General features: G+C 70.0%; 46 protein-coding genes (2 of these 46 cut by a window edge). 22 read left to right on the top strand and 24 right to left on the bottom strand.

Annotated elements, in window-relative coordinates; genetic code table 11:
- Together IPI43_15725 and IPI43_15720 are read left to right on the top strand one after the other, a co-directional pair.
- On the top strand, positions 1 to 598 hold the 3' portion of the coding sequence (locus IPI43_15725; protein MBK7775557.1) for a prepilin peptidase. It extends 437 nt beyond the left edge of the window; only the last 598 of its 1035 coding nucleotides appear in the window; its start codon lies off the left edge, out of view; the stop codon is at positions 596 to 598.
- Between the two features lie 90 nt (positions 599 to 688).
- Complete coding sequence (locus tag IPI43_15720) at positions 689 to 1144, top strand: hypothetical protein (GenBank protein MBK7775556.1); 456 nt, start codon at positions 689 to 691, stop codon at positions 1142 to 1144.
- 157 nt (positions 1145 to 1301) lie between these two features.
- On the opposite strand, the gene IPI43_15715 is transcribed toward IPI43_15720, so the two are convergent.
- From IPI43_15715 to IPI43_15705, 3 genes are all read right to left on the bottom strand, one after another.
- A complete protein-coding gene (locus IPI43_15715; GenBank protein ID MBK7775555.1) occupies positions 1302 to 4160 on the bottom strand; it encodes a hypothetical protein in 2859 nt (952 codons plus the stop codon).
- Between the two features lie 4 nt (positions 4161 to 4164).
- Complete coding sequence (locus tag IPI43_15710) at positions 4165 to 6480, bottom strand: DUF4215 domain-containing protein (GenBank protein MBK7775554.1); 2316 nt, start codon at positions 6478 to 6480, stop codon at positions 4165 to 4167.
- Positions 6481 to 6691: 211 nt separating this feature from the next.
- Positions 6692 to 11020 carry a DNA topoisomerase 3 gene (locus IPI43_15705; GenBank protein ID MBK7775553.1) on the bottom strand — a complete coding sequence of 1443 codons (4329 nt, stop codon included), beginning with the start codon at positions 11018 to 11020 and terminating at the stop codon, positions 6692 to 6694.
- Positions 11021 to 11159: 139 nt separating this feature from the next.
- Here IPI43_15705 and IPI43_15700 point away from each other — a divergent pair, with 139 nt between their 5' ends.
- On the top strand, positions 11160 to 11678 hold the full coding sequence (locus IPI43_15700; GenBank protein ID MBK7775552.1) for a protein disulfide oxidoreductase: 519 nt from the start codon (positions 11160 to 11162) through the stop codon (positions 11676 to 11678).
- 7 nt (positions 11679 to 11685) lie between these two features.
- On the opposite strand, the gene IPI43_15695 is transcribed toward IPI43_15700, so the two are convergent.
- Positions 11686 to 13182, bottom strand: coding sequence for an amino acid permease (locus IPI43_15695; GenBank protein MBK7775551.1), 1497 nt, complete (start codon positions 13180 to 13182; stop codon positions 11686 to 11688).
- 91 nt (positions 13183 to 13273) lie between these two features.
- On the opposite strand from IPI43_15695, the gene IPI43_15690 reads away from it, so the two are divergent.
- The 6 genes from IPI43_15690 (at position 13274) to meaB (ending at position 23044) form a co-directional block, all read left to right on the top strand.
- Positions 13274 to 14320 carry a hypothetical protein gene (locus IPI43_15690; GenBank protein MBK7775550.1) on the top strand — a complete coding sequence of 349 codons (1047 nt, stop codon included), beginning with the start codon at positions 13274 to 13276 and terminating at the stop codon, positions 14318 to 14320.
- A gap of 23 nt (positions 14321 to 14343) precedes the next feature.
- Positions 14344 to 15000, top strand: coding sequence for a hypothetical protein (locus tag IPI43_15685; protein MBK7775549.1), 657 nt, complete (start codon positions 14344 to 14346; stop codon positions 14998 to 15000).
- A gap of 66 nt (positions 15001 to 15066) precedes the next feature.
- Positions 15067 to 17670 (top strand): hypothetical protein, encoded by a 2604-nt coding sequence (locus IPI43_15680; GenBank protein MBK7775548.1) that lies wholly within the window; start codon positions 15067 to 15069, stop codon positions 17668 to 17670.
- A gap of 117 nt (positions 17671 to 17787) precedes the next feature.
- On the top strand, positions 17788 to 19848 hold the full coding sequence (locus IPI43_15675) for a methylmalonyl-CoA mutase small subunit (GenBank protein MBK7775547.1): 2061 nt from the start codon (positions 17788 to 17790) through the stop codon (positions 19846 to 19848).
- A 9-nt stretch (positions 19849 to 19857) separates the two neighbouring features.
- A complete protein-coding gene (scpA, locus tag IPI43_15670; protein ID MBK7775546.1) occupies positions 19858 to 22035 on the top strand; it encodes a methylmalonyl-CoA mutase in 2178 nt (725 codons plus the stop codon).
- Between the two features lie 10 nt (positions 22036 to 22045).
- Positions 22046 to 23044 carry a methylmalonyl Co-A mutase-associated GTPase MeaB gene (meaB, locus tag IPI43_15665; GenBank protein ID MBK7775545.1) on the top strand — a complete coding sequence of 333 codons (999 nt, stop codon included), beginning with the start codon at positions 22046 to 22048 and terminating at the stop codon, positions 23042 to 23044.
- Here the strand turns inward: meaB and IPI43_15660 are convergent.
- Genes IPI43_15660 through IPI43_15650 form a run of 3 tightly spaced genes read right to left on the bottom strand, consistent with a single transcriptional unit; the run spans position 22986 to position 26258 of the window.
- The gene (locus IPI43_15660) at positions 22986 to 23336 is read right to left on the bottom strand and encodes a hypothetical protein (GenBank protein ID MBK7775544.1); all 351 of its coding nucleotides are present in this window, start codon (positions 23334 to 23336) and stop codon (positions 22986 to 22988) included. The genes meaB and IPI43_15660 overlap by 59 nt on opposite strands.
- Before the next feature lie 11 nt (positions 23337 to 23347).
- Entirely contained in the window at positions 23348 to 24664 is a 1317-nt protein-coding gene (locus IPI43_15655) for a radical SAM protein (GenBank protein MBK7775543.1), read from the bottom strand.
- The gene (locus IPI43_15650; protein MBK7775542.1) at positions 24657 to 26258 is read right to left on the bottom strand and encodes a radical SAM protein; all 1602 of its coding nucleotides are present in this window, start codon (positions 26256 to 26258) and stop codon (positions 24657 to 24659) included. The genes IPI43_15655 and IPI43_15650 overlap by 8 nt, the downstream gene beginning before the upstream one ends.
- Before the next feature lie 80 nt (positions 26259 to 26338).
- Between IPI43_15650 and IPI43_15645 the strand changes: the two genes are divergently transcribed.
- From IPI43_15645 to IPI43_15635, 3 genes are all read left to right on the top strand, one after another.
- Positions 26339 to 27640, top strand: a complete 1302-nt coding sequence (locus tag IPI43_15645; protein MBK7775541.1) for a radical SAM protein — start codon at positions 26339 to 26341, stop codon at positions 27638 to 27640.
- A gap of 63 nt (positions 27641 to 27703) precedes the next feature.
- A complete protein-coding gene (locus IPI43_15640) occupies positions 27704 to 28459 on the top strand; it encodes a glycosyltransferase family 2 protein (protein ID MBK7775540.1) in 756 nt (251 codons plus the stop codon).
- Positions 28460 to 29099: 640 nt separating this feature from the next.
- Positions 29100 to 29855 (top strand): radical SAM protein, encoded by a 756-nt coding sequence (locus IPI43_15635; GenBank protein MBK7775539.1) that lies wholly within the window; start codon positions 29100 to 29102, stop codon positions 29853 to 29855.
- 2 nt (positions 29856 to 29857) lie between these two features.
- Here the strand turns inward: IPI43_15635 and IPI43_15630 are convergent, their stop codons facing one another.
- From IPI43_15630 to IPI43_15620, 3 genes are all read right to left on the bottom strand, one after another.
- Positions 29858 to 31393, bottom strand: a complete 1536-nt coding sequence (locus IPI43_15630; protein MBK7775538.1) for a hypothetical protein — start codon at positions 31391 to 31393, stop codon at positions 29858 to 29860.
- A gap of 266 nt (positions 31394 to 31659) precedes the next feature.
- Positions 31660 to 32325, bottom strand: a complete 666-nt coding sequence (locus IPI43_15625) for a hypothetical protein (GenBank protein MBK7775537.1) — start codon at positions 32323 to 32325, stop codon at positions 31660 to 31662.
- Positions 32322 to 32915, bottom strand: coding sequence for a hypothetical protein (locus tag IPI43_15620; protein ID MBK7775536.1), 594 nt, complete (start codon positions 32913 to 32915; stop codon positions 32322 to 32324). The genes IPI43_15625 and IPI43_15620 overlap by 4 nt, the downstream gene beginning before the upstream one ends.
- A gap of 447 nt (positions 32916 to 33362) precedes the next feature.
- Between IPI43_15620 and IPI43_15615 the strand changes: the two genes are divergently transcribed.
- Genes IPI43_15615 through IPI43_15605 form a run of 3 tightly spaced genes read left to right on the top strand, consistent with a single transcriptional unit; the run spans position 33363 to position 36152 of the window.
- Positions 33363 to 34037: an undecaprenyl diphosphate synthase family protein gene (locus tag IPI43_15615; protein MBK7775535.1), complete on the top strand. Its 675-nt coding sequence runs from the start codon at positions 33363 to 33365 to the stop codon at positions 34035 to 34037.
- A gap of 7 nt (positions 34038 to 34044) precedes the next feature.
- Positions 34045 to 35037, top strand: coding sequence for a hypothetical protein (locus IPI43_15610; GenBank protein MBK7775534.1), 993 nt, complete (start codon positions 34045 to 34047; stop codon positions 35035 to 35037).
- A complete protein-coding gene (locus IPI43_15605; protein ID MBK7775533.1) occupies positions 35034 to 36152 on the top strand; it encodes a hypothetical protein in 1119 nt (372 codons plus the stop codon). The genes IPI43_15610 and IPI43_15605 overlap by 4 nt, the downstream gene beginning before the upstream one ends.
- Before the next feature lie 19 nt (positions 36153 to 36171).
- Here the strand turns inward: IPI43_15605 and IPI43_15600 are convergent, their stop codons facing one another.
- Genes IPI43_15600 through IPI43_15585 form a run of 4 tightly spaced genes read right to left on the bottom strand, consistent with a single transcriptional unit; the run spans position 36172 to position 43421 of the window.
- Positions 36172 to 36798: an alpha-ketoglutarate-dependent dioxygenase AlkB gene (locus IPI43_15600; protein ID MBK7775532.1), complete on the bottom strand. Its 627-nt coding sequence runs from the start codon at positions 36796 to 36798 to the stop codon at positions 36172 to 36174.
- A gap of 22 nt (positions 36799 to 36820) precedes the next feature.
- Positions 36821 to 37966: an HRDC domain-containing protein gene (locus tag IPI43_15595; GenBank protein MBK7775531.1), complete on the bottom strand. Its 1146-nt coding sequence runs from the start codon at positions 37964 to 37966 to the stop codon at positions 36821 to 36823.
- Positions 37963 to 40194: a hypothetical protein gene (locus IPI43_15590; GenBank protein ID MBK7775530.1), complete on the bottom strand. Its 2232-nt coding sequence runs from the start codon at positions 40192 to 40194 to the stop codon at positions 37963 to 37965. Before IPI43_15590 ends, IPI43_15595 begins: the two co-directional genes overlap by 4 nt.
- Entirely contained in the window at positions 40191 to 43421 is a 3231-nt protein-coding gene (locus IPI43_15585) for a DUF2339 domain-containing protein (GenBank protein MBK7775529.1), read from the bottom strand. The genes IPI43_15590 and IPI43_15585 overlap by 4 nt, the downstream gene beginning before the upstream one ends.
- Positions 43422 to 43560: 139 nt before the next feature.
- Between IPI43_15585 and IPI43_15580 the strand changes: the two genes are divergently transcribed.
- The gene (locus tag IPI43_15580; protein ID MBK7775528.1) at positions 43561 to 43962 is read left to right on the top strand and encodes a hypothetical protein; all 402 of its coding nucleotides are present in this window, start codon (positions 43561 to 43563) and stop codon (positions 43960 to 43962) included.
- A gap of 30 nt (positions 43963 to 43992) precedes the next feature.
- On the opposite strand, the gene IPI43_15575 is transcribed toward IPI43_15580, so the two are convergent.
- Together IPI43_15575 and IPI43_15570 are read right to left on the bottom strand one after the other, a co-directional pair.
- On the bottom strand, positions 43993 to 45003 hold the full coding sequence (locus IPI43_15575) for a penicillin-insensitive murein endopeptidase (GenBank protein ID MBK7775527.1): 1011 nt from the start codon (positions 45001 to 45003) through the stop codon (positions 43993 to 43995).
- The gene (locus IPI43_15570; GenBank protein MBK7775526.1) at positions 44970 to 45599 is read right to left on the bottom strand and encodes a TetR/AcrR family transcriptional regulator; all 630 of its coding nucleotides are present in this window, start codon (positions 45597 to 45599) and stop codon (positions 44970 to 44972) included. Before IPI43_15570 ends, IPI43_15575 begins: the two co-directional genes overlap by 34 nt.
- Positions 45600 to 45638: 39 nt before the next feature.
- On the opposite strand from IPI43_15570, the gene IPI43_15565 reads away from it, so the two are divergent.
- A complete protein-coding gene (locus IPI43_15565) occupies positions 45639 to 46463 on the top strand; it encodes an SAM-dependent methyltransferase (GenBank protein MBK7775525.1) in 825 nt (274 codons plus the stop codon).
- A gap of 35 nt (positions 46464 to 46498) precedes the next feature.
- Here IPI43_15565 and IPI43_15560 read toward each other — a convergent pair whose 3' ends face one another.
- Both IPI43_15560 and IPI43_15555 read right to left on the bottom strand, forming a co-directional pair.
- Complete coding sequence (locus tag IPI43_15560) at positions 46499 to 47908, bottom strand: M20/M25/M40 family metallo-hydrolase (protein MBK7775524.1); 1410 nt, start codon at positions 47906 to 47908, stop codon at positions 46499 to 46501.
- A 10-nt stretch (positions 47909 to 47918) separates the two neighbouring features.
- Positions 47919 to 49079 (bottom strand): serine/threonine protein kinase, encoded by a 1161-nt coding sequence (locus IPI43_15555; protein ID MBK7775523.1) that lies wholly within the window; start codon positions 49077 to 49079, stop codon positions 47919 to 47921.
- 153 nt (positions 49080 to 49232) lie between these two features.
- Between IPI43_15555 and lexA the strand changes: the two genes are divergently transcribed.
- Both lexA and IPI43_15545 read left to right on the top strand, forming a co-directional pair.
- Positions 49233 to 49982 carry a transcriptional repressor LexA gene (gene lexA / locus IPI43_15550; GenBank protein ID MBK7775522.1) on the top strand — a complete coding sequence of 250 codons (750 nt, stop codon included), beginning with the start codon at positions 49233 to 49235 and terminating at the stop codon, positions 49980 to 49982.
- A 54-nt stretch (positions 49983 to 50036) separates the two neighbouring features.
- On the top strand, positions 50037 to 51101 hold the full coding sequence (locus IPI43_15545; GenBank protein MBK7775521.1) for a DUF296 domain-containing protein: 1065 nt from the start codon (positions 50037 to 50039) through the stop codon (positions 51099 to 51101).
- A 14-nt stretch (positions 51102 to 51115) separates the two neighbouring features.
- Here the strand turns inward: IPI43_15545 and IPI43_15540 are convergent, their stop codons facing one another.
- Complete coding sequence (locus IPI43_15540; GenBank protein MBK7775520.1) at positions 51116 to 52219, bottom strand: hypothetical protein; 1104 nt, start codon at positions 52217 to 52219, stop codon at positions 51116 to 51118.
- 249 nt (positions 52220 to 52468) lie between these two features.
- Here IPI43_15540 and IPI43_15535 point away from each other — a divergent pair, with 249 nt between their 5' ends.
- Both IPI43_15535 and IPI43_15530 read left to right on the top strand, forming a co-directional pair.
- Complete coding sequence (locus IPI43_15535; GenBank protein MBK7775519.1) at positions 52469 to 52891, top strand: response regulator transcription factor; 423 nt, start codon at positions 52469 to 52471, stop codon at positions 52889 to 52891.
- A gap of 76 nt (positions 52892 to 52967) precedes the next feature.
- The gene (locus IPI43_15530; protein ID MBK7775518.1) at positions 52968 to 53546 is read left to right on the top strand and encodes a hypothetical protein; all 579 of its coding nucleotides are present in this window, start codon (positions 52968 to 52970) and stop codon (positions 53544 to 53546) included.
- 51 nt (positions 53547 to 53597) lie between these two features.
- Here IPI43_15530 and IPI43_15525 read toward each other — a convergent pair whose 3' ends face one another.
- Together IPI43_15525 and IPI43_15520 are read right to left on the bottom strand one after the other, a co-directional pair.
- A complete protein-coding gene (locus tag IPI43_15525) occupies positions 53598 to 54464 on the bottom strand; it encodes a hypothetical protein (protein ID MBK7775517.1) in 867 nt (288 codons plus the stop codon).
- On the bottom strand, positions 54461 to 54877 hold the full coding sequence (locus tag IPI43_15520; GenBank protein ID MBK7775516.1) for a hypothetical protein: 417 nt from the start codon (positions 54875 to 54877) through the stop codon (positions 54461 to 54463). The genes IPI43_15525 and IPI43_15520 overlap by 4 nt, the downstream gene beginning before the upstream one ends.
- Positions 54878 to 54969: 92 nt before the next feature.
- On the opposite strand from IPI43_15520, the gene IPI43_15515 reads away from it, so the two are divergent.
- On the top strand, positions 54970 to 55818 hold the full coding sequence (locus IPI43_15515; GenBank protein MBK7775515.1) for a class I SAM-dependent methyltransferase: 849 nt from the start codon (positions 54970 to 54972) through the stop codon (positions 55816 to 55818).
- Here the strand turns inward: IPI43_15515 and IPI43_15510 are convergent.
- From IPI43_15510 to IPI43_15500, 3 genes are all read right to left on the bottom strand, one after another.
- Positions 55779 to 56246 carry a hypothetical protein gene (locus IPI43_15510; protein MBK7775514.1) on the bottom strand — a complete coding sequence of 156 codons (468 nt, stop codon included), beginning with the start codon at positions 56244 to 56246 and terminating at the stop codon, positions 55779 to 55781. The genes IPI43_15515 and IPI43_15510 overlap by 40 nt on opposite strands.
- A gap of 81 nt (positions 56247 to 56327) precedes the next feature.
- Positions 56328 to 57392, bottom strand: coding sequence for a prolyl oligopeptidase family serine peptidase (locus tag IPI43_15505; GenBank protein MBK7775513.1), 1065 nt, complete (start codon positions 57390 to 57392; stop codon positions 56328 to 56330).
- Between the two features lie 48 nt (positions 57393 to 57440).
- Positions 57441 to 57671: the end of a helix-turn-helix domain-containing protein gene (locus IPI43_15500; GenBank protein ID MBK7775512.1), read on the bottom strand. Its footprint extends 669 nt past the window's final position; only the last 231 of its 900 coding nucleotides appear in the window; its start codon lies off the right edge, out of view; its stop codon occupies positions 57441 to 57443.

Below are 57671 nucleotides of genomic sequence, written 5' to 3'. Positions count from 1 at the left end.
GCCCGGGGCCGCGTTGGGGCTGTTGGTGGCGGGAAGCGGCATGGGCATCGTGAGCGCAGAAGAGGCCGCGCTCGGGGCGGCCATGGGCTTCCTGTTCGTGCAGCTGGTCTTCGTGTGGGCGTACGAGCGCGTGACCGGGCGGCGCGGCATGGGCGAAGGAGACCCCAAGTTGCTGCTGATGATCGGCGCGTTCCTGGGCTGGAAGGGCGTGCTGTTCGCCGTGGTGGCCGGGTCCATGCAAGGGCTGGTGGCCGCTGCGGTGAGCTACGTGGCGGGGGGGACGTTGCTGCCGCCGCCGCGGCCGGACCCGCTGGACGGCTGGCCGCGGGAGGACCTCCTGGGGTACCTCAAGGACCTGTTCGGGCGCCGGCCGGAGCTGCTGGCGAGCGAGCAGGAGGTGATGCGGATCGAATTCGGGCTGGGCGGGGAGGCGGGGACGAGGCCGGAGTCCGAGTCCGAGTCCGAGTCCGAGGCCGAGTCCGAGGCCTCCGTGGGCAGGCTGATGATCCCGTTTGGGCCCTTCTTGGCGCTGGGCGCGCTGGAGTTCTTGTTCTTCGGCGAACGGCTGATCGACGCGTACTTTGGGATGTTCGAGTAGCATCACCTGGACAGACGTTCAGCCAAGCAGTAGAGGAGCTGCATGTCTGACGAGGCTCTCGAGTTGGGTCGCGGCGATGCTGCGGAAACGATGGAAGTGGTTGCGCGCTTGGAGCAGGGCGCCTTGCTGTGGCGGGGGGATGGGTGGACGGCTCGCATCATCACGAACGAGGATGATGAGGGCTGGGCGGTCGAGATGACGCGGGATGGGGAGTCCGAGCCGGCGCTGGTGGGGCCTTGGACCATGGGGCGCGACAAGAAGAACCCCAAGCCGCTGGACACGCACGCGTTCGCGGTGCTGGTGAGGGGCGCGAACGAGGTGCGCATGCGCCACGAGCAGCAGCTGCGCGCCCAGTTGCATCGCAGCGTGTTCGCCGTGTCGCCGTCGGGCGAGCGAGTGCGGGTGGACCTGGACATCGTGCCCGACGACGATGACCCGCATGCGATCTTGAGCGTGTTCGACGCCCACGGAGAGTGCGTGCGGACACGGGTGGAGCCGAACTTCAAGCTCTCCGCCGAGTCGGCCGCGAAGTGGCTGTCACGGTAGCGCACCGATTCACCCGCCCGCGCAGTGAGGAGCGAGGACTTCGGACCGAACTCTGAGCGGGACTTCGCGCGGCCTGAACGGCGAAGGCCGCCCGGATCAGGGCGGCCTTCGTGCGTTGTGGGTTGCCCCTCGGGCGGGTGCTCGAGGGGCGCTCGGTTCAGCGACGGCGGCGGATGGCGAGGGCCAGGCCGACCAGCAGCAGGCCTGCGGCCGCGGGCCAGCTGTTGCCGGCGGGGGTGTGGGTGGCGCAGAGGGCGCCGCCCGAGAGGCCGCCAGCGCCGAAGGCCATGCCGCCGTCGGGGGTGCCGGCGTCGGGGAGGCCCGCGTCCGGCGTGGTGACCGTCACGGTCTCGGTGTCGGTCGCGGTGTTGCCAGCCGGATCGGTGGCCGTGGCGGTGACGGTGTGCTCACCCACGTCGAAGCCGTCGGTGTCGAGGGTCCAGGTGCCGTCCTGCCCAACGATGACGGTGCCCACCGGTGAGCCGTCGATGGTCACGACCACCTCGGCGCCGGGCTCGCCCGTGCCAGTGATGGTGCCCGTGGTCGGGTCCGCCGTCTCGATGGTGACGAACGTCTCGGTGTCCACCGTGAAGGACGAGGTGTCCGCAGCCATGTTCCCAGCCAGGTCGGTCGCGGTGGCCGTCACGAAGTAGGGGCCGTCCGCGAGCGGGTTGGTCACGTCGATGGTCCAGACGCCATCGCCGTTCGCGGTGACGGTGCCGATGACCACGTCGGTGCCGTCGATCTCGATGCTCACCTCGATGGACGCGTTCGGCAGCGAGGTGCCCGTGATGGTCGGGGTGTCGTCGGTGATCAGCGCACCGTCGGCGGGCCCGGTGATGTCGACGTCGGTGTCGGAGGCGATGGCGAACGTGGAGGTCGCGGTCGCCATGTTGCCCACGTCATCGGTGGCCACGGCCTCGATGGTGTAGGTGTCGTTGATCAGCGGGGTGACCACGGTGAGCATCCAGTTGCCGTCCATGTCGACGGTGACCGTCCCGAGCTCGTTCCCGTCGAGGCTCACCACCACCGTGGCGCCAGGCTCGCCCGTGCCGCGAATGAGCGGCGTGGAGTCGAGGATGGTGCTGCCGTCGGCCGGCTCGGTGATGGCCACCACGGTGCCGGTGTCCACGATGAAGCCAGTGGTGTCTTCCGCCATGAGCTGGCCCACGGTGACGGTCGCGGTCGCCATGTGCGGCCCATCGGCCAGCGGCGCGCCGAGCGGGAGGCTCCACGTGCCGTTCGCGTCCACGAGCGCCGTGCCCACGGGGATGCCCCCGATGCTGACGTTGACGGTGGTTCCCGGCGTGCCGGTGCCCGTGAGGGTGGGCATCGGGTCGGTGATGGTGGTGCCGTCCATGGGCCCGTCGATGGTCACGGCGACCATGCTGCAGACCGAAGCCGCCGTGCACACGCCCGTGGAGCACGGCGTGAACTCGGTCAGCGCCGGGTTCGTGCACATGCCCGTGGTGCACACGTCGGTGGTGCACTCGTTGCCGTCGCTGCACTCCGCGTCGGCGATGCAGCTGACGCACTCGTTGGCGCCACCGCTGCCCACCACGCAGTTGGGGGTCCCGTTGCCGCAGCCGGGGTCCATGCCCGCACCGCCGTCCACGCACACCTCGCAGGTGTTGCTGCCGCCCACGCTCACGTCGCAGAACGGCGCAGCGTTCATGCAGCCGGCGTCGGTGCCGTTGGTCTCGGTGTCTGCGCAAGGCACACACGCGTCGGAGGGCGCGCCCGAGCAGACCTCGTTGCCGGCGCACATGCCCATGTCGCCGGCAGCGACCGACGTGTTGGTGCAGGCGTTCGACACGCATGCATCGTCGGTGCACGCGACGCTGTCGTCGCAGTGCGCCGCGGTGGTGCAGGGCACGCACTCGCGCGAGCCGCTCACGCCGATGCAGTGCGGGCTCCCCGCATTGCAGCCGGTGTCCGTGCCGGACCCGCTGTCGATGCACGCCTCACACAGCGCACTGGCTGCGCCGTCGCACACCCCACCCGAGCACGAGGTCCCCACGCTCTCGGGCGGGTTGGAGCACACCCCTGCCGTGCACACGTCGGTGGTGCAGGTGTTGTTGTCGCCGCAGTCCGCGCCCGTGAGGCACGCCACGCACGAGTTGGCCCCGTTGCCGCCGGTCACGCAGTACGGCGTGGCCATCATGCAGCCCAGGTCCACCGCCGAACCCGGCAGGGTGTTGATGCACGGCTCGCACACAGGAGAGCCCGTGCCCGTGGTCCGGCAGTGGGGCGCCGCGTTCATGCAGCCCGAGTCCGTTCCCATGGCAGACGTGTCCGTGCAGGTGACGCACATGTTGGTCGGCGCGCCCGAGCACACCTGGCCGCCGGTGCAGCTGCCCGTGCCGCCCACCACCACCGCCGTGTTCACACACGCGTTCGCAGTGCAGGCGTCCGTGGTGCACGCCACGCTGTCATTGCAGTGCGCCGCCGTGGTGCACGGCACGCACTGGCGCGCGCCGCTGGCCCCGATGCAGTGTGGGCTCGCCGCGTTGCAGCCCGTGTCCGTGCCCGACCCGCTGTCGATGCACGCCTCGCACAGCGCAGGAAGCACGCCGTTGCAGACGCCGCCCGTGCAGCTGGTCCCCACGCTGACCGTCGGGTTCGAGCACACCCCCGCCGTGCACACATCCGTGGTGCAGGTGTTGTTGTCGCTGCAGTCCGCGCCCGTAAGGCACGCCACGCAAGAACTGACGCCCGCCATGCTGGTCACGCAGTAGGGCGTGGCCATGCTGCAGCCCAGGTCCGTGGCCGAGCCGGCCGCGCTGTTGATGCACGGCTCACAGAGCGGCGCGTTCGTACCCGAGGTGCGGCAGTGCGGAACACCCGCCATGCAGCCCGAGTCCGTTCCCATGGCGGACGTGTCCGTGCAGGTGACGCACATGTTGGTGGGTGCGCCCGAGCAGACCTGACCACCTGCGCACATGCCCGTGCTGCCCACCGTTACCGGCGTGTTCACGCACGCGTTCGCGGTGCAGGCGTCCGTGGTGCACGCCACGCTGTCATTGCAGTGCGCCGCCGCACGGCACGCACTGCCGCGCGCCGCTGGCCCCGATGCAGTGAGGGGTGCCGGCGTTGCAGCCCGTGTCCGTGCCGGCGCCGCTGTCGATGCACACCTCGCACAGGTTGCTGCTGCTGCAGACCTCGGCGCCGCACTGAGCGGTCACGTCGCACTCCACGCACGTGCTGTTCAGACCGGTGGTGATGCAGGCCGGGAGGGCGGCGTTGCAGCCCGTGTCCGTGCCCGTCGGGCTGTTGTTGAAGCACGTCGCGCACGTCATGGACGTGGTGTTGCAGATGCCGCTGTCGCACTGCGGGCTGGTGGTGCAGGGGTTGGTCAGCGTGACCAAGCACACGTTGGTGCAGGTGTCCGCGCCGTTGGTGTTGCCGTCGTCGCACGGCTCCGTGCCGGTGCGGTAGCCGTCACCGCAGAGAGTCAGCCAGTCCGGCGTGCCGTCGCCATTCGCGTCTTGCGCGGCCGTGAGCACGCCCAACACGGGCGCGCCCAGGGTGCCCCCGCAGACCGCCATGACGCAGTCCGGGTCGAACGCGTTGTCGATGCCGTCGTTGTCCGTGTCCGTGCCCACTGGCGGGCGGTTCGTGACCTGGTTCCCATCGGTGTCGTAGGCCTCGATGGTGTCCGTGAGGCCGTCGCCGTCACTGTCGACGTCGAGGTAGTCCACGATTCCGTCGCTGTCGGTGCTGGGGAATGCGCCGGCCAAGCCGCCCGCGTTGCAAAGACCGCTGGCCACGTCCGCCGTGCACGCGTTGGGCACGCCGTCACCGTTCGCATCCAGCAGGCCCGCTTCGCGCGCGTCCGTGATGCCGTCGCCATCGCTGTCGCGGTCCGCGTAGTTGGGGCGGCCGTTCATGTCGGTGTTGGGCAGCGACGCCGCGCCCACCAAGCCACCCGCCACGCAGAGGCCGAAGGTGGTGACGCTCGCGCAAGCATCGGGCGCGCCGTTGAAATTGGCGTCGGTCAGGCCCGCCTCGAGCGCGTCCGGAATGCCGTCCGCGTCGGAGTCGCGGTCCAAGAAGTTCGCGCCCCCACGTCCATCGGTGTTCGGCGGGAGCGTGCCAGCTGCGAGACCCCCCGCCACACACACGCCCACCGAGGTGACGGCCACGCACGCGTCGGGCACGCCATCCGCGGTCACATCGGTCAGCCCGGTCTCGAGGGTGTCGGGCAGGCCGTCACCGTCGGAGTCGCGGTCGAGGTGGTTCGGCACGCCATCGCCGTCCACGTCCAACGCGGCGGGCAGGCTGGTGCACACGCCCATGGACGCCGTGCAGCCCCCGGGCACGTTGTTCGGGTCGCGCCAGTCCGAGATACCGTCGAGGTCGGAGTCGTTGTCCGGGTCACCCGTGAACCCAGACATCTCCACTAGGTCGAGCACGCCGTCACGGTCGGTGTCGAGGTCGGTCGAGTCGACCACGCCATCGCCGTCGTAATCCCGCGCGCACATGCTGTCGGACTCCGGGCTGACGAGGTCGAAGCGCACCTGGGGCTGGGAGTAGGCAAAGAGGCCGAAGTTGCCGGGGGGGACCGGCGTCGTGACGTCGAACTCGAGGTCTGCCACGCGATCGATCGCCGCGAACCCTCGGTTAGCCGGGTTCGTCGTGTTCATCGAGTTGCCCTCGCGGATCCAGACGCGCACACGCGTCCCTGTCACGATCAGGTTCACCCGGTACCAGCGGCGGTCCACCCAACCGTTGGTGGTTTCGTTGTCGGGGAGGGCCTCGACCACGGGATAGCTTGCCGCCTCGGCGATCATCGAGAGGTTGGCGCCCGAGCCCAGCCAGTAGTCTTCGTCGTCGCCCGGGCCGGTCACGCGAGTCAGACCGAGACCGCTCTGTCGATCGGCCGCGCCGCGGTCCTGCTGCTGCTGCTTCCAGGCGAAGAAGAGGAAGTCGGTCCCCGCTGGCGTGGCAGTCGCGTTGAGCTCACCGACATCGTAGCCGAGCGTCCAGCCCCAGAAGTCGTTGTCCCCGCCGTTCTCCTCCACACGAACATCGAACACGATTTCGCCCACCTGCTGCGGGAGGATCGTGGAGTAGACGGCAGCGTGAGAGTTCGTGTTCTCGATCACGCCACGGTTGTCCGCGTCGAGCGTCCAAGTGGCCGGCCCGTTGCCCCCGACGCCCAGGTCTCCCGTCCCGTCGAGCGTGAAGAAGACGTCCTCGCACACGAAGCCGCTCTCGACCGCGCACATGGCGGAGCAGCCATCGCCCGGCGTGACGTTCCCGTCATCGCACGCCTCGCCCACTTCGAGCCGGAAGTCGCCGCACGCGGCGGCGGCCGGGGCGGCGAACGCCATGACCGCTGCGATACACGAGATAGGGAGCCAAACCTGCTTCATCGAGATCCTCCGGCGCATACGAAGATGCTTGCCAACCGACACGCACAAGACGCGTGTGGGCGGAAGATGCCACCGCCAACACAATTGCGCAAGGCTTGTACAACTGGAACACAGAAGTCCGTGGAAAACACCGCGCGGGCGGACGAACTGTGCGGCAGCGAAGCGATCTTCAGCGGGAGGTGAGCTGCCGGAGGACTCGCAAGATGCCCTCCGCATAACGCTCCACCTTCTTGTCGCCCACGCCCGGCACCTCGCTGAGCGACTTGACGTCGTGGGGTCCGGCGATGGCCACCTCTCCAAGCTGACGATCTGTCAGCACACGAAAAGCGGGCACGCGCTGCTGCTTGGACACGCCCAGGCGCCACGCACGCAGAGCGGCGACGACGTCCGACGGCGCATCCATTTCGGCCAACGCCCCCCCCGCAGGGGACTTGCCTCGTGAGCGGCCGGTGACGACCGAGCCCTTGCGAGGCGCCGTGCTCGAGCCACCGCTCTTGGGACCGCGGGCGCCGCCACGAGTCCGCTTCCTGGGGGTGCGACCGGCCGACGCGCGCGACGACTGAGCGGTCTGAGGCCCCCGCGGCGGGAGGAGCCGCACGCTAGCCAGCAACTCGCTTCGGGTGGGCGCCTCTTCACTCAGGTGCGCGCGCTTGAAGCGGATGCTCTCGCCGTCCTTCTCGAAGCGGTCCTCCGAGAGCCGCAGCCAAGCGGCGCGCGCCAGCCCATCGAGCAGACGCTCCACATCGGAGCGGGACAGACCAGCTCCCTCGGGGCGGTCGGCCAGCTCACGGTGCAGACGCCCGGTGGCCTGCCCGTTCCACTCTCGGAGCATGGCGACTAGCCCCTCGAGCCCATCTAGGTCCTCTTCCGTGGGCACCGTGAGCTCCAACAGCGAGGCTGCTCCCGGGGCGCACACGTCACACAGGCCGCAGGGCTGCCCGCTGTCCGAGCGGTCACCGAAGTGAGCCACCAGGCCCAGCATGCGGCAGCCGGACGCGCTGACGAACGCCTGCACGGCCTCGAGCTGCGCCACCTTGTGTGCCCGTTGCGTCTCGTAGCGCGCTGGCCAGCCCGCATCCCCGCGTGTCACGCCACCGTCGTCGTCGATGCGGGCACCACCCGCGATCCACAGCTTGCTGACCCAGCGCTCTGCGTCATCGGGGTTCACGGCGCAGCGCGAGCCGAGCGCCTCCGTCGTGATGGGCTCGGCCGAGAGCTGCGAGTAGAGCGGCTGCAGGCGGCGCACCTCCGGGTAGTTGCGATCCAGGAAGAACTCGTGTGTGCGACGGTCGGCGAACGAGTGCATGAGCACCGCACGACTGGGGGCTCCGTCGCGCCCGGCGCGGCCAATCTCCTGGTAGTAGCCCTCGAGCGTGGCGGGCAGCGCGGTGTGCACCACCGTGCGGACGTTGGCTTTGTCGATGCCCATGCCGAAGGCGATGGTGGCCACCACCACGTCGAGACCACCGTCACGGAAGGCGCTCTGCACGGCGTCGCGCTCGTCGGCGTGGAGGCCGGCGTGGTAGGCGCCCACGCGCAGCTTCTTGCCCAGCGCCTTGGCCTGCTGCTCGCATGCCTTGCGGGTGGGCGCATACACGATGGCCGGCAGGCGCCCTGGCTCGCGCAGCAGCTTGGCCGCCTGCTTGGTACGCTCGGGCACGGACACCTCCACCACCTCCACGGCGATGTTGGTGCGGCGAAAGCCGAAGATGAACGTCTCGGGGGCGCGCCCACGTTCGTGGAGCCCGAGCTGCTGCGTGATGTCCGCCTGCACACGCGGCGTGGCCGTGGCCGTGAGGGCCACGATGGGCACCCCCGGCAGGCCCGCCAGGCGACCGCTCAGCATGCGGTAGTCCGGACGGAAGTCATGGCCCCAGTCGGAGATGCAGTGCGCTTCGTCGATGGCGATGAGCGTGGGCGGGCGCTTGGCCAGCAGCTCGGGGAAGCCGCGCACGCCCAGCCGCTCGGGGGCCACGAACAGGAAGTCGAGCTCCCCGTCCACGTAGGCGCGGCACGTGGCGCGGCTCTGCTCGCGGCTGCGCCCGGCGTGGATGCGCTCGGCGCGCAGGCCGCTCTCCAGCAGCTTCTGCGTCTGGTCTTCGATGAGGGCCACGAGCGGGCTGATGACCAGCGTGGTGCCGCCGCGGGCGAGGCCGGGCAGCTGGTAACAGAGGGACTTACCGGCCCCCGTGGGCATGACCACCAACGCGTCGGCGCCGTTGGTGACGGCCGCGCAGATCTGCTCCTGATGCGGGCGAAACGCCGCGAATCCGAAGTGCTGCTGGAGGAGCTGTGGCAGCCGGCTCGTGGGGGTGACGCCGCGCGCCACGCGCGGCTGGCCCGCCTGGTCGGGTGCGGCGAGCGACGCGACGGCCGGAGCTCGAGAGGGCGCGCGAGTCAGCGCAGCGCGCAGGGCAGGAGCGGGGTCATGGACCGACGAAGCGGACACACGCCCGAGAGGCCCTGATTCAACGTCCGACGTAGTGCCCCCTCGCGGAACCCGCGCGGCCTTCTGGGGAGAGCGCACCGCCGCGCCCACGCTCGCGGCCGCCGCGGCACGTTCAGCCGGCCGAGGCGCTCTGGCACTCACGGCCGCTGCGGGTGCGGCGCCAGCTGGCACGCCACGCCGCGCGGGGGGCGGGCCGCTGGCCTTCACCACCCCCACCACCTCGCGCACGAACTCCTCGATGTCGTGCATGAACGCGTCCAGTCCGTCTTGGCCGCGCTGCATGCGCGCAAGGCGCAGCTCCCACTCGCCCGTGAGGGCGGGGCTGCGCACGCGCTCGTGCACGCGCTCGATCAAGTCCACCCCTTTGGGTGTGGCGCGCAGCAGCTTCTTGCCCTCGCGCACCAGGTAGCCGCGCTCGAGGAGCGTCTCGAGGATGGCCGCGCGGGTGGCCGGTGTGCCGAGGCCGCGCTCGCGCATGGCGTCCGACATCTCCTTCTCGTCCAGCGTGCGGCCGGCGGTCTCCATGGCGGTGAGCAGCGTGGCCTCGTTGTGGGGCTTCGGAGGCTGGGTCTCCTTCTGCTCCACGCGCACGTCCAGCACGCTCCCCGCTTGGTCCACGCGCAGCCCCGTGGGCAGGTCCGGGCGCGTGGCACGGGCGCGCGCCGTGTAGACGTCGAGCGAGCGCCAGCCCTCCACCTCCACGCTGCTACCTCGGCTCCGGAAGCGGTCTTCGCCCTGGGCGTCCACGCGCAGCACCTCGGTGAGCACACTGGTGAGCGCCTCCACGTGGTCCGGCTGGAAGGCGCTCAGCAGGCGCCGCGCCACCAAGTCGTAGAGCTTGTGGTGGTCCGTGCCCTCGCGCAGCTTGTTCTTGGCACCGGTGGGGATGATGGCGTGGTGGTCGGTCACGCGGGCGTCATCGACGTAGCGCTTGCCGAGTTTCCCCTCGAGGCTCCCGGGCGCCAACGAATCTGCATAGCGCGGCTCGAGCTCGGCCAACACGGGGCCCAGCGCCTTCGCCACGTCGCGCGAGAGGTGCCGGCTGTCGGTGCGCGGATAGCTGATGAGCTTGTGCTTCTCGTACAGCTCTTGGGCCACGTCCAGCGTGTGCTTGGCGGAGAACCCGTACAGCCGGTTGGCCTCGCGCTGCAGCTCGGTCAGGTCGAACAGCGGCGGTGCGGGCGTGCGGCGCTGCTTGCGCTCCACCTCGGTGATGCGCACCCGCTCGGGGCCGGCGCCGCGCACTCGAGCCGCCACCTGCTCCGCCTGCGACAGCCCTGCCCCGCCACCCGCCGGCCCCCGCTCGAGCTTGCGCTGCTCCTTCCGCTTGCCGCTCTCGTCGCGGCGCTTCTCCACGTAGACACCCTCGTACTCGCCTTGCGGCGTGCCGAAGCGCGCGTGCACCTCGTCATACGGCTCTGGCACGAAGTGGGCGATCTCGAGGTCACGCTCCACCACCAGCGCCAGCGTGGGTGTCTGCACGCGGCCCACGGAGAGGTGGTCGTCGTAGCGCAGGCTGTAGGCCCGCGAGAGGTTCATGCCCACCAGCCAGTCCGCCCGGCTGCGGGCGCGGGCGGCGTCCGCCAGCGCGTCGAAGTCGGACGCGGGCTTGAGCGCGTTGAAGCCCCGCTCGATGGCCTCGGGTGTGAGCGACGAGATCCACAAGCGGCGCACGGGCTTGTGACAGAGCGCGTGCTCGTACACGTAGCGGAAGATGAGCTCGCCCTCGCGCCCCGCGTCCGTGGCGCAGATGACCTCGGCCGTGTCGCGCGCGTTCAGCAGCCGCATGACCACATCCAGCTGCTCACCCACCCGCTCGCGTGCGACCAGCGGCCAGCGCGCCGGCAGCATGGGCAGCGCGGCGTAGCTCCAGCGCGACCAGGCCGGGTCCATGGCGGCCGGCTCGGCCAGGCCCACCAGGTGGCCAATGGCCCACGTCACCCGGTAGCCGCCACCCTCCAGGTACCCCTGGTGGCGCGCGGTGGCGCCCAGGACCTCGGCCAGGTCACGGGCCACGGACGGCTTCTCGGCGAGCACGACGCTGAACATGCTGCGGGGTGTATCGGCCGGGTGTGACAACGTTTGCTTGTTCTACCCTCAACTCCACCACTGAACAAGCAATCAGATGCGCCAGTAGCGCTCGGCTGGCCAGCGCGACCACCCTGCACCAAAGGATTGCCGACCGGCCATGACCACCGCCTTCACAGCCCGAGTTCGTCGCATCGCCCGCGAGTGGGGCCCGCAGGTGCTGGTGCTGTTGGTGGTGTTCCTGGGGGTGCGCGCGTGGCAGCTGCGGGGCGCCGCAGAAGGCACGGCGCCGCCGGTGATCGGGCGGTCCATCCACGCACCGGACCAGCTGCTGTCCCTCGAGGCCCTGCGCGGGCGCCCTGCCGTGGTCTATTTCTGGGCCACCTGGTGCGGCGTGTGCGAGCACGTGGACCCGAACGTCGCCGCCGTGGCGCGCGACCATCAAGTGCTCACGGTGGCGGTCAACTCCGGCTCCCCCGACGCGATCGTTTCGTGGATGGCCGAGCGCGATCTGGTGATGCCCACCGTGAGCGACCCCGCGGGCCGCTTGTCGCGCGCCTATGGTGTGGCCGCGTTCCCCACCACGTTCTGGGTGGACGCCGACGGCCGCATCCAGCACCGCGAGGTGGGCTACACCAGCACGCTGGGGTTGCGCACGCGCCTCTGGCTGCTGCGCTGACGCGCGGCTACTCGGCCTGCTGCCGCTCCTTGCGCAGCACGCTGTGCTTGGCCCCGTACGCGAAGTAGAGGACGAAGCCGATGCCCAGCCAGATGACCAGCCGCAGCCAGTTCTCGGCCGGCAGCGACAGCATCAGGAAGAGGCACATGATGATGCCGATGATGGGCACGACGGGCACCCACGGGCACTTGAACGGGCGGTGCAGCTCGGGGTGCGTCTTGCGCAGCACCAAGACCGCGATGCACACCACCACGAACGCGAACAGCGTGCCGATGTTGACCAGCTCGGCCAGCACGCGCAGCGGCAGGAAGCCGGCCAGCAGCGCCACGAACACGCCGGTGAGGATGGACGACTTCCAGGGCGTCCGGAACTTCTCGTGGACCGCCGAGAAGAACTCCTTGGGCACCAGGCCGTCGCGGGCCATGGCCAGCATGACGCGCGGCTGGCTGAGCATGAGCACCAGCAGCACGGAGGTGATGCCCGCCAACGCACCGGCCGCGATGAGCAGCTGCGCCCACGGCATGCCGATGGACGCGAACGCGGCGGGGATGGGCGCGTTGATGTCGATCTGGTCGTACGGGACCATGCCCGTGATCACCGCCGACACTGCGATGTAGAGCAGCGTGCAGAGCACCAGCGAGACGATGATGCCGATGGGCACGTCGCGCTGCGGGTTCTTCGCTTCCTCGGCGTGTGTGGAGACCGAGTCGAACCCGATGTACGCGAAGAAGATGGTGGCCGAGCCCGCCATCATGCCGAGCGGCTCGCCGCCGTTGCCGGTCTGCCCGAAGACGTGGCCGAAGATGGAGATGCCTGCGTAGCCGAACGGCGCAAACGGTTCCCAGTTGGCCGTGTTGATGTGCTGCATGCCGACGAGGATCACGAAGAGCACGATGGCGAGCTTCACCGCGACCATGGCGTTGTTGAACGTGACGCTCTCCTTGATGCCCTTGACCAAGATGACGGTCACGAAGCCGGCCACGAGCACCGCGGGCAAGTCGATGAACGCACCCGTGGACACCAGTTGACCGCTGTCGGGGTCGTAGTCGAAGGGCCCCGTTCTCAAGACCTCGGGCAGCTGCATGCCGAAGATGCCGATGAGGTTCTGGAAGTAGTGCGACCAGCCGTGCGCCACGGTGGCGGACGCGACCGCGTACTCGAGGATCAAGTCCCAGCCGATGATCCACGCGGCCAGCTCGCCGAGGGTGGCGTACGCATAGGTGTAGGCCGAGCCCGCCACGGGCACCATGGCCGCGAACTCCGCGTAACAGAGCGCCGCGAAGATGCAGGCCACGCCCGCGAACGCGTACGACAGCATGAGCGCCGGGCCGGCCTTGTCGTGCGCGGCCACGCCGGTGAGCACGAAGATGCCGGTGCCGATGATGGCGCCCACCCCGAGGCTGGAGAGCGACACGGGCCCGAGCACGCGGTGCAGCCGGTTGTCGCCGGCCATCTCGTCGAGGATGCGTTTGATGGGTTTGCGCGTGAACAGCGGGCTGGCCATGGGCGGACCTTACACGCCGAGGCCCGGGAGGGCGAACCTCCTTTGAGCAGGCTTGCGATGGGCGCTTTGGTGGCGCCTACTGCTGCGCGGCATGACCGACGATCCGCACAGCGACCACGAGGTTCCCGGACACGAGAGCGAGATCGCGCGGGTGCAGATGGACGTCCGCGCGGAGCAGCTGCATGTCCTCGCCGGAGGCCGCGTGCTGGTCTGCGCACCCGGCGGCACCACGTTGCTCGTGGACTCGGCGACCGGGGAGGTGCTGTTCCGGGAGCGGGCCGAGTGCCTGGCCGTGAGCCCCAGGCGCGACTCGTTCGCGGTGGCGCTGTATGGGACCACGGGCGCGCTCAACCTCTGGATCGACGCTGCGACCGGAGTGGAGCGCGCCCGGTCGGTGCCGATGCCCAGCGTGCTGACGATGGCGTTCTCGGACGGCGGCCGCATCGCCTGGAGCACCTTCGCGCCGCCCGTGGACTACGGCGAGGTGGTCATCTGGGAACCGCAGACGAACACGCACACCACCTACGGGGAGACCGAGCGCCTGGGTCCGCTGCTGTTCCTGGACGAGACGCGGGTGGCAGCGGCTCGCCACGGCGACCTGTGGATCTTCGAGCCCGACGCGCCGGCCCGGCGGCTGCGTGTGGGCACCTCGTCGGCGCGTGTGTGCCGCATGCCGAGTGGCCACGCGCTGGTCGCGGAGGTGTCGGGTCGGGTCGTGCAACTGGATGTGCAGACTGCCGAGACGCTGTGTCTGTGGGACGCGGAGGGCCGTGGAGAGCTGGTGGTGGCCTACGACGCCCACGGCTCGAGGCTGCTGCGGCGTCCGCGCTACCCTGGCGCTGCGAGCTTCGTCGAGTGGAAGACCCTGGGCGGCACGGTCCAGCACATCACGTCTCCCTCGGGCGAAGGGCCCTTCCTCGAGGCGGCCTGGGTGCCGGCCTCGGAGGACTTCGTGACCTGCACCGCGCGAGCCGTCTACCGCGTGCACGCGAGCACGGGCCAGTTGGAGCAGGTCTTCCGTACCTATGGCGCAGCCTTGGTCGCGCTCGGGGTGGGCGTCATGGGAGCAGTCGCGTGGGCCACCGCCAACGGGGAGCTGCACCTCGGGGGTCTGGCCACGTCACGCTGGCCAGGGTAGCGAGCAGCTGGCAGCTTGCTTGGGTGGCAATGCCTACCCGCTTGCATGTCCGCTTCACGCTGATGGCCCTGCTCGGCGTGTGCTCCCTTCCTCCCACGCTCGCCTCGGCCCAGAGCGTGCAAGTGCGCTCCACCCAGCTGGAGCTGGGGCTCTCGGGAGCGCTGCCGCTCGCGTCGTCCCGCTACGACCGCGGCGTGGGCCTGGGCGGTGGTCTCAGCGCGCGCTTCGCGCTCACCCGGGGCCGCTTCGTGTTCGACTCGGGCCTCGAGGCCGGGTTCCTGATGGTGAACGAGACGTGGTACCAGGGGGACGCCACCTGGATCGACGACGCCTTCATCGTGCGCCTCCGCGCCATGCTCGGCGTGCGCTATGCGTTCGTCTCGTCCGAGCACGCGCAGCTCTATGGGCGAGTTGGCGCCGGGCTCGAGAGCCGCATCGGCCGCTACGACGAGCGGCACATGGACGAGCCCGACCAGCCGCGCCAGCGCGACCTGAGCTGGGCCCCGGTCATCGAACCGTCCATCGGGCTGCGGCTCGGCGGCGCGCACCGTTTCGCGCTGATCCAAGTGGGTCTGCCCATCGCGCTCCACCGGCAAGAACCCATCCGGGCGCACGGCAGCGATGGGAAGACGCTGGCGATGGACCTGAGCGCGTCCATCTTCGTGGGCTGGACGCTCTGAAGACGCGATCTAGCCCCGCGAGTCTTGACCGCGTCCATGGGGTGTGACCCGATTCGCACCGGGCCCATGTCCGCCGACTCCGACCGCACTCCGAAGCGCTACTCCGCGCGGCAGCTCCGCGAGCTGGACCTGAGCGTGCCCGACCCGCGCGTGGTGTGGGCCACCGAGGCGAGCGCGTCGTCCGAGTGGAGCAGTGACTACGCGGCGTCGGGGGCGTGCGGACCGCCCGATGTCTTTCCACGGCTGGGTGACCACAAGGGGACCTGGCTGTCGAGCTCGGACGACAACGCGCCCTGGCTGGACGTGACGTTTCCGGGACTGTCCGAGGCCGTGGCGCTCATCGTGTGCGAGACGTGCGGGCCCGGCTCGGTGGTCAGCGTGCGTGACCTCGACCGGGGTGATGAGCTGCTGCGGGAGGACCAGCGCGTGCCACCCACCAAGAAGGGCGCGCAGCTGCTGGTCATCCCGCTCGACCCCATCGCGGCGGTGCCGAGGCGGGTGCGCCTCACGCTGTCGGGGCACAAGAGCGACTACCAGCAGATCGACGCCGTGGGGCTGATCACCCAGCCGCTGGACGCGCTGATGGCCGCGCCTCCCGCGCCGCCGCCCACCACTCACCGTCGCTACGCGCCGAAGGAGGTCCCACTCCACGACCTGCGTGGCGACCCGCGTCTCGCGTGGGCCAAGCAGGCCCGCGCGTCTTCCTCGTACTCCTCCAGCTACGAGGCCAAGGAGGCCGTCGGGCGCCCCAACGTGTTTCCGAAGGGGGGCGACCAATACAAGACCTGGCTCTCGGACAACGGCGACCGCAACGCCTGGCTCGAGCTGGAGTTCGCGCCCACCGAGCTGTGCTACGGGTTCGTGGCCCTCGAGATCTGCGGCGCCGGGTGCATCGTGCGCGCCACGGACACCGAGGGGAAGCTGCTTTGGAGCGCCAAGCACGAGCAGGTGCCCTCGCGCGAGGCGCGGCTGCTGTACGTGCCGCTCGACCCGCCGCGCCCGCTCCGCAAGCTGCGCCTGTGGGTGTCGCCCGCCATCGACGACTACCGCGAGATCGACGCGGTGGCGCTGCTCACCGCGCCTCTCGAGCAGCTGGCCACCAAGGCCCCCGAGCCGCCGCCTCCCCCGCCGCCGCCCGTGCCGGGCGAGCCCGAGGGGGGCTTCACACAGCTCGCCGGCGTGCTGCTGGGCCCCACGCCCGAGGCGCCGCTGCTGCATCTCACACTGCGCACCAAAAAGGGCCCCTTCCCCATGAACCGCGCGGGCGACGTGCGCCTCCAGCTGGACACGGGCCGCGAGGTCACGCTCGAGATCGACCGCACCACCGTGTACGGGCGGCCGGTGCTGCGCCGCGAGGAACGCTTTGGTGAGCTGGCGGCGGAGCTGCCGTGGCTGCGCGACGAGCTGGGCACCGACGCGCCGGCGGACGACGAAGAGGTGGTGCTCGAGGGTGAGCAGCTGGTGGGTGGCGAGAGCGTGCACGTGGCGGGCAAGCCCACGGGACTCCCCTCGATGGGCGGGTTTCGCGAGGCCGCGGGCACGCACGAAAGGCTGGTGGCGGCCGCCGTCGCGAACCGGCCGCTGAGCAGCACGCCCTTCCCCAAGAACGGCACCCGTGAGTTTCACCGAGCCGCTGTGGTCGAAGCGGCGAAGGCCCCGAGAGTGCCCGTGCCCCACCCGCTCGCCCGCGCGCGCCGGGTGGCGTGGTGGGTCACCGGGGCAGCCGCGCTGGTGTTCAGCCTGATGGCCTGGCTGGTTGGCGGCCAGCCGGTCAGCGGGGGCCTGGCCCTCGAGTTCGGCCTCGCGCTGTGGGCCACGCTCTCGAGCCTGGTGCTGGCGCTCGAGTTCTCGGGGCGCAGCGCCATGATCACCCGGGTGGTGGGCGGCGTGGGGCAGAAGCGCAGCGGGCGCGTGCGCTTCATCAACCCGGCCTGGACCGCGACCTGGACGGGTATCTTCGCGGTCTGCGTGGGCATCCCGTACGGCGGGATCGTGTCGGGCCTGCCCAAAGATGCGCTGGTGCCCACCGTGTGCCTCACGCTCCTGCTGGGCGGGGTGCATGCCCTCGTGCGCGTGCTGCGCTGGCAGTGGGCCGACTTCACTGGGCTCTTCGTGGGCCTGCCGCTGCTGCTGGTGCCCGTGGGCACGCTGGGGTCGAGCCAGCGCGGGCGCTTCAGCGGCGCCCTCGAGAAGGGGTGCCGGAGCAGCGAGTCGTTCACGGCCCACAGCGAGTACCTGGGCACCACCCAGAGCGTGGACCAACAAGGCCGCGTTACCACCCACGACCGCTACCGCCACTGGCAGACACGATCGGTGTCCAGCAGCCTCGGCCAGGGAGCCAGCCTCTACCTGGCCAACGGGACACTGCTGCAGGCCGGCAAGGTGCTGCAGACGGTGGACGTCACGCTGACCCCGCGCGCCACCCAGGGCGAGGTGTACGCGAGCTTCGCCAGCGAACACGCGCCCGGCGACGTGGCCCACCTCTTCGGCGTGGCCCGCGACGTGGATGGCACCTGGGTGGTGGAGCCCTGCGACGTGCTCCTGGGGGACATGAAGGCCCTGCGGCGTGAGACCGTGCGGCACCTGGGCGCGCTCTTCGGGCTGCTCTTCCTGGTGGCGTCCGGGGTGGCGGCCGCCCTCGTGCTCTCCTCCCGAGGGGCCCCCCTCTGACGTCTCGCGGCCCCCGGCTGGAGACAAGGAGTGTTGCGGGGCTTTCGCGCTTGAACTAAGAGGTCCCCACGGTTCGACCGAGCCCCTCGGAACTCCCCCTACAGGAACGCGCGACCCATGGCCGAAGAGCCCACCCCCATCCCGAACGCTTTCGCGCCCGTCTCGAGAGACGCGTGGCAGGCGCAGGTCGAGGCCGACCTGAAAGGGAAGCCGCTGTCCTCGCTGAACACCACGCTCGAGCCGGGCATCACGCTCTCGCCGCTGTACACGGCCGCCGACGTGCCCGCGCAGCCCGCGGGCTTCCCGGGGCTGCCGCCGTTCACGCGAGGCAGCACCCCGCTCGGCAACGCCGGCACCGGCTGGCACGTGTGCCAGGAGTACGACGACCCACGCATGGAGGTGGCCGCGGCCATGGTGAAGGCCGACCTCGAGAACGGGGCCGACGCGGTGTGGATCCGCATGGCGTGCGACCAGGGGGTGCGCGTGCTCACGGCCGGCGACGTGGAGACGGTGTTGGGCGCCGTGGACCTGCGCAAGAACGCGGTGCACTTCGAGTCGCTGAGCGATGTGCTGCTGGTGTCGGCCGCTTACTTCGCCATCGCTCAGGCCCGCGGTGTCCCGCTCACCGAGCTGCGCGGGGGCCTCGGCGCCGACCCGCTGGCCACGCTGGCCGAGACGGGCACGTTGCCCGACGGCTACGAAGCGGCCGCGCGCACCATGACGGAGCTCGCGCACTACTGTCAGCAGAAGGCCCCGGGGGTGCGTGGGGTGTGCGTGTCCACGCGCCCGTACGCAGACGCCGGCGCCACCGCCACGCAGGAGCTGGCCTACGCCATCGCCACGGTGGCCGAGTACATGCGGCGCCTGATCGGCAGCGGGCTGAGCGCGGACGACGCCGCGCGGCAGATGAGCCTCGCGCTGTCGGTCTCGTCGGACTTCTTCTCGCAGATCGCCAAGCTGCGCGCGGCGCGCCTGCTGTTCGCCAAGGTGGTGGGTGCCTTCGGGGCCTCGCCCGCGGCACAGGGAACGGTGCTGCACGCGCGCACGGCGTCGTTCACCAAGACGCGGCGTGACCCGTGGGTGAACATGCTGCGCGCCACCACCGAGACGGCCGCCGCGGCCATCGGCGGAGCGGACTGCGTGGCCACCGGCGCCTTCGACGAGCTATGCGGCCCGTCCGACGCCTTCGCTCGCCGCGTGGCGCGCAACACCCACGTGGTGCTGCGAGACGAGTCCCACCTGGCGCGCGTGGCCGACGCCGCGGGTGGCAGCTGGTTCATCGAGTCGCTCACCGACACGCTAGCCCGCGCCGCTTGGGAGCAGTTCCAGAAGCTCGAGGCCGAGGGCGGCATGCGCAGGGCCATCGCCCGCGGTCTGGTCCACAGCGCGCTCCAGGCTGGGAGTGCGGCCCAACGCACGGCCATCGCCACGCGCCGCACGGCCATCGTGGGCGTCAACGAGTTCCCCAACCTGCGTGAAGAGGCCGTGAAGCGCGAGGCCATCTCCATGGATGACGTGGAGGGCGAGCTGGGCAACCCGTTCGGCCGCGGCACCCCGGACGAACGGCAAGACCTGCTGCTGGCGCTGGCTCGTGCAGCGCGCGGCACCTCGCAGCCCGGCAGCCTGGTGCCCGCCGCGGTGGCCGCCACGGCCGCCGGCGTGGACATGATGAACCTGGGCACCATGTTGCGCGACGGCTTCCCTTCGCTGCACGTGGAGCCCCTCCCGCGCTGGCACGCAGCCGACGAGTGGGAGGCCCTGCGCGACGCGAGCGACGCCACGCTGGCCCGCGATGGACGCCGGCCGAGCGCGTTCCTGGCGCAGCTGGGGCCCATCCCCGACCACAAGGCGCGCGGCATGTGGACCGCCAACCTGCTGGCCGCCGGTGGCATCGAGAGCGCGGAGAACGAGGGCTTCGCCGACGCGAGCGCGGCGCTGGCCGCCTACGACCAGAGCGACATCGTGGTGCTGGTGGGCAAGGACGACCGCTACGACGACGCCGTGGAGCTCGGCGACGCGTTCCGCAAGGCCGGCGCGAAGGTCATCGCGGTGGCCGGCAAGGTCCCCGACAAGCAAGAGCAGTATCGCTCCCAAGGCGTGGACGCCTTCCTCTACGCGGGCGCCAACGCGCTCGAGACCCTGGCCAAGCTCCACAGCGAGCTCGAGGTGGCGCGATGAGCACCTTTCCTGACTTCAGCACCCTCCTCGTTCGACGACGCCAGCCGTCCCGCAGGCAGCGCCGATGCGGCCGCGTGGCGCGAGCTCGCGGGGAGCGCCGCCGACGAGGTGTTCCAGACGCCCGAGGGCATCCCGGTCAAGCCGCTCTACACGGCCGAAGACGTGGCGGGCCTGACCCACCTCGAGGGCATGCCGGGCATCGCCCCCTTCGTGCGCGGGCCCTACCCCACCATGTACGTCCAGCAGCCCTGGACCATCCGCCAATACGCGGGCTTCTCCACGGCCGAGCAGAGCAACGCCTTCTACCGCCGCAACCTCGCGGCCGGCCAGAAGGGCCTCAGCATCGCGTTCGATCTCGCCACCCACCGTGGCTACGACTCGGACAACCCGCGCGTCTCGGGCGACGTGGGCATGGCCGGCGTGGCCATCGACTCCATCAAGGACATGCGCATCCTGTTCGACGGCATCCCGCTCGATCAGATGAGCGTGTCCATGACCATGAACGGCGCGGTGCTGCCCATCCTCGCGCTCTTCATCGTGGCCGGTGAAGAACAGGGCGTGCCCCCCGAGAAGCTGGCCGGGACCATCCAGAACGACATCCTCAAGGAGTTCATGGTCCGCAACACGTACATCTACCCGCCCACGCCCAGCATGCGGATCATCGCGGACATCTTCCGCTACACGTCCGAGAAGATGCCCAAGTTCAACAGCATCAGCATCTCGGGCTACCACATGCAGGAGGCCGGCGCGTCGCTCGACCTGGAGCTCGGGTACACGCTGGCGGACGGGCTCGAGTACCTGCGCACGGGCATCGCCTCGGGCCTCGGGGTGGACGCATTCGCGCCGCGCCTGTCGTTCTTCTGGGCCATCGGCATGAACTTCTTCATGGAGATCGCCAAGCTGCGGGCCGCGCGCCTGCTCTGGGCCAACATCGTGAAGGGCTTCGAACCCAAGAGCCAGAAGAGCCTCGCGCTGCGCACCCACTGCCAGACCTCCGGCTGGAGCCTCACCGCGCAGGACGTCTACAACAACGTGGCGCGCACCTGCATCGAGGCCATGGCCGCCACGCAGGGCCACACGCAGTCGCTGCACACCAACTCGTTGGATGAAGCCATCGCGCTGCCCACGGACTTCAGCGCCCGAATCGCGCGCAACACGCAGCTGTATCTGCAGCTCGAGAGCGGCACCACGCGCGTCATCGACCCGTGGGGCGGCAGCTACTACGTGGAGCGCCTCACGCACGACATCGCCACGCGCGCCTGGGCACACATCCAGGAGGTGGAGGCGCTGGGTGGCATGACGAAGGCCATCGAGAAGGGCCTGCCCAAGCTGCGCATCGAGGAGGCCGCCGCGCGCACGCAGGCGCGCATCGACTCGGGGCGGCAGGTCATCGTGGGCATCAACAAGCACGTGCTCGAGAAGGAGGACACCCTCGAGGTCCTCAAGATCCAGAACGCTGCGGTGCGCGAGGCACAGATCGCGCGCTTGAAGGAGCTGCGCGCCGAGCGAGACGAGGTGGCGCTGGCCGCTCGGCTCGAGGCGCTCACCAACGCGGCGGCCACGGGCGAGGGCAACCTGCTGGAGCTGGCGGTCGCCGCCGCGCGGCAGAGCGCCACGGTGGGCGAAATCAGCCTCGCGCTGGAGAAGGTCTACGGCCGCCACGAGGCCACCATCCGGAGCATCCAGGGCGTGTACAGCAGCGAAGCGGGCCAAGGCGGCAAGGACGCGGGGGGGATGGAGGCGGTGCGTCAGCGCAGCGCCAAGTTCGCCGAAGACAACGGCCGGCGGCCGCGCATCCTGGTGGCCAAGATGGGCCAGGACGGGCACGACCGCGGGCAGAAGGTCATCGCCACCGCGTTCGCGGACCTGGGCTTCGACGTGGACATCGGACCGCTGTTCCAGACGCCGGCCGAGACCGCGCGCCAGGCCGTGGAGAACGACGTGCACGTGGTGGGCGCGAGCTCGCTGGCCGCCGGTCACCTCACGCTGGTGCCGGAGCTCAAGCGCGAGCTGGCGGCCCTCGGGCGCGACGACATCATGGTGGTGGTGGGCGGCGTCATCCCGCCGCAGGACTACGACGAGCTCTACGCGGCGGGCGCGGCAGCCATCTTCGGGCCGGGCACCGTGATCTCCAAGGCCGCTCTCGAGCTGCTGGACAAGCTCGACGCCATCGTGGCGGACGACTGAGCCGCGCGTGGTGGCCACCCGCAAGCGCCTGAGCCTCGAAGAGTACGTGGAGGGCTTCCGCGCGCGCGACCGCGCCGTGCTCGCGCGCGCCATCACGCTGGTGGAGAGCGACGCAGAGCGGCACGTGGCCCAGGCTCAAGAGGTGCTCACCGCGCTCCTGCCGCTCACCGGCGGCGCGCGGCGCGTGGGCATCAGCGGCGTGCCCGGCGTGGGCAAGAGCACGTTCATCGACGCCTTCGGCACGCTGCTCACCCAGCAGGGCATGACGGTGGCCGTGCTGGCCATCGACCCCAGCAGCAGCGTCTCGGGCGGCAGCATCCTGGGCGACAAGACGCGCATGGCGAAGCTCTCGCGGGACGACCGGGCGTTCATCCGTCCGTCTCCCACCAGCGGCACCCTTGGCGGCGTGAACCGCAAGACGCGCGAGACCATGCTGCTGTGCGAGGCCTTCGGCTTCGACGTGGTGCTCATCGAGACCGTGGGCGTGGGCCAGAGCGAGACGGTGGTCGCCGACATGGTGGACTTCTACCTGGTGCTCATGCTGGCGGGCGCCGGCGACGAGCTGCAGGGCATCAAGCGCGGCATCCTCGAAGTGGCGGACATGCTGGCCATCAACAAGGCCGACGGCGACAACGAGGTCTACGCCAAGCGCGCGCGCAGCGAGTACGAGATGGCGCTGCACTTGATGCGCGGGCACGGCGGCTCGTGGCACCCGCCGGTGCTCACCTGCAGCGCGCTGCTGAACGTGGGCCTCGCCGAGCTGTGGGCCAAGATCGAAGAGCACCGCGAGAAGCTCACCGCCACCGGCGAGCTCGCCGCCCGCCGCGAGAAGCAGCTGGTCCACTGGATGTGGAACATGATCGAGGAGCGCCTGCTCGCCGAGCTGCACGGAGCGCCCGGCGTGCGCACGCTGCTGCCCCAGCTGGAGAGCGACCTCCGCGCCGGGCGGGTCACCGCCACGAGCGCAGCCACCACGGTGCTGAACGCGTTCGAACACACTCGGCGGTAACGACCGCGAGCTTCATCACCACGTTGATCGACGTGTGGGTGTTGTCTGCGCGGTCATGGTGCGCACGCGGCGCGCAGGCTATCGACCTGGCCCCTTGGATGCGGGAGATGTGGTCCTGCCTGGGGCTGAGCGCCACCATCTGCGCCCCGCGCCTGAGCATCCTGCGGCTCAGGCCGTGTAGCCCGCAGCCCATGTCGAGCACGCACTGTGCCGTATCGGGCAACATGCCGAGCACGTTGTCCACGTAGAGCTGCTGAGCCTCGGGGTTGTGACCGGAGAGGGCGCTGGTCACACGCCCGCAACTCACACGAATGGTCGAAGTCCGGCCTCGCCGAAGCGCTCCAGGTAATTGCGTCGCACACCGACGCATGTGCCCACTCGATTGCACGTGCGACACAGGTCGGTGTTGGTAGTGCGCGCCGCCATGTGGTGGGCCCCCAGCTCGCGGCGCGCATCAGGCAGCAGATCCGGCTGGTCGTGGAAGACGCAGCTCGGAAACCCGCACGAGCCGAAGTTCTCGACCGAGACACCCGCCGCACGGAGCCGCCGCGTAGCGCGCACCAGGGGATCGCGCACGTCGTCAAGGGACACGAACGAGCTCCCTAAGCGCTCGGTGTCGTGGTAGCCGCCCGCCTGAGAGAAGTTGACCACCGGGACCTGCCTGGGAAACGGCGCCGCGAACTCGGTAGCCACGTACTCCGCCAGCTCCGGCAGCTGAAGCACGTTGTCCCGCTCGACCAGGCAGTTGAACGCCACCTTGAGGCCCGCACGCAGGGCGGCGTGAACGCCCGCAATCGTCCGGACGTGGGTGCCCGGAGCGCGGGTCATGCTGTCCGAGACCTTGGGATCCGCGGAGTGCAGCGACACCAGCAGCACCTCGAGTCCAGCATCCGCCAGGCGCTCGGCGAACTCGGCCTTTGCGAACTTGATGGCGTTGGTCTGCATGGAGACACGCAAGCCGTGGATCTTGTGCGCTCGCTCGACCAGCTCGGGGAGGCGCCGAAAGAGCGTGGGCTCCCCCGTGATCGTCAGCATGTCGACGCCGATGGTTCCGATCTCGTCCAGCCAGGTCCAGTACAGTTCCTCCGGTGGGGACGGCCAGTCGCGACCCTGCCAGCAGAACGTGCAGTCTTGGTTGCAGCGAAACCCGAGGCGCAAGATGGCCGCGCGACCTACGGTGTTGGGCTCGAGGCTCCGATAGGTGCGGTCGTGGACGTCGGCGAAGGGCCGCACGCGGTTCACGACGTCGAACAACTGCGCCAGTCCGAGAGTGCCGGATTCATGCCGCTTCAGGAGCCCGGCGACGACGCGTCGCAGCGCGGGCGCGCGCTGCAGTCCGGCGTCGGACCACGCGCGCCGGACACGCACGGACCCACCTTCCGCGCGCCATGCTCCGGCCCGCTCCGAGGCAGGCTGTCGTAGTTCGAGCTGGACGGCGCCACCCTCCATGGCGATGCGCAGGTCGAGACCTCCGGGCACGAACCGCCAGCCGACGTCCGCACCGCCGGGTGCCTCGACGAAGGCCCGGACTCTGTTGCCGAGCTCGGTCTTCATGGGGCCGACGAAGGGAGTGAGGGGGTCGACCAAGTCCACGGGTGCAGCCCCTAATTGCTCATCCATGCGTCGGCACCGAGCCAGCCACCGCCGCGGCAAAGATGTGCTTCTGCGCCTCCTGCGACACGCAGCCATCGAACTCCACGTGAACGGGGGTGTGTTGGCCGGCGCCTAGCACCAAGCGCACCTGACCCGCACTGCCGTTCGCGTCATGAACGGGGATCCCGACACCGAACTCCTCCGAGAGGCTCTGGGTCTTCCCGAAGCGCAGTCCGTTCGGCCCGTTGGTCACCCGACGGAGGCGCAGCAGTGCATGGCGTAGCTCAAGCACGCCGCGCTTGCGGTCGTCCGGCAGCATGAGCGACTCCACCAGCTCGGCGCCGGAGAGCGTGGGTTCGATGACCCCGAGGTCCGCCTTCGAGAGGCGCTTCACCAGCACAGCGAAGGCACGCGCGGTGTCCGAAGCGGTGGCCCGGGTCATGCGAAGCACCAGCGAGAAGTCCCGCGAGCGAGCGAGCGCCCGAGGCGCGGGGGGCGGCCCGAAATGGAAGGTGGCGGTCCCCGAAGGTGTCCGTACGTTCACGTCGACACCGTTCGCGTCACCGCCGAGGACGTCCAGCGCCCAGTCGCTCGACTCAGGCTCGGCCACGCCGCTGAGCTGGGCGAGGTACGCCCCCACGACCGCCCTCAGGTCTCGCCGCGCGGGCGACACGGCCCGAAGCGTGGCGAGGCTCACCGGCTGGATGAGCGCGAGGTCTCCGCGCTCGAGCATGACGTCTGGCAGGCCCTTGCAACGGGGGCGTGTGAGGCAGCTCGCGCACGACGGCAGGAAGCCATGCGCCTCGCGCTGGTAGCTGTATTTGTCCAACGGGTCCCGCAGGCTGGCTCCACCGTCGCCGCTGATGGTCCACGTGAACTCGCCGCCGTGCTCGATGATGCGCGCGAACTCGGGCAGCACGCAGTACGGCAGGTTCCCGATGTTCACCTCGATGCCGGAGCCGAGCCGCTCGAAGCCCTCCATCATCTCTGTCATTCGAGCGCGCACCACGCCGTAGTCCGGAACCAGCGATGCGACCTCTTCCTCGCTGCGCTCCCCCGTGCTGTGGGGCCGGACCATGTCCGCATGGAACTGCACCACGCCGTACTGCGCGAGGAGCGCCGGATACATGGGCAGTGAGTCCACATTGTTGCCGTTGACGCATGTATTGACGGTGATGCGCTGCCCGAGTTCTTGCAGCACCGCCATGCCGTGCACGATGCGCCTGAACGACCCCGGTCGCTTGGTGTTGCGGTCGTGCGTGACCTCGTCGCCACCTTGGATGGAGAACCGCCAGGTGAACGGCCCGAAGCTGGTGATGCGCTCGATGAAGTCGCGCTTGCCCGTGCGCGCGCCGTTGGTGAAGATGGTGATCTCTTCGAAGCCAAGTGTGGCGGCGTAGGCCATCAGGTCGTCGAAGCCCGACTGGAGCGTGGGCTCCCCACCGAGGAAGGTCACGCGGCGCACGCCCTCGACCACGGCGCGATCGAGCTCCATGCGCATCTGGTAAACTGGGTTGGGCTCGGCCAGGCCGCGCTCCGTGAGCTGTCCGCAGAGGCAGAACACGCACCGGTTGTTGCAGTGATGCCCGAGGTTGAGCTCGAGCTGGGCAGCCGCAGCCATCTCCGCACCTTACTCGATTGGAGTGGCAGCGCCAAGCGCTTAGGACCGCGCAGCATTCCTCTGCATGTTACCATCGCAGCATGGACCAGCACAGCCCCTCTGCCCCGCGCACCTCGGAATCGAGCGAAAACGACCTCGCGAAACGGTTGTGGCACCACGGCTTTCGTAGGTGGCTGGAGGTCAACCCACGATGGACGATGGGTCGTCCCTTCACCGCTCATCGGCGGGTCTACTTCCCAGTGACCGACGCCACCCGAAGCTTCCAGATTGTCGTCGAGGACGCGACCTTGGCCAGCCAGTCCGAGTTTCGGGGCCGGCACCTGGCCCTGCGCGCGCAAGGCGAGTTGCCCTCGCCCCGCGTCGTGAACGAGCTCGGCCAAATCGTGATGCGCCTCGACGCCAAAGGCCTCTCGTTTCCTGCAGGCGGGACGGACGCGAAGCGCGTCGAACTCTTCATCAGCAGCGCCTGCAACCTGCAGTGTTACTTCTGCATCGAGTCCGAGCGAATCAACAGCCGCTCATTCATGCCCTGGGAGACCATTGAGAAGCACCTGAGGGAAAACGCTGCGCGGGGCGTCCAGCTGATTCAGTTCATGGGCGGTGAGGCGACCATCCACCCTCGCTTCGTCGACGCCCTGCGTCTCTGCCGTGAGTTGGGCATGCGAACGTTCGTGATTACGAACCTGCTGCGCTGGGCCCGCATGGATTTCGCGGAGGAGGTCAAGGGTCTCCTGGACGAGGTCATGATCAGCCTCCACGCATTCGGCGACGAACGCGGCACCCACATCACGGGACACTCGTCGTGGTGGCGACTCTTCAACACGGCGTTCGACAACTTTCTCGAGCACCGCGGAGAGGAGCGCGTGCGAATCGCTACCGTGATGTCGCGGAGCAACGTGGATGACCTCGAGAAGATGGCGGCTCTCTTGGTGCGTGCGCGTCCCGAGCGCTGGATCATGGGCAACGCGGTGCCCATCGACGGCACCCGGATTCCCAGCGAGGACGAGGCACTGCGGCTCTCCGAGCTACGGGAACTCCAACCTAAATTCATAGCATTGAGCCAGTCTGTCCGCGCCCACGGATGTCGTCTCATCTTCTTCTGTTTTCCCCATTGTGTGCTCGGCGAATCCCTTTGGGACGACACTCACGACGATGTGCTCGATGACCAGGATCTCTCAGACAACGCTGCCGGCGAGCGCGAGGACGTCAACTTCTGGTCGCGAGCCGAATACCACGAGGCTCCCAAGCCCGTGACGCTGGGACGCATGCGGCCCGAGAGCTGCTCGGGGTGCGAGCGGCGGAGCCGCTGCGGTGGCCACTTCTCCGACTACTTTCGTAAGTTCGGCACATCCGAAATCGTCCCTGTGAGGACGCTGTCATGAGCCGAGCGCTCCGGGCGCAGTTTTCGGACGAGCCCCGCCACCCGCCGTGTTAGCGTCTGGTGCATGTATGGCAGGTTTCGGGTAGGCGTGGTTTACCCCGCGTACAACGCCGTGCGCACCCTCGAAGAAGTCGTTAGCTCGATCCCCGAAAACCTCGTGGACGCCCAGCTTCTCGTTGACGACGCCAGCCAAGACGGGACCGTGGCTCTCGCTGCGCAGCTCGGGATCCCCATGCTCGTGCACCCACAGAATCGCGGCTATGGGGCGAATCAGAAGACCTGCTACGCCGCGATACTCGACCTGAAGCCGACGGTGGACATCATCGTGATGTTGCACCCCGACGCACAGTATCCTGCGTACCTTCTGCCCGCGCTCATCGCTCCCATTGCGGATGGGACGTGCGACCTCACTCTGGGATCACGATTCGCTGACCTCGATCCGCGACACGGTGGAATGCCAACGTACAAGTACTACGCGAACCGCCTGCTCACGCTCGGACAGAACGCTGTGCTCCGCACCCAACTAACGGAGTTCCACACCGGATATCGCGTCTTCTCCAGACACGTACTCGAGTCCCTGCCCCTGCATCGCAACAGCAACGACTTCAAGTTCGACGTGGAGGTACTGACGCAGTGCGTGGACCGCGGGTACCGCATTGGTGAAGTGGCTTCACCCGCACGCTATTTTCGAGGCGCTTCGTCGGTGGGACCGTGGGCCAGCATCAAGTACGGTCTGGGCGTCGTCGAAACGACCGCAGCGTATTGGGCCCACCGCCGCGGAATCCGGTGCGACGATCGCTTCGGGGGGTGTTCGAACTGATGCTGTCGACACGATGCAGCACAAGCGCGCTGAACACGCGATACCAGCGCATTCTCTTCGTATTCCCTCCGACGGGAACGTACTGCCGAGAGGACCGATGCCAGTCCTTCTTCCGCCTCGACCTAGTGCCCCAGATGCGTCCACCACTCGAAGAGTGCGAGGCGGCGGGCGCGCTGCGAGCGCTTGGTGTTGCCTCTCATTTGATCGATGCTCCGGCGCTGCAGTGGGACGCTGAACGAACGCTGGCGGAGGTCCTCGCGTGGCGAGCCGACCTCGTCGTCGTGACGACCACGTTCGGATCGCAGGACGACGACCTCGCCTGGCTGGCGGAGCTACGCACGCGCGCGCCGTCGCTCGACACGTGCGTACGAGGTGCGCCGGTTTACACCCAGGCTCGCGATCTGCTCCTCCATCCGGCGCGACCGACCTTCTGCGTGAAGGGCGACTACGAACTCGTCTTCGACGCCGTCGCGCGACACGGCTGGCTCGGTGCGCCTGGAGCGGTCTACCTGAGCGAAGGTTCCGTCGTCGACGGAGGCGCACCAATGCCGCGAACTTGGACCATCTCCCTCGTCCGGATCGGACGATCATTACGCCCTCGCTCTACCGCGTCCGTGGAGGCCCTCGACCGCAAGCGACGGTGCACGTGCAGCGTGGCTGCCCATTTCCTTGCTCGTTCTGCCTCGTTGCCACGGTGTCTGGCAAGCAGGCACGCCACCCGAGTCCGGAACGCGTGGCCAGCGAGATCGCGGAGCTCTGGGACGCTGGCTACCGCTACTTCTATCTGCGGGCTGAGACCTTCACGTTGAACCGCAAGTGGGCGCTCGCAACATGTGAGGCCATCCGTGCGCGATGCCCCGGGGCGCGATGGGTGACCGCAACTCGGATCGACACCACCGACGAAGAATCGTTGCGCGCGATGGCCGCGGCGGGCTGCTATGGCATCAGCTTCGGCGTAGAGACCGGGAGCGAGTACATCGGACGCCACATCCGCAAGGTCCCCGACGCAGAGCAAACCAGGCGCGTGTTCAGGGCCTGCGATCGCCTCGGCATCCTCAGCCTGATGTACGTGATGGTCGGATTTCTGTGGGAGACCCGGTCCACACTCACCGAGACGTCAGACTTCGTTCGACGCGTCGATCCCGATCTGCTCACCGTGTACTTCGCGCACCCGTACCCGGGCACGACCTACTACAACGAGGTCCGCGAAGCCGGCGTCCTTCCAAACCCGACACGCGCTCAAGCCGAGGCCGCCTTCCGACCTGAGCAGCTCGAACGGCGGGAGGTCGAGCGCTTCGCACGCACCCTCATAGCGTCGCACTACACTCGGCCACGAACGGTCATCCGGCTGGCTACCAAGGCTGGCCCAACCCTGGCTCGAATGCTCCTCGCGTGACTTCAACGCGTTAGAGGCAGTTCGTAGACGCTCATCAGGTCGTCCTGATAAATCGGCGGCTGTGCGGTCTCTAAGGCCGGACGCCCCGGCCACCATCCCCCGACCGCGCGTTCGAGGTTGGGGAACGGGACGAGTTGGCGCGCAACGCTCTTCGCTCGGAGTCCGGCGCGGTAGAAGCGCGCGACTTCCTCACCGACCCGATGGTGGACGATCAACACGCCGCGCGTGTCTCGGAGCGTCCGGGGAGAAGCGGTTCCAGGCACGGTGTGAAACCGAAAGCCGGGCGTGTCGAACCGCGACTGCCATGGCCCAACGCCAAGACCAGCCATGCGCACATGTCTTCCGTGGACGCGCTGATAGAGCCCATACACCGGGAAGGGAAAGATCACAGGCGCCTCCACGACGACTCCTGCTGGCAGAGACGGCAGCACCTCCGAATAGAACGGCGGGACTATGGCTCGGAGCTCGGGGTCCTCGGGATCCAGGTACGCCATGATGGGGTTTGCGTTGTAGGCGTCGGTCTCGCGGATGCTGTAGCCCCAACCTACGAGCGCGTGGACGAACACAGCGAGCACGCCGCTGGCCGCGACGACCGACGAAGCCTTGGTCCATCGTCCTCGGAGGGCTTCGTCGAACCAAGCGAGGGTCCCTGCCAGAAGGAGAAACCCAAAGGGCAGCACTTGCACATGGTATCGGAGCCAGATCATGGGGACCTGGATGAAGTAGGAGTGCAACCACAGCATGGCGAGCACCTGCGAAGACACCAGCACGACAGCGCCGACGCCGATCCAAGCAGCCCGCCGCACCAGCCAGATCGCCCCTGGCAGCATCGTCAGACCGACCGCCCACCACGGGACTGGCGCTTCGGCGTAGATGGGCAACATCAACGCACCCTCCACCGTAGCGAGTTCGACGGAACCACGTCCTCCGTAGCGTTGTATCGTCTCGGCGAGCGACGCTGCGCTCGGCGCCAAGGTCAACGCCAGCGTAGCGACGTACGTCGTCAGGATGAGGGGCAACACGGAGCGCGGCACTGGTTCGACGGGCCGGCGGAATAGAACTGCGGCGCAGACCACCGCCATCAAGACGCTGCTGCTCCCGAGCGTTATGGGGTGGAACCACGGCGAGAGCGCGGCCAGCGAAGCGGCAACCATGAGCCGGACACGACTCGGGTTCTCTGTATGGAGCTCATGGGCAGAGAGAGCGGCGGCGGAGACCAAGAGCGTCGGCGTGATGGCGTGCGGCCGAGCTTCGCGCGACAGGTACACGAGGTAAGGGGACACGCTCACGAGTCCGCCGAGGAGCAAGGCGGGGGCTGGCCGGAGATATCGAATGCTCAGCCAAGCCACGACCAGCGCGAGCGTTGTCCCGCCCAAAGCCGCCGGCGCCCGTAGCCAGAACTCGTTCAAACCAAACGTGTCGTTGACGAACTCAGCGTAGAGGCTGAGCGGAATACACGCGTCGTTGAGGTTGAAATTCGTGGCGATCCACGCGTAGTCCCTCTCCGCAACCACATCGAGAATCCAAGCTTCGTCCATCCACGGAAGCACTTCACCGAGACGCCACCAGCGGAGCAGAACGCCAACGACGACTAGAACTCCGAGCAGGCCGTACTCCCACCAACCCCCACGAGAGGACCTTTCGTCGGCATCGGGCGTCGCTTCTTCAGCTCGGTTCAGTGGACGCTGGAGCATCGGATGCGCTGCGGACCATACGCCGGTCGATCCCTCGTGACGAGCAAAAGTTCACCTCGACGGGAGCCGTGTTCTCGAACTGGTCGCCCCCCGAGACGAGTGCTGGGGGACTAGAAGACGGAGGAGCGCGGGGCGATGTCGGAGAGCGCACCGAGCGGTCGGCGTTCGCGCTCCAGCAGGCTGGGTTCGATGGCGTGCAGGAAGCTCGCGCCGTCCACCCGGGCGGCGATCAACCAGCGTTCCGGAGCACCACGGGCGGGACCGATGCAGAGCTCCCCCACCCCCAGCGCCAGCCACTGGAGGCCACGCTTGCCGCCCTGGGTGGCCAGCATCCCGATGGCGGAGACCTCGGTGCGCGCGGCGCGATGGGTGCTCTCGATGCGCACGAGAGCGTGGCTGGCCAGCGTGACGCGCGCGGGAACACCGGGCAGCGGCCGATGCCACTCGCCCACAGTGAGCCGACGGGGCAGGCAAATGGGCGCGAGGTGCAGGTTGGGTCCTCCCGCGGCGGTGATCTGCACGACCTCCGCGAAGGACTCGGCATCGATCTCGAAGACCGTCTCGTCCAGCGCGCGCCATGCTCCAGCGTCTTCGATGTAGCGCACCACCGTGCGACGAAAGCCTCCTGCCGTGGGGCCCGGTGTGCACCGCGAGGCAGCCAGAGACAGCTCGCCCCGCTGGTCCTGGTAGAGCAGTTCGGCCTCGCCACGGGGAATGAAGTCCGCGAGGTCTACCTGCGGGGCGCGCGCCCGGAGGATGTGGACCTGCAGGCTCACGCGCCCTCGCCCAGGGCCTGGTGCTTGACGGCGGTGCCGGCTACCCGTGGCTGTAGGAGCGGCCGAGACGGGTTCGTTCCAGAGCCGTAGCCGCGCAGGAGCGCTTCGGCGGCGACCAGGTCGACGCCCGTCACGGCCCCGATGCGGGCGTCGTTCGCAGCCACGAAGCGCGGCTCGCTCGCGGAGGTCTCGCCGCGGGTGAGCGCAATCTGTTCGACGCAGGACTGCGCCGGGTCCGTGGCCGTCGCCTCCCAGCTGTCCGGGAGGCGCACCGCAGCGTGCTGAGTCACCCCCCAGGAGTCCAGTTCGTAGGCCGCGAGCCAATCACACGCTCGTCCTAGGGCGGTGCGCAGCGGCGCCTGCGGGTCGGGGTTGACCCACACCATCCCCGCGAACTCCTCGCAGCGCACGGCGTGCAGGTGGAGGTCTTCGAGGGGCTTCACCTCGAAGCCATGCGCATCTGGAGCCCCGATGCACTGGCCATGGGCAGGCCGGAAGATGAAGTGTCGATGGGCGCCACGCAGCACCGCGCGACACCCCCGATGCGCATCCACCAGCGCGCGCGAGGCGTACTCTTCGACGAGGTTCACGGAGTCTGTATACCTCGATTGGCGGTCGTGGTGGTCGCCGGTTGACCCAGAGTGACAAGCAGATCGCGCTCCTCGAGTGCACCACGATGTCGGTCGAACTCGTCGCCCGAGGGGCGCAAGATGGCGTCCGCCCCGCCAGTAGTCGCAGCCGATCCCAACGACCGTCCGTGCGACAAGCAACCGGGCCAGGGGCGCCACCGACTCGAGCCCCAGACCGAGGTCATTCGAGCCACCATCGAGTTCCGCGACATCCAGCCGGGGCTGAGAGCTGCTCACGTCCACTTGGGCCAGGTCAGCCAGCGACTGGGACGTGGTCTGCAAGGCCGTCGCCGAGCTCGTCATCGCTGCGAGCGATGACGGGGGGAAGAACATCGCGATGCTGGTAGCATGGGGCGATGTACACCCGAGTGTCGAGCACGCCCGCGCGCCGGTGCGGAGCGTGAGCGTGTGACCGCGAGTCCCGTCCGCCATCTGGCGATAATCCCTGATGGCAACCGGCGTTGGGCGCGTGCGCAGGGCCTGTCCGCGCAAGACGGGCATCGCGCTGGCATCGCCGCCATCGACGCGGCGCTGCGTGCCGCCTTCGACAGCGGTGCCGAGTGCGTGACGTTCTGGTGGGGTTCACCGGCCAACCTGCAGAAGCGAGACCCCGAGGAGGTGCGCGGCATCCTTTCGGCCCTGAGCGACTGGCTCACCGGAGCCGCCCCCGCGCTTCTGCGCGAGTACGAAGCACGCTTCTCGGCCTACGGCCGCATCGACGAGCTGTGTCCCTCGCTGGCCGGCCCGCTCGCCGTCGCCCGCGCCGCCGCCGGCACGGGCCCGCGCCGGGTGGTGCTCTTGATGGCGTACGACGGCCGAGACGAGATCCGGGCCGCCGTCGCGAGGCTCACCCGTGGCGAAGTGCAGGCGCTCGAGGACGGGCTCTGGACCGCGGACTTGCCCGACGTGGACCTGCTCATCCGCTCGGGCGACTCGGCGCACCTGAGCGCGGGCTTCATGATCTGGCGCATCTCGGAGGCGAGGCTCTGCTTCGTGCCGGAGTTGTGGCCCGCCGTCGGCCCGGACCAAGTGCGAGCGCTGATGGCCTCCGCCGGAACCAGCGCCCGGCGCTACGGAGCGTGAGGCGGCGATGAGCGCTCGGACCATGGCGCGACAGCACGCGGATGCCTCGCTGGCGCTCTTCGACGCGCTGTCGCGAGCGGGCGGCGGGCATCGCATTGCGCCCGCCGTGCGCAACTTCGTGGAGCGGTCTGCGGAGATCACGGCGGAGGACCAGCCGTTCTCCATGAAGTACGACGGCTATCTGGCCGCCGGCGAGCGCGCAGCCTGGGGCTTCACCGTGAACTCACGCTTCGACCCGCGCCCCGTGCGTGACCTCGTGGGAGAAGCCGCGTCGGTGGTGGGAGCCGAGCGCATCACGGAAGCGGCCGAGGCGCTGGCCCATGCGCTGCCCCGGCCCGGGGTGACCACGCTCTCGTTCGCGTTCGACGCGCCGTCGGTGCCGCCGCGCTTGAAGGTCTACTTCCAGGAAGATGCTTGGGGCGCGGGGGTCGGCACGGCGGCCGAGGTGGACGCCGCGTTGGCCCACCTCGACCTCGGGTGCGTCCTACCTTCGTGGGTCGAGCCCGATGCCGTGGTGGGCGTGGTGACCCTCGAGGCGCCACCCGCCGCGCGCGGTCTGCGCGCGAAGGCCTACCTGGGCGCTGCGGACAACACCGAGGGCCTCTTTCCCGCCGCGTCGGAGGAGGTGGGACACCTCGCGAGCGTCATGCGCCACGCCTCTCCGCTGACGCCGGCGTACTACTACCTCACGCTGCGCATGGAGCGCGACGCCCCGGTGCGCTACGCGTTCAACAAGATCTACGACTTCTCGCAGATGCGCTTCGGCCGTGACGCCGAGGCCACGCTGAGCGCGTTCCGCGACATCGGGGGTCTCTTCTCGGCGGCCGGCCAGCGGGCGGACTTCCGCAGGGTGGTTCGTGAGCTCGCCACCCCGCTGGCCGACGGGCGCGCCCCGTTGGTGGTCCCCACCGCGTCCGCGGTGGAGAACCAAGGACGCTCGGTGGACTTCTACTGCGCTGCGTTCGCGCTTGCGCCCGCGCGTGGAAGCGCACTCCGATGAAGTGGGCCCTCGCTTTGTTCGTGGTCGCCCACGCCCTCCTCCACACCATGGGCTTCGCCAAGGCGTTCGGGTTCGCCCAGCTGGACGCCCTGAAGGTGCCCATCGGACGGGCGGCCGGCGCGGCGTGGCTGATGGCCTGCGTGCTGCTCGTGGCGACCGCCCTGCTGATCGCGGTCGGACCTCGCTCGCCCGGCCTCGCCCTCGCGCTCTCGGCGGTGGGGCTCGTGGCCGCGCTCGTGTCGCAGGCGGTCATCGTCTCGTCGTGGTCGGACGCCAAGTTCGGGACGCTGCCGAACGTCGTGCTGCTGGTCTTCGCGGGGTGCGTGTTCGCGGCCTTCGGCCCGGTGGGGCTGCGCGCCGAGTACCGTGAGCGCGCGGAGGCCCTGCTGGCCCGCACGCGCCCCGGCGAGGTGCTCACCCAGGCGAACGTCGTGTCGCTGCCCGCCCCGCTCCGGCGGTACCTCGCGGTCAGCGGCGCCATCGGCCGGCCCGTGCCAGCCAGCTTTCGAGCACGCTGGCGTGGCCGCATCCGCAGCGCGGCGGATGCCGGCTGGATGGCGCTCGAGGCCGAGCAGCTGAACGCGACCACCCCTGCGGAGCGCCTCTTCTTCATGGAGGCCACCATGATGGGGCTCCCCGCCATCGGCCTTCACGCCTACGTGGGCGACAACGCCAGCATGGACGTACGCGCGCTCGGCCTGGTGCAGGTGGCCGAGGGGCACGGCGCTGCGATGACCCGGGCCGAGACAGTCACCCTGTTCAACGACTTGGCGGTGTTGGCACCCGGTGCGCTGACCGCCATGCCCATCGCATGGACCGAGCTCGCACCCAACCGCCTGCGGGGCGAGTTCACGAACGCGGGCCACACCATCGCGGCAGAGCTCGTGTTCGGCGAGGACGGCATGCTGCAGGACTTCGTCTCGGACGACCGCGGGCGCGACGTCGAAGGGCGCTTCGTGGTCACGCGCTGGTCCACTCCGCTCTCGAGCCCGCGCGACTTTGGTGGGCTGCGCATCCAGAGCCGCGGTGAGGCGCGCTGGGCCACGGCCGGCGAAGAGTCCTTCGCGTACATCGAGCTCACGCTGCTCGAGCTCACGCACGACCCCGTACCGTGATCCACGGTGGGAGCGCGCATCAGGGCGGGCCGATAATCGTGCGGAAAGTCAGGTTGATGCGCGGCGTGCGCACTTGCTTCGTCTTGGGCAGCGCGTGCTCCCAGTGCCGCTGGGTGACGCCCGCCATGACCACCAGCTGCCCGCTGTCGAGCACCAGCGAGACCTTGCGGCGGTCCGCTTTGTGGCGAAGGTCGAAGCGGCGCCGGGCCCCGAGGCTCAGCGACGCGATGGTCGGGGTGCGCCCGAGCGCGCCTTCGTCGTCGCTGTGCCAGCTCATGCCCTCGTCGCCGTTGCGGTAGAGGTTGAGCAAGCACGCGTTGAACGTGCTCCCCACCGCGGCCTCGACGCGCTGCCTCACCGCCAGCAGCAGCGGCGTCCACGGCCGCGCCACCTTGGTGGACCCCGAGTAGCGATACGCCTCCTCCCGGTCGCCGTACCACGCCACCTGCCGCGCCGTGACGAGGCGCTTGCCCGCGATGACCAGCTCGTCGTGCTGCCACGCCACCTCGTCCAGCAGCGCGGAGAACAGCGCCAGCGCCTCGTCGTCGCCGTACACGCGCCCGTGGTCGTAGACCTCGCCATCGGCCGGCAGCAGGTTGCGGGCCGGTTCGGCATCCGTCGCGAAGAGGTCGAGGGTGGGCGTCATGAGCTGGCCTCGTGCGCGCCCGTCAGCGCTCGATCATCACCACGCGGCCGTGGTCGATGCCGAGCGACACCTCGCCGTCCACCAGGCGCTGCAGCGAGCGCCCCAGTAGCTCGTGGCGCCAGCCGTCCGCGAGCGACGTGCCCGGTAAGCCCGACACGAACCCCGCGATGTCCTCGCGCTTGCCGAGGCGCTGGAGGTCGATGGACTCGTCCTCGGCGCGCTGCTGAGCCCACGCCATGGCCAAGCCGATCAAGCCCTGCGGAGCGGTCGCCGCCGCGAGCACCGGCTGCGCCACCAAGTCGGCCAGGTTCAGCTCTCGCCCACGCTCCAGTGCGGCCAGCAGGTCGGCCTCGTGTCCGCGCAGGGCGCGCCGGTCGAGCCCGCGCACACGGTCGAGCTCCGCCGCGTTCTTGGGCGGCCGGTCGATCATGGCCAGCACCGCCACGTCGGGCAGCATGCGCCGCACCGGCACGTCGTCCGCCATGGCCGTGCGCTCGCGATAGGCCATCAGCTCCTGCGCCACGGCGGCCGCGCGTGGACGAAACGAGCTGCTGCCCTTCACCTTCCACCACGCCGTGAGCGGGTCGCGCCCCACGCGGGCCTCGCGGCGCACGCGCTCGCACTCTTCTTCGCACCAGCTCAGCCGACCTCGCTCGCGCAGGCGCTGCGAGAGCACCTCGGCCAGCTCGACCAGGTGCACCACGTCCTCGGCAGCGTAGCGAAGCTCGTCGGGGGCCAGCGGGCGGCGCGTCCAGTCGGCCAGCTGCGCGCCCTTGCCCAGCACCAGCCCGAGTCCGTCCTGCACCAGCTTACCCAGCGCAGGCGTGCCCATCCCCAAGAAGGACGCCGCGATCTGCGGGTCGAACAGGCGGCTGGGGACCGCCCCCACGTCCTTGAGCAGGATCTCGAGGTCCTGCGAGCACGCGTGGATGACGCACAGCCCGGGACCGTCCAGCAGCGGGCGCAACGCGCGCAGGTCCAGCGCCAGCGCGTCCACCAACACCACGCGCCGAGCCCACGCCAGCTGCACCAGGCAGACCTTCGCGTAGTACGTGGTCTCGCGGTGGAACTCGGTGTCCAACGCATAGGCGGGCGCCTGTGCGGCGTCCTCGACGGCTTGGGCCAGGGCCGCCGTGGTGTCGATGTACTCGAAGTCGGGTGCGCTCATTCGGGCAGCTTGTCACGCTCGTCCGGAGACGCACCCTCGCCAGGGTTCGAGGGCTCGCCTCCCGCGCCCGGGTCGCTGGGCCCTGGCGCGCTCTCCGTGGCGTCCTCGGTGGCCACGGGCCCCTGAGACGTGGTGCTGTGTGGCTCACCGGGAGTGGCCAGCCCCTCGAGTGGCTCGCTGCGCACCAGGCGGAACGTCAGCAGGCCCAGCAACAGCACGGCTACCGCCAGCACCGCCAGCAGCGCAGCCTCGGTCATGGCGTCGCGGCTCGGACTGGGCGGTGCGTACGCGGGGTTGGCCACCAGCTCGCCGAGCTCGGCGTCCTCGGCGCGCACCGAGAGCACCAGGTCGCGCGCGCTCTCGATGTCGTAGCGCGGGTCGTCCACGGTGTCGCTGCCCACCAGCAAGCGGTACTCCCCCGCCGGTGCGGCCAGGAACAGGTCGCGCGCCAGCGTCACCAGCGTGGCGCGTCGGATGGTCAGCGGGCGCTCGTCGCCGTTCTGCACGTGCAGCTCGATGCTCTGTGCGTGGCGGCTCAGGGCCACGCGAAGCGGCCCACGAGCCCCGGGCGCGCGCGTGAGCGTGTCCACCATGGCCGAGTACGGCTCGCCTTCGGGCACCTCGCGGATCCACACCTCGTAGTTGCGGTCCACGAGCGCGTCCTCCACGTCCAGCAGCACGTGGTCCACCGTGAGCCCACCCGCAGGCACCGCGATGGTGTGCACCGACGTGCGCGTCTCCGGGACGAGTCGCACGCTGACGGCGCCCGCTACGGTCACCTCGTGGCTCTCGTCACCCCACAGGAATGGCCACTGCCGGCCCTCGCCGTCCACCACGCGAAAGTCGCCCTGCCCGTCGCGCCCTGCGGCCAGCGCGGCGATGGTGGGCCGCACCCGGGTCAGGCCCTCGGGCGTCTCGGTCACGCGCAGCGGCAGCGCGTGCGAGAACTCCGCCACGTTCACGCTGGCGCCCGGACGCATGGCAAACGCCAGCACCGGGCCCGCGTGGAAGCGCGGGTTGCTCGTCACGTCCATCACGCTGGCCTCCGCGACGGGCGCGTCGGGCGTCAGCCGGTAGCGCAGCGCGTCGCCCAGACCATAGGCAGGCCGCGTGGCGCGAGCGCCCCCGAAGAACAGCTCCGGTGAGCCGTACGCGTCGAACACCAACGCCGGCTGGCGAACGCGCGCGATGACGCTCACCTCCTCGAGGGGCGGCGCGTCTTGGTCCATGATGCGCACGCGCAGCAGGTCGCCGGAGGTCCGCGTCAGCGGCACGTCGAGCGCGTGCTCGTCCCAGTCGGGGATGCGGTAGATGACAGCCCGCCCAGCCTGCCGCGCGCTCCCACCCACCCCCGCGTCTTCCACGGTCACCTCGCGGTGGAACGCGCCGCTGGTGGTCTCGAAGACGAGCGACTCGGGCACCACGCCGCGGGGACGTCGCAGCGTGAGCACGGTCTCGTTGCCGCCCACCCGCTCGGTGGTCACCACTTCGAGCGGGACGCGCAGCTCACGGGAGGCGCGCAGCACGCTCTCGCTCACCAGCGTGAGCGTGGGCCGCAGCGCGGGCGCGGTGCCGCTCAAGCGCAGGCGCAGCCGAACACCGGGAGCGGTGGGGATGGCGACCTCCACCTTCTCGCGCAGCGGCGCAGCCATGCGGAAGAGCGTGGTGGCCAGCACCTCGGTCTCGGCGCCCTGCGCGTCTACGCGGTGCACCGTCAGCTCGCGCACCAGCTCGCTCGGCGTGAGCCCGAAGCGCAGCCGCCACTCGAGCCCGCTTGCTTCGCTGCCGCTGTCCGCAGCAGCACCGGGGAGGTCCGTCGGCAACACGACGTCCCAGGTCTCCACCACGGTGGGGCGCGTGGGGTCACCCGCCGTGCGCTCGCGCACGTCCACCGGCAAGAGCGGGCGCGACTCGGTGGCGCGCTGTGGAGCGTCGGCCTCGATCACGAACTCCACCGAACCGTCGTCGATGAACACGCGCAGGTCCGCCAGATCGGCGCGCACGCTGGACAGCACCTCGGCCGGCAGCGGTGCACGCACCAGGCCATAGACGCCGCCCGTCTCGATGCGTGCCCGCTGCGGGAACAGCGCGCGCAGGTCCTCGCTCGCGCCATCCGCACCGCCCTGGGCGCTTGCGAAGTGCGGGCCCGAGACGCTGGCCGCCAGCCACGAGAGCGCCACCAGGCCATGCAGGGCGCGTCGCGGCGCTCGAGAGAGGGAGCTCTTCATGACGGTCCACCTTCCTGGGCGTCCGTGTCCGACGAGGGGAACACGAAGCGCCGGTATGCGAGCGAGATGACGATGAGCGAGATGGCGAGGCCCACCAGCGAGGCCACGCGGTAGAGGTCCTGCAGGTTGCCGAGGTCCACCAGGAAGACCTTGGCGATGGTCAGCATCACGAGACCCAGGCTGAGCCCGCGCAGCGCCGTGCTCTTGCGCCACATGCCGATGCCCAGGAGCACCGCGCCGTACAGCGCCCACGCCAGGCTCAGCGAGAGGTCACGCGCCGGCTGCCGGTCGAACTCGATCTCGAGCGGCCCGTCCGGCGCGAACGCATCGATGATGGTGAGGTTGATCCACGCGAAGCCGAGCGCCACCGCCAGCACCCCGAGCCCGTTCGCGAACAGCGCCACGTTCTTGGGCATGAGGCTGACCTCGATGGGACGACGACGCGCGATCTCGATGTCGCGCAGCCACGCGAAGCCCGCGAGCGCCGCCGCGATGGGCACCAAGTACGTGTACGCCAGCCAGTTGAGGAAGGGCCACGCCGACACGGGGTGGTACTCGAGGATGTACGGGTTCATCAGCAGGCGGACGCCCACCACGGCGAAGTGCAGCAGCGCGAAGTACTTGAGTCCGGCGTGATCCACGCGGCGGAAGAGCGCCAGCAAGGCCGCGCCCATGAGCGCCCAGCCTACCGTCACCCACTCGTTCTCGAGCTGCAGCGGGATGGCCACGGTGATGAAGCCGAGCGCCGCTGCGGCCGGCCACGCGATGGCCGAGATGCGCACGGCCGCCGGCGCGAGCTGCTTCGCGCTGGCGAGCGAGAGGAGCACGATGACCCCGGCGAGGACGGCCGGGATGCCGTCTGTGGTCCGTCCGAAGATGCCCTGATAGGACTCGAGGATGGCCGGGAAGAACAGCGGCATGGCCAGCGCCGCGCCGCGATAGAGCCCTGGCGAGCGCCGCGCGCGCTCACCCAGCACCAGCATGGGCAGCACCGTGGCGCTCGCCGCGATGGCCACCAGGCACGCGAGCCAGGTGGCGGACCCGTCGAACGCCGAGCTGCGCGAGCCGACGGCGACGGCATGGGCAGCCAGCATGAGCACCACCGGGCCGAGGTAGGCGCCCACCCCGGAGCGGGCCAGCGGCAGGGACACCAGCAGCAGCGCGCTCACCGCAGCAAAGGCGTAGAGCCACGGCGTGGCTGGCACCGCGTGAGAGAGGAAGACGAGGTGCGCGGCAAAGACCAGCGCGGCCAGGCCCGCGCCGTGATCGAGGAAGCGTCGACTCTCGGGTGAACCCCCGAGCGCCCCTCCTTGTGATGCCACCACCGGCACCAGGCAGAGCGCGAGCCACAGCAGCTCGCTCGGGCCGCCCGCGCGCTGCCCCTGGGCCACGTGCATGACGACCATGGTGAGCGTGGCCAGGGGAGCCACCAGCGCGCCCACGACGTGCAGCGCACCCACGGAGGCCACGCGCGTGGCGCCCAAGAGGACCAGCAGCGTGGTGAGGGTGCCCGCTGCGGGCAGCACGCGGTCTGCTCCCAGCAGCAGCGCGAAGAGCGCCGCTGCCACGAACAGCACGAACGCGTGGCTGGGCAGGAAGCCAAAACCCTCCGTGGGACCAGGCAATGCCGGCGCCCCGACGCCGGATCCGTCTGCGGTGGCGCGACGCTGCAGGATCGCCCACCGCTCGACTACCGCGTAGTGCGCGGCCATCACGGCCAGCGCCACCCCTGCGAAGAGCCAACCGAGCGGCTCACGCTGCATGGCGAGCACGTGCACCAGCAGCGTCACCCCGCCCGCCGCAGCGGCGGCCACCTGCAGCCAGTAGGAGCGCGTGGCCAGCGAGATCACCCCGGCCCCGATCGTGAGGGCCGTCACGAGCACCAGCGTGGGCAAGAGGTCGATGCGCAGGTCCTCGTGGGCGGCGAAGAACAGCGGGAACAGGAACGGCAGCAGGATGGCGAGCGCTTGCGTGGCCTTGGTGACCAGGCCCTCGAGACCACTGGGCGTGCGCCCCTCGGCCTTGGCCTTGCGCTCCGAGAGCAGGGACCCGAGCGCGAACACGAGCGCGAACATCGCCACGATGGCGACGCCGAGCCAGGTGCGCTCCGCCCCCATGCGGCCCATCACCCAGCCCACTTGGTAGACGAACGTGCCCAGCACGCTGAGCAGCGCCAGCACCCCCCAGCGCGTGCGCTGCGCCACCGCCAGCAGCGCCACGTCGAGCAGCAGCAGGTAGCCGAACAGCGCCAGCGGGCGGTCCTGCCCCGTGGAGAGCGAGATGGGTGTGATGAACCCACCCAGGAGCCCGATCATCGCGATGCTCAGCGCCTTGTGCCGAATGGCGAGCGCGCAGCAGGCGGCGGTGGTCACCGCCATGAGCGCGAAGGCGGCCGGCCGCGGCACCAGTTCGTAGAGGGCACCGCTCGACCAGCTGGCCAAGTACAAGATGGCCACGCCGGCGCCCGCGATGAAGTTGGCCAGCAGCGGGTGACGCGAGCGCAGCGGCCGCTCGGACGCACCGATGCACGCGAGCCCCACCACCACGCCGAGGATGACGCGCATGGCCGGCGTGATCAGGCCGTGCTCCACCGAGTAGCGGAAGAAGTAGATGCCCGCGACCACCAGGGTGAGCGCGCCCAGCAGCGCGATGCCGCGAACGCCCAGCCACTCCTCGAGGCCCGGCCCCTTGCGCGGCGGCGGCCCCGCCGGCGGGGGCTGGGGCATGGGCGGGCGCACGTCCAGGGGCGGCGCAGGGGGCACGGGCGCGACTGCTCCCTGCTCCACGGCGGCCTCGGGCTGTGGGGCCGACCACTCCGGAGCCGCCTCGAGGGGAGCGGAGGCGACCATTGGCGAGGGGGCGGCCCCTGCGACCGGATAGAGGACGTTCGCGGCCCACGCCGGCGTGGCTTCCGCTGGAGCGGCCACTTCTGCCGTGGGCGGCGCTTCCAGCTCGGGTGCCGCCGGACCCTCCGGTTGCGGCAGGCTCCCCTGCTGGACCATCGGCGGTGCGGTGGTCGTCACCCCTGGCGGCCGGGCCTCCAGGCGCGCCACCTCTTGAATCAAGCGCGTCTGATGCCAGCGCAGCTGGTCCAGGTCCTCCCGCAGTTGCTTCGTCTCTGCGCGTCGCCGGCTGTTGGCGACCGCCGCCATGAGGCCGGCCCCGAGGAACGCCAGCGTCATGACAGGACCAACACAAAAGAAGGTGAAGACCGCGAAATCGTCCATGGCTGCTTCGGCAGTATCCGCGCACCCCCCGCCGTTCACCCTCTCATTTCTGTCATAGTTCCGTACGCACCATCTCCATTTGGGGGCGGTGCACGTTTTTGGTGCCGCGCCTCCTCACAACGGGCTACCCTCTGCGGCCATGACTAGGGTTGCCTTGTTGATGTTCGGGTTGCTCGCTCTCACCGCCTGCTCACCGGGTCTCAGCGCTGCCAAGCGCCAGGCCGAAGTGGACTTCACCTGCGACAGCGGAGACCTCGAGACCACGCGGCGCAGCAACGACACGTACATCGTGCGTGGCTGCGGTCGCACCGGCGTCTACCAGTGCCCAACGGGCGTGGGCACGGACCATCGCTGGTGCTCGAACCTCACCATCCTGGCCACGCAGCGCTTCATCGCGGAGTTCAGCTGCGAAGAGGCTCAGGTCACGGTCGGCGAGATCAGCCCCTACGTGTTCCGCGTGGCTGGCTGCGAGCGTGAGGCCACCTATCACTGCAGCGCCGCCGATGGCAGCCCGCAGTGCACCGTCGACGCCGCTCGCTGAAGCGGTCGCGGTAGCCCGCACACCCCCGCCTCAGCGGCACACGCCCGGACCGCGCGGGGGGCTCATCCATGCCTCTCGGCCGTCTAGCCAGGCGCGCACGTCGGCGTGCATCGGCCCCGCAGCCCGGCGCGCCTCTGCTGCCGTGGTGATGGGCGCGCGCAGCCGCTCGGGCCCGGCCATGCGCGGAGCCAGCCCCGCAGCCGCCAGCTGAGCACGCCGCCAGGGCGGCATGGGCCCCGAGTCCAGGCACCCGGCGCGCAGATCGTCCACGCTGCAGAACACGCGAATGTGGAAGTGATCGTCGTGGGGGTAGCCCGGCTGACAGGCCACCTGCTCGAAGCGCCTCCGCACGTCGGCAGGGGCTCGCTGGCGCCGGGCGTGGCGCAGCAGCCGCGCTCTCAGGTGGCGCGCCACGAACATACGCTGCACGGAGGCCTCCGGATCGGATAGCAGCGCCTCCACGAAGGCCCAGGTGCGCACCACGTCGAGCCGCACGGGCGTGTCGTCAGCCGAGACCGAGAGGTCGCCGAAGTCCACCCCGCGGCCATCGAGGTCGAGCGGGGCCCCCACCGCCGATCGCGGCTCCCCACGCGCGTCGAGCACGTAGAACAGCACGTCGGCGTCGCGGCCACCCTGATGGCTGCCGTGGTGTGGGATGGGACCGCCAGCCTGTAGACTCAAGTCGTTCACCATCAGCTCACCGCCATGGCGTTGCTGCACCTGGGCGCCGGCCCGCAGCAGCCCCTGCACCAACTCCACGGTCCCATACCGCGCGGCCGCGTCGCGCCGAGGGTTGAAGGCGGCACCGGGCGCCTGCATGGGGAACGGCACGCCGCCCTCGAGCGAGCCCGCGCTGGGGCCGCCACGCGACGTGCTGTGCGATGCGGGAAGCCCGAGCGCCTGGTTGGCGTCCGCGTGCGGGTCCACGCGGCGAGCCGCCACGCGTGTGCCACTCTGCGAGAGCGCCAGCAGGACCAGCGCGGCCAACGCGAACAGCCGCGCGCGCGTCAGCGCTGCACGGTCGAGAAGAGGGCGATGCATTGGCGTACGATCAGGTCCGCGAGCGCGTCCCGCGACAGCCCCTTGTGCTCCACCCACTCGAGGCTGACGGTCTCCACGTAGCCGATGTACCCGCGCAGCGTGATGTCCACCTCGGGGCCCTTGGGCAGGAGCGCTGCGGCGTCGCGCACGCGCTCGAGGAACGCCATGCGCGTGCGGTCCACGATGGCCTGCACCTCTTCGTCCACGCCGTCGCCGCCGCGCACCAGCAGCAGGTAGTTGCGTGCGTGCCGGTCCACGTAGTCCAGGTAGCGGCCCACGCCCTCGCGCATCTCGGCCATGGTGGGCACGTCACCCGCGGTGGGCACGTCCGTGGACTCGATCAGGCGCTCGGCGGCGGCCTCGACGGCGGCCACGAAGAACGCCCGCTTGCTGGGGAAGTAGTGGTACAGCAGCCCCTTGGAAACGCCGGCCTCCTTCGCGATCTCGTCGATGGAGATCTCGTCGTAGGGGCGGTTGCCAAAGAGCTCTAGCGCCAGGTCGATGAGCTGCTTGCGGCGCTCGTCCACCTGCAAGCGATGTCGCGCGGCTTCACTCACGGCGCTCCCGTAGCAGTTCTCGCGGGGGGCGTCATCCATCCAGTGCTTGTCGACACGATGTCAGTCTACCATCGCCGCATGAACTCAGACAGCCCTAGCCGCACCGCCATGCTCGTGGCCGCCTACCGTGCCCGCGCGAGCGAGGCCCCCGCCCCCATCTGCGACGACCGCTTTGCGCGTGCGCTGGCCGGCGAGGAGGGCTTCGCGTTCGCCCGCGAGCTCGACGCGGTGTCACCCAACATGGAGCTGTGGATAGCCGTGCGGACGGCGTACCTGGACGCGCTGGTGCGGGCCGCCACCCAAGAGGTCTCCCAGGTGGTGATCCTCGGAGCCGGCTTCGACACGCGCGCCAAGCGCCTGGCCCGCTCGGGCGTGCGCTTCTTCGAGGTGGACGCCCCCGCCTCGCTGGCCGAGCGGCACCGTCGCATCGCGCTGCTCCCCGAGTACGTCTGCGACGCCGTCACGGTGTCCTGCGACTTCGAGACCCAGGACTTCGTGGACCAGCTCTGCGCGGTGGGGTTCGAGCCCCAGGTGCCCGCGCTGATCGTCTGGGAGGGCGTCAGCTACTACCTCAGCGAGGGCGCCGTGCGCGCCACGCTCGCGCGGGTGGCCCAGGCGCTCAGCCCGCGGACCACGATCGTCTTCGACCACGTGGGGCGCCGCTTCGTGGCGGGGCAAGGCACCAGCACCGAGGACCAGGGCACCCGCGAGCGCCTCGGCTCGGCTGGTGAGCCCATGATCTGGGGCGTGGATCATGCCCTCCCGCTGCTGTACGAGCTGGGCTTCCGGCACGTCCGCCAAGACACCTTCGACGAGGCCTGCCTGACGCACACGGGCACCTACGACCGCGAGCGCAAGTTCCGCTTTCAGTTCTTGGTGCAGGCGCGCGTCGCGCGGGCGTGACGTGAGCCGCCTACCCGCGACTCGACGGTGGTCGATCAGCGCGGGGTGAGCGCGCCTGCCAGCTCGGCGTAGAGGTGCACGGCCGCGCGCGTGCCCTTCTTCCAGTCTTCGATCAACAGGCTCTCGTTCTCGGAGTGCGCGTGGCAGAGGGGGTCTTCCACGCCGGTGAGGAGCGCGGGCACGCCGCCCAGCACGCGCGCGAACGGCCCCACGAAGGGGATGGTCCCGCCGCACCCGATGATCTCGCAGTCGCGCCCGTAGCCCGCGGCCATGGCGCGGCGCGCGGCGTCGAAGGCCGGCCCCTCCGCCGAGGTCAACCACGAGCTGGCCACCTCTTCGCGCTCGATGTGCACCTCGAGCCCGAACGGCACGCGCGTCTCGAAGTGCTGCACCAGCGCGTCTTGAACCACCTTCGAGTCCTGGTTGGGGACCGTGCGCACGCTCACCCGCGCGCGCGCCGAGTCGATGATCTGGTTGCTGCTGCCCACGATGGCGCGCGACTCGAAGGCGATGACCGCCACCGCCGGCTCACGCCAGATGCGCGCGTAGAGCGGCACGTCCTGCCGGCCGATCAGCGCGGCCCCCTGCACCAGCCCCGCTTGCGAGCGGAACTCGCCTTCCTCGTACGGCAGCCGCTCGAGGGCCGTGCGCTCGAAGGCGCTCAGCTCGGCCACGCCACGACGCAGCGGCGCCATGACCTGACCGTCGTCATCCATGAGCTCTCCGAGGGCGCGCGAGAGCGCGATGACCGGGTCGGGCAGCGGACCACCCCACATGCCGCTGTGCACCGGCTGGCGCAGCGCGCGCACCTCCACCGTGACGGCCGCGAGGCCCCGCAGCGAGACGGTCAACGAGGGGATCCCGGCGTCCAGGTTCGCAGTGTCCGTGAGCACGATGCAGTCGGCGGCCAGCAGCTCGGCGTGCGTCTCGAGGAAGCGCTCGAGGTTGCCCGAGCCAATCTCCTCCTCGCCCTCCACCACGAACTTCACGTTCACCGGCAGCGCGCCCGTGGCGTGCAGCCAGGCCGCGCAGGCCGCGATGTGCATCATGACGCCGGCCTTGTCGTCCACGGCGCCGCGCCCGTACATGCGGCCGTCGCGAATGCTGGGCTCGAAGGGGGGCGTCACCCACTTGGCCTCACGCCCCACCGGCTGCACGTCGTGGTGGCCGTAGAGCAGCAGCGTGGGCGCTCCGGGGGCGCCCAGCCACTCGGCATAGGCGTACGGATGCGCGCCGGGCAACGTCAGCACGCGCGCGCCATGCAGTCCGGCGCGCGTCATGAGCTCCACCACGGCCTCGGCGCTGCGAACGAGCGTGGGGTTGGGCGGCGGCTCGGCGCTGATGCCGCCGATGCGCACGAGGGCCGCCAAGTCGTCGAGGTGCTGGTCGAGGGTGGCCTCGAGCTGGCCTAGGGCGCGCTCGAGCGGGCTGAGGGATGCGGTCATGCTGGGCTTCCTACTCTGGCGGGCGCGGCTTGGCTCGTCCCGCGTGACGCGTGAGATCTTCGACGGCCTCCTGCGCTTGCTCGTGGGCCAGCACGGTGGGCAAGCGCGTCCGCGTGGGGGCGTCCACGGGCGCTTCGTCCACGGCGGCCACAGGCAAGGTGGAGGCGGACGCATCGAGCGCGAGCGTGCCCTCGCTGACGTTCGTCTCGCGCAGCTCGGTGTTGGCCAGCGCGTCGCGCAGGGAGGCGCCCTCATCCGAGGGGTGGTCCTGGAGCGCGCTCACCACGCGGCCCAAGATGAGCTGCGCGGTGCCCGGTGGGGTGATGGCGGTGAGGTCGTCCAGGAACTGCGTGGCCGTGACGTAGCGCACCGCGGGGTCTGCCTCGATCAGGCGCTCCACGGCGGCCGCGAACGCCGAATCCACGCCCGGCACGGCCTCGGGCAGCGGACGATGCCGCCCGCGCTGCAGGTTCTCGAGTGTCTCGAGGTCGTTGGCCCCGTCGAACGGGCGGCGCCCCGCCACGCACTCGTAGAGCGTGACGCCCAGCGAGAAGAGGTCGCTCTGCGCGTTGAACTGCCCCGCGCTCGCGTACTCGGGGGCCATGTACGGCAGCTTGCCCTTCACCACGGCGGTGCGCGTGGCCACGTCGGCGCTCATGGCCTTGGCGATGCCGAAGTCCGTGAGCTTCACCTCGCCGTGCCGGCTGAGCAGCACGTTGCTGGGGCTGATGTCGCGGTGCACCACGCCCCGCGCGCGGCCCCTATCCGTGGCGGCGTGAGCGAATTCGAGAGCGCCCGCCAGCTCGAACGCGAGGTGCGCCACCACGCCCGTGGTGAGGCGGTCGTTGCTCTCGGCGAGGCGCCTGATGACGGTGCGCAGGTCCAGCCCCTCCACGAGCTCGAGGGCCAGGTAGTGCGAGCCGGACACCACGCCGAAGTCCAGCACCTGGGCGATGGCCCCGTGGTGCAAGCTGGCCGACACCCGCGCCTCCTCCAGGAAGAGCCGCAGGAACTCCTCGTCCCGCTCGAAGGCGGGCAGGATGCGCTTGATGCACACGCGCTGTGTCACGCCTGATGCGCCGTGCCGGATGGCCTCGAAGGTCTCGGCCATGCCCCCGTGGCCCAGCCGGCGAACCAGCTCGAAGGGCCCGAATTGCATCACCTCGGACACGCGGCGACGGTACGCGAATTCGGCCCTCTGCGCGAGCTTGGCGGCCACCGCGCCGAAACTTTGACTCCCTCCCGGATGATCAGTAGTGTCCGCCAACACCTGCTCAGCTTGACAGCTTGAACGGATGTCTAGTACCCTCGGAGCCAGGAAATCATGCAAAAGCTCACGGACAGACAGCGCGCGGTCCTCGAATTCATCTCCGAGTCCATCTCCGATCGGGGCTTCCCGCCCACGCTTCGAGAGATTGGGAACCGCCTGGGCATCCGGAGCACCAACGGGGTCAACGACCACCTCCGCGCGCTCGAGCGCAAGGGGTACCTCACCCGTGAAGACATGAAGAGCCGCACGCTGCGCCTGGTCCGCACGCCGGACGGCCGCACCATGAGCGAGGGCGAAGACGACGACCTCCCGGACCTGGACGCCAACGGGGATCTGGGCGGCCACGGGCTGCGCGGCGTCACCTCCATGGCCGGGCTCGCCACCCGTGCGGCAAATGACGCCGACGACGACCTGCTCACCATTCCCATCGTGGGGCGCGTGGCGGCGGGTCTCTTGGCGGAAGCCATTCAGCACCCCGAAGACTCCGTGCGCATCGACCGCATGCTGGTCGGCGGCAACCGTGACGTCTTCGGCCTGCGCATCGTGGGCGAGTCCATGATCGAAGCCGGCATCCACGACGGCGACTACGTCTTCGTGCGCAAGCAGCTCACCGCCAACCGCGGCGAGATCGTCATCGCGCTGGTGGGCGAAGAGGCCACCTGCAAGTACTACTACCCCGAGCGGGACCACATCCGCCTGCAGCCGGCCAACAGCACCATGGCGCCCATCCTCATCCCCAAGACCGACTGGCGCAGCACCCAGATCATGGGCGTGGTGGTGGGCATCTACCGCCGCCTGCACTGACGCGAGCGCGGGCAACGTGGCCTGAGCACGCAATCCGACGTAAGTAGCGCACCCATGTTCGCCAAAGAGAGCAAGCGCGTGCGCCACTTCGTCGGCCGATGTGAGCGCGGCGAAGACGTCCACACGGCGCTGCAGAGCCTCGCCACGCAGCACGGCATCCAAGCCGGTTGGGTCCGCGGTCTGGGCGCGCTCGAGTCCGTGGAACTGCGCGAGTACGACCAGGCCGCACAGGTGTACCGCCCCGCGGTGAGCTTCCAGGCGCCGCTCGAGGTGCTGAGCCTCACGGGCAACATCGCGTCACGGGACGATCAACCGTTCGTGCACCTGCACGTCACGCTGTCGCGTGAGACCGACAACGGCATCCAGCTGCTGGGCGGTCACCTCGAGCGCGGGCGGGTGTTCGCGCTCGAGTTCTACGTGGAGGCGTTCGACGACGTGGCGCTGGTGCGGGAACGGGACGCGGCCACGGGGCTGCACCTGTTCGTGGAAGCCACGCGCGGTGCTGCGGCTGGGCCCCGCTCTGCGGCACCTGCGGCGCCGGTCAGCGACCCCATCGTGGAGCGTGCACGCGAGCGTGGCCGAGCGCCCTTGTCCGTGGAAGCCGAGCGCCCCCGCACGGCACCCGAGCCATCACGTGCACTGGAACCCGCTCGTGCCGCAGCCCCTGCGCGCGCCGCAGAACCCGCGCGTGCTCCCGAGCCCGTGCGCGTCGCTCCGCCCACCTCGGCGTCCGGGGTCACATGGGCCATGGCGGCCAGCGCCTCTGAAGAGGCCCAGCTGGCGCGCCCCAGCAGCGCACGTGTGGCGCGGCCCGCGCGAGTGGAGGCGGACGTCAAAGCCCCCGCGCACCGCCCTCCCCCCATCGAAGACCCGCTGGCCACCGACGCGCACAGCATCCTGTTCGACGAGCCCATCCCCGAGGTGGGCGAGTACCTGGACCACCGTCAGTTCGGCATCTGCAAGATCGAGAGCATGGAAGACGACGGCGGCGTGATGCTGCGCATGCCCGACAAGCGCAAGAAGCTCATCAAGCTGGACGTGCTGCAGGTGCTCGAGCCCCGCATCGAGGGCAACAAGATCATCTACCCGGTGCGTCCGCGCGGCCCGCGCAAGGCGTAGACGACCGCAGCCGGTCAGTACGGCGCGAAGGCTGCGGCGCTCTGGCGGCCCGCGTTGAAGCTGGCCAGCTCGGCCGCCGTGAACGCGTGCTCGCTGCCCGCCGGCAGCTGCCGGCGCACCCACCCGAGGATGCCCGCGCGCGCTGCGTCGCCGTCACCGTCACCCTCCGCGCAGCGGTCCCAGAGCGTGAAGATGCGCCGCCGGCGAGACTCGGGCGTGCGCTCCTCGGTGTCCCACGCCCGCTGCGCCTGGGCCGCCATCTGACGGCCCAGCTGAGCCCGCTGCCGCTCGCGTGCAGCGTCCTGGAGCTCCTCGCGCATGCCCTCGGTCTCGCGCATGAACCAAGCGCGCTCGGCCTGGTAGGGGTCCTGCCCGCGGCGCCGGTAGGCCCCGTCGGTCAGGTCGAAGCGGACCCCCCCCGAGGCCGAGCTGGGGAGGTCTCCGGCACCGGAGAGGGTCACGCGCGCGGTGTCGCTGAAGGTCACCTGGCCGTCCGGCGTGATGCGCGCGCTGAACGCGTGCCCGGCGTACACATACGACCCGTCGGCTTGGCGGCGCACCTCGGGGCGCGGGCGCTCCGTGACCGCCGGGCGCGTGGCGGCTCGCGCCGAGAGGTGCGAGTCCAGCGTGGACTCGGCGTTTCGGAAGCGCGCGCGGGGATCCACAGCGCTCGGCTGCGCCTGCGGCGCGACTTGGTGCGGCAGGACGTCCAGCTGCCCCAACGCCACAGCCCGCGGGTCGAGCGAGCGCGGCGGACGGGCGCTGCCCTCGGGAGGGATGCCCGGCTCGGGGAACGGCGGCTCGACGACCCCCGGGTCGACGGTCACGGCCGTGGTGCTGGCCGCGAGCGCCCCGGCCAACACCGGCGGAGGCGTCGTGGTGGGCGGCGCCATGGGGTTCAGCGGCTCGGGCTCGACCACTTCGGCCTCGGGCTCGGGCGGCAGCTCGGGCTCGACGACGGGCTCGAGCCACTCCACCTCGATGGTGCCCTCGCTGTGAATCACGGCAGCGCGCGCGCGCTCCGGCCGCGCGAACGCCGCGACGCCAGCGCCCACCACGTGGACGGCGATGGACGCCGCGAGGGCGAGGAGGAACGCGCTGTCGCGGTCGGGTTGCATCAATGGGATTCGGGGGGCGCCGCTGGTCGAACCGCCCGAGCGGCGAAGCATTCCACGGAAGCCCGGTCTTCGCTCACACGAGACCTCCGCTACACCCTGGACGGATCGCCATGTGAACGTTGTCGCCGATGCGGCAACGAAGAAATTGGTTCGTCATTTCGACGGTAGGCGTTCGACCTACATCACGCGCGCAGGAAGATTGCTGGGCGCGCGATGCGTTGTGTGGAAGAACCCGTTCACCGATCGACCATGCCACAAGCTCGTTCCACCGCCCCAGAGGTCTGCGCAGACCCCGTCACCGACACGGTGCTGGTGGTCGAGACCGACCGCGCCCAGCGTGAGACGCTGGGCCGCGTGTTGCGGGCCGAAGGGCACGTGGTGGTCGAGGCCTGCAGCGCCGAGGCTGGCCTCAGCCTGCTCCGCGCCCGCGACGCCCATGGTGCTGCGGTGTCGGTGGTGGTGGTGGGCGAGGGTCCGCTGGGCCGCACGGGCGCCCTCCTGCTGCAGGGCATGGCGCGCAGTGACTGCCCACCCACGCCCGCGCTCGTGCTCACCACCAGCGAGTCCTTCAGCGAGACCGCAGGCGTCACCTTCGGGCTGCGCAAGCCCTTCCAGGTAGAAGAGCTGCTCTCCCGTGTGGGCGACTTCCAGCGCCGCCGGCGCCCGGACTGACGTCTCGGTGGTCGGTGTCATCCCCAACTTCCCGGCCAGGCTGGTCCCTGCGGGTCATCCGCGCTAAGTCGAACCCGTGCAGCCAGCGACGGACAGCATGAAGAGCAAGCTCATCGCCACCTTTGGGGTGCTGTCGGTGAGCGCGCTGCTCCTGCGGGCCATCCTGCGGCTCACGCACAACGCGCTGGTACCCATCACGGAGGACATGCTCACGCCCGGGCTCGCGGCGATCTACGTGGTGTGGATGATCTTCCAGGGCTACACCGAGGGCTACCGCGGCTTCCAGCTGCGCTTCTGCCCGCGGGTGGTGGCCCGCGCCGTTCACCTGGGGCGTCACCCGCGCTTGCTGCACGTGCTGTTGGCGGGCCCGTTCTGCCTCACGCTGTTCCACGCGCCGTGGCGCAAGCTGCTGGCGCGCTACATCTTCCTCTCGCTGCTGGTCACCCTCATCATCCTGGTGCGCCAGGTGCCACAGCCCTACCTGGGCATCATCGACGGGGGCGTGGTGCTGGGCCTGGTGTGGGGCGTGGCCGCGCTGTGGTGGCTGCACGTGCGCTATCTGCTGGGCTACGGAGCGCCCGAGCCCACCGACTTGCCCGAGTCGGTCGCCGGCTCCGCCGCACCGCCCGACGAACTCGAGCGCGCGCTGGCGTAGACGCGCTGGGTCAGCACGGTTCGAGAGGCGGGAAGCGACCTCCGGGCCGGTTCAGGGCGTGGGCAACGCCCGCAAGAGCGCCGCGCGCCCCTCGGCCGAGACCGTGTGTGGGCCATCAAAAGGCACCCACGCCGCAGCGGGGTCCACGCGCCGCAGGAGCGCGTGCAGCGCCTCGCCCTGCGCGAAGGGCAGCACGGTGTCGCGCCGGCCGTGCACCACCGTGAAGCGCACGCCGCCGGGCGCACGCTGCTCCCACGCGGCGCGGTCTATGATGGCGCCGCTCCAGGCCACCACCGCACCCAATAGCTCGGGGTGTGCGAGCCCCACCTCCACGGAGAGCATGGCACCCTGCGAGAAGCCCGCGAGGGTGATTCGCTCGCGCGCCACACCCCGACTGCGAAGCTCTTCGAGCGCAGCCACCACGGCGTCTCGGGCGGCATCCACCCCGGGAGCCCGCTCTCGCTCGAGGGCGGGCCAGTCGCCGCTGGCGCGCGCGTTCTGTATGCGTGGGATGTCGATGGGCCACCACATGCGCCCGCCCTGTGGGTGCGGCAGCAGCCCCTCGAGGGCCACCACGCCGAGACCGGGGCGCGAGGCGGCGAACTCTCGGGCGACGAGCGCGAGCCCGTTTCCCTGGTCGCCGAAGCCGTGCAGCAAGAGGACCACGTGGGAGGCTCGCTCCGCCGCCGGACCTGCGAAGTGAGCCGTGAGCGGCCCGAGCGACGTGGGACGCGCAGCCGGCGCAGGGCTGGGTGTCGCCCTCTCCGTGGCGGGCGCTCCACCTTGCGAGCCAGGCTCGCTCGGCGAGTCGGACGTGGCTGCCGGTTCGGGGGCCACGCTGGGCGGCGCGCTGCGGCAGCCGAGGGCCACCACCAGCAACAGGAGAGTCAGGGGCGTGCAGCGTGCAGCGCGGGTCATGAGCGCAGCTTGACGGGCGTGAGGCTGCGCGACCAGCACAGCGCCACGCGGCAGATGGGCGCGCGCTGCTCGGGGAGCGACACGTTGGTGGCCAGATAGTCGGCGAGGGATGGCTGCTCCACGCGCAGCGACTCACACGGGTCGTCGCCCACCGCGTCGAGCGCCGCGAACGTGGCCACGGCCAGCGCGACGCCCGTACGGTGGAAGCAAGCCTCGAGGACCGTGGCGTGAAAGACCGCCTGCATGGCCTCCTCGGGCCCGAGCTTGCGACCCACGGCCAGCGTCAGGAAGCGCGCGGCGTTGGGCTGCGTGTCCACGAAGCCGCCGATGCGCTCCTGGGCAAAGGCCGGGTCCGACAGCTGGGCGCTGATCTCGGCGACCACGGCCGCCACGTGTTCTTCTGCGATCACCATCCCCATCACGCTATCAGTTTCTGGCCGGACGGCCGACCGAAGAGTGGTACAGGGATGGCATACGCTCGCGGGCGATGGCATGGTGCCGCCCCATGACCTCCACGCAGCGTGAAATCGAAGTCTCGTACGACGTCTCCAATGAGTTCTTCGAGCTGTGGCTCGACACCGACATGCACTACACGTCGGCCAGCTTCCACACCGGCGACGAGACGCTCGAGCAGGCGCAGATCCAGAAGTGCGACATCCTGTACGACTACGCCGAGATCACGCCGGACACGCTCACGCTGGACATCGGCTGCGGCTGGGGCTCGAACCTGAACTACCTGCACAAGCGCGGGGTCAAGCGCGCGCACGGCATCACGCTCTCCACGGCGCAGTGTGAGTGGATCCACTCGCGCGGCCTCGAGGGCGTGAAGGCCATCGTGTGCGACTACAAGGACTACGAGCCCGAGGAGAAGTACGGCGCGCTCCAGTCCATCGAGATGATCGACCACCTCTGCTCCCCAGCGCAGGCGAACAAGGGCATGGCCATCGACATCTACCGCCAGTACTTCAAGAAGTCCGCGGGCTGGGTGGAGCCCGGCAGCTGCTTCGGTTTCCAGGCCATCTTGCGCAACCGCGTGCCGCGCAACCGCAAGGACCTCTCGGACCTGGCGTTCACCGCCGACGTCATCTTCCCGGGCGGCCTCAACCCGCGCCTCGAAGAGCTGGTCGCCGCCGTGAACCCGTACTGGGAAGTCGAAGAGCTGCGCACCCAGCGCGTGAGCTACGGCAAGACCACCGCCGAGTGGCTGCGCCGCATGCAGCAGCACGAGACGCTCATCCGCGAGAAGTGGGGCAACCAGCTCTACGACGACTACGACCGCTACCTGAGCACCTGCGTGCGCGCGTTCGAGAACCACTACTCGAGCGACGTGCAGATGAAGCTCCGCAAGATCTGAGCGGGCCGGAGGGCGCTCTCCGCGAGCGCCTCCTCCGTCTCAGCCCTCCGGAAACCGGCCCCACTCGTCGATGCAGACGCGCCACCGAACACGGGGCGCGTACTCCCCGTCGTGCCTCTCCACGAGACCCGTAGCGATGAGGTAGCCAGGTCGGCCGTGTTCGTCCGAATCGTCCTCAGGCGGTCGATGAGCAGTTGGTCGGTGCCGCCGTAGCGAATGCACTCGAACTCCTGAGCCGCCACGGCACGGATCATCGCGTCGAGTTCGGGGGTGGATTTCGGCTGCTTCTTGACCCAACACTGCTTGGCGCCAGGCGTCCCGCGGCCGTCTGCTTCGAAGCCACCGAAGAGTTCCGGCGCTTCGACGTCGGGCACACCGCACAGCGTGCAACAGCCCTCCTCGACGTAGAAGTCGCCAGCCACGTTCAACGAGACTCGCCTTCTCGGGTGCATAGAGCCGCAAGATAGCGTTTCTCCGCACGGGACGACGCACGATGCGCACCGGCGCGCTCAGTCGACCCGCTCCAGGAACGCCGTCAGCTCGCTCACCACCCGGTTGCGGGCAGTGAAAAAGAGGAAGTGGTCTTCGGTGGGCATCACGCGCATGGTCACGTCGAAGCCACGCGCATGCAGTGCAGACACGCCGCGCTCGAGGGAGACGAGTGAGACGCGGTCATCCTGCCCGCCGTGGATGGCGAGAACCGGTGTGGGCGCGGAACGCTGCCCGTCGGGCAGCGCCTCGATGATGCGAGTCTCGAGCACCCCCGAGACGAACGTTACGCTGCGGAACGCGTCAGGGTTCTCAGCGAGGGCCCGCGTGGCGGCGCGGCCGCCGTTCGAGAGAGCCACGAGGTGGATGCGCGACGCATCGACGCCGGGCAGGCCCTCGATGAACGCACGGGCATGCTCCACCGTGGAGACGTCACCTCGTGTGCTCCAGGTGCCGATGCCACAGGCGGGCTGCACCAGCACCATGCCTCGCTCGCGCGCGACCTCCCGCATCACGCGGAAGTAGCCCTGCCAGGCGCCGCCGTAGCCGTGCAGGAAGACAATGGCACTGCGCTCGCGTTGGTCCGGGCCAGGTTCGGGCTCGAACACCAGCATGCGCTGGCTACACGTACCCGAGACGGCTTCGTCCAGCATCGACGGGACCCCGTCGAGCTCGTCCCCGGCGTACACATCAGCCATCGAGGTTTGCAGACGACGGGCGCCGTCACGCGACACACCCATGCCCGCCCAGGGCAGGAGTCGGGTCGCGAAGAGCAGCTGGTCGGACTCGGGGACGACACGAGACGGCGAGACCCACCAGCCGGGCTCGCCCACGAACCGTGTCTGCGGGTCCGAGGGGGTCTCTTGCGCCCGAAGGACGGCCACCCCTGCGAGCACCGCGAGTGCGCCGACCGAGGTCGCGGCTGCTTGCTTGCGGAGCCCGCCCGCCGCGACCGGGAGCGCAAGGCCGAGCGCGATCGTGGCAAGGCCTACCACGCGACCAGACCAGGTGATGGCCGACGCGAGCAGCAGCCCACCCGACACGACGGGCGCGAGAGCGAGCAGGCAAGCGAAGACGACTCGCACGCTGCTCAGAATAGCGCATGACACCCGAGCGCGAGCGTGCCGTGAAGCTCACTTCCGCGCGCGAGGCGCTCGTGAGACGGCCCACAGCCCGTCGAACATGGCGCGGTGGTTCAATGCCAGGTTCGCGTTCGCGATCTGGATGCCCACCAAGTTGCGGGGCTCGGTGGACATCACCGCGGCGATGTCGCCCAGCACGTAGAGGGCGAAGCGCTCGAAGGCCACGGTCTTCGGCAAGAAGCGGAACGCGGTGTGCTCACGGGATCGATAGGCGGCGACCTG

This window comes from Sandaracinaceae bacterium, assembly GCA_016706685.1.
GTDB lineage: Bacteria > Myxococcota_A > Polyangia > Polyangiales > Houyiibacteriaceae > JADJJE01.
This window is presented reverse-complemented; position numbering and strand designations above follow the sequence as displayed.

Bases quoted from the DNA above. Each gene is read 5' to 3' on its own strand.
- IPI43_15655 (MBK7775543.1), bottom strand. From the start codon at position 24,664: ATGGATGAGCAATTAGGGGCTGCACCCGTGGACTTGGTCGACCCCCTC.
- IPI43_15690 (MBK7775550.1), top strand. From the start codon at position 13,274: ATGACCGACGATCCGCACAGCGACCACGAGGTTCCCGGACACGAGAGC.
- IPI43_15535 (MBK7775519.1), top strand. From the start codon at position 52,469: ATGCCACAAGCTCGTTCCACCGCCCCAGAGGTCTGCGCAGACCCCGTC.
- IPI43_15705 (MBK7775553.1), bottom strand. From the start codon at position 11,020: ATGTTCAGCGTCGTGCTCGCCGAGAAGCCGTCCGTGGCCCGTGACCTG.
- IPI43_15680 (MBK7775548.1), top strand. From the start codon at position 15,067: ATGTCCGCCGACTCCGACCGCACTCCGAAGCGCTACTCCGCGCGGCAG.
- IPI43_15630 (MBK7775538.1), bottom strand. From the start codon at position 31,393: ATGGACGAAGCTTGGATTCTCGATGTGGTTGCGGAGAGGGACTACGCG.
- IPI43_15650 (MBK7775542.1), bottom strand. From the start codon at position 26,258: ATGGCTGCGGCTGCCCAGCTCGAGCTCAACCTCGGGCATCACTGCAAC.
- IPI43_15710 (MBK7775554.1), bottom strand. From the start codon at position 6,480: ATGGCGTTCGCCGCCCCGGCCGCCGCCGCGTGCGGCGACTTCCGGCTC.
- IPI43_15695 (MBK7775551.1), bottom strand. From the start codon at position 13,182: ATGGCCAGCCCGCTGTTCACGCGCAAACCCATCAAACGCATCCTCGAC.
- IPI43_15640 (MBK7775540.1), top strand. From the start codon at position 27,704: ATGTATGGCAGGTTTCGGGTAGGCGTGGTTTACCCCGCGTACAACGCC.
- IPI43_15515 (MBK7775515.1), top strand. From the start codon at position 54,970: ATGACCTCCACGCAGCGTGAAATCGAAGTCTCGTACGACGTCTCCAAT.
- IPI43_15575 (MBK7775527.1), bottom strand. From the start codon at position 45,003: ATGCATCGCCCTCTTCTCGACCGTGCAGCGCTGACGCGCGCGCGGCTG.
- IPI43_15580 (MBK7775528.1), top strand. From the start codon at position 43,561: ATGACTAGGGTTGCCTTGTTGATGTTCGGGTTGCTCGCTCTCACCGCC.
- IPI43_15600 (MBK7775532.1), bottom strand. From the start codon at position 36,798: ATGACGCCCACCCTCGACCTCTTCGCGACGGATGCCGAACCGGCCCGC.
- IPI43_15595 (MBK7775531.1), bottom strand. From the start codon at position 37,966: ATGAGCGCACCCGACTTCGAGTACATCGACACCACGGCGGCCCTGGCC.
- IPI43_15520 (MBK7775516.1), bottom strand. From the start codon at position 54,877: ATGGTGATCGCAGAAGAACACGTGGCGGCCGTGGTCGCCGAGATCAGC.
- IPI43_15610 (MBK7775534.1), top strand. From the start codon at position 34,045: ATGAGCGCTCGGACCATGGCGCGACAGCACGCGGATGCCTCGCTGGCG.
- IPI43_15675 (MBK7775547.1), top strand. From the start codon at position 17,788: ATGGCCGAAGAGCCCACCCCCATCCCGAACGCTTTCGCGCCCGTCTCG.
- IPI43_15590 (MBK7775530.1), bottom strand. From the start codon at position 40,194: ATGAAGAGCTCCCTCTCTCGAGCGCCGCGACGCGCCCTGCATGGCCTG.
- IPI43_15570 (MBK7775526.1), bottom strand. From the start codon at position 45,599: ATGGATGACGCCCCCCGCGAGAACTGCTACGGGAGCGCCGTGAGTGAA.
- IPI43_15605 (MBK7775533.1), top strand. From the start codon at position 35,034: ATGAAGTGGGCCCTCGCTTTGTTCGTGGTCGCCCACGCCCTCCTCCAC.
- IPI43_15565 (MBK7775525.1), top strand. From the start codon at position 45,639: ATGAACTCAGACAGCCCTAGCCGCACCGCCATGCTCGTGGCCGCCTAC.
- IPI43_15585 (MBK7775529.1), bottom strand. From the start codon at position 43,421: ATGGACGATTTCGCGGTCTTCACCTTCTTTTGTGTTGGTCCTGTCATG.
- IPI43_15560 (MBK7775524.1), bottom strand. From the start codon at position 47,908: ATGACCGCATCCCTCAGCCCGCTCGAGCGCGCCCTAGGCCAGCTCGAG.
- IPI43_15645 (MBK7775541.1), top strand. From the start codon at position 26,339: ATGGACCAGCACAGCCCCTCTGCCCCGCGCACCTCGGAATCGAGCGAA.
- IPI43_15545 (MBK7775521.1), top strand. From the start codon at position 50,037: ATGTTCGCCAAAGAGAGCAAGCGCGTGCGCCACTTCGTCGGCCGATGT.
- lexA (MBK7775522.1), top strand. From the start codon at position 49,233: ATGCAAAAGCTCACGGACAGACAGCGCGCGGTCCTCGAATTCATCTCC.
- IPI43_15720 (MBK7775556.1), top strand. From the start codon at position 689: ATGGAAGTGGTTGCGCGCTTGGAGCAGGGCGCCTTGCTGTGGCGGGGG.
- IPI43_15700 (MBK7775552.1), top strand. From the start codon at position 11,160: ATGACCACCGCCTTCACAGCCCGAGTTCGTCGCATCGCCCGCGAGTGG.
- IPI43_15540 (MBK7775520.1), bottom strand. From the start codon at position 52,219: ATGCAACCCGACCGCGACAGCGCGTTCCTCCTCGCCCTCGCGGCGTCC.
- IPI43_15525 (MBK7775517.1), bottom strand. From the start codon at position 54,464: ATGACCCGCGCTGCACGCTGCACGCCCCTGACTCTCCTGTTGCTGGTG.